This window comes from Ottowia sp. oral taxon 894 (assembly GCF_001262075.1).
GTDB classification, from domain to species: domain Bacteria; phylum Pseudomonadota; class Gammaproteobacteria; order Burkholderiales; family Burkholderiaceae_C; genus Ottowia; species Ottowia massiliensis.
This window is the reverse complement of sequence record NZ_CP012073.1, coordinates 2,843,584-2,900,492: the sequence shown is the minus strand read 5'-3', so window position 1 is coordinate 2,900,492 and position 56,909 is coordinate 2,843,584. Positions and strand designations below refer to the sequence as shown.

Genomic DNA, 56,909 nt, shown 5'->3' with positions numbered 1-56,909 from the left:
GCACGAGCCGCGCGCCACGGATTACGTGCCGCAAATGCTCTCGCTCATTGACCGGCTGCAAGACAAGGGGCTGGCCTATCCGGCAGGCGATGGCGATGTGAATTACGCCGTGCGCAAGTTTCCGGGCTACGGCAAGCTCTCGGGTAAGTCGCTGGACGAATTGCAGGCCGGCAGCCGCGTGGACGTGGACGCGGGCAAGCACGATCCGCTGGACTTTGTGCTGTGGAAGGCCGCCAAGCCCGCCGAACCCGAAGACGCCCAATGGCCCAGCCCCTACGGCCCGGGCCGCCCCGGCTGGCACATCGAGTGCTCGGCCATGAGCTGCGCGCTGCTGGGCGAGAGTTTTGACATTCACGGCGGCGGCGCCGACCTGCAATTTCCCCACCACGAAAACGAAATCGCCCAAAGCGAAGGCGCGCACGGCAAGCCCATGGCGCGGCTGTGGATGCACAACGGCTTTGTCAATGTGGACAACGAGAAGATGTCCAAGTCGCTGGGCAACTTTTTCACCATCCGCGACGTGCTGGAGCAGTTCGACGCCGAAACCCTGCGCTTTTTCATCGTCCGCACCCACTACCGCAGCCCGCTCAATTACAGCGACGCGCACCTGCAAGACGCGCGCGGCGCCTTGAAGCGCCTTTACACCACCTTGCAGGCCGTGCCGCCCGCTTCCATGGCGCCGCAAGCCATTGACTGGGCGCACCCGCAAGCAGCGCGCTTCAAGGCCGCGATGGATGAGGACTTCGGCACGCCCGAGGCCGTGGCCGCTCTGTTTGACCTGGCCAGCGAAGCCAACCGCAGCCGCAGCGCGCAAGACGCGGGCCTGCTCAAGGCCCTGGGCGGCCTGCTGGGCCTGCTGCAAGGCGATCCGCAAGCCTTTTTGCAAGCGGGCAGCGCGCTGGATGAAGCGGCCATTCAGGCGCGCATCGAGGCCCGCGCCGCCGCCAAGAAGGCCAAGAACTTTGCCGAAGCCGACCGCATCCGCGCCGAACTGCTGGCCGCCGGCATCGCGCTCAAGGACGGCCCGCAAGGCACCACCTGGGAAGCGGCCTGAGAGGCTGTTCCGAAAACCAGCGCGAAGCTTGGCCCCAGCTGGCTGGCAAGTCTCTTCGATCATCAAAAGAAGGAGCAAATTCAGGCCCACAAAACCCCCTTCAGCGCAGGTTTCCGTAGGAGGTCATGCTATCGAATACGGAGCGAAATGGCAGCACCTTTCCGCCTTTGCCTGCCCTGCCCTGCCCGCCACGCCAGCGCCGCGCGCCTGGCCGCCATCTCCTTCTCCCGCCTCTTGTTCTCGCCCATGCCAGACGCCGCCCCTGACAGCACCGCCATCGCCACCCCGCCCTGGTGGAGCGAAGCCTGCGCGCACCTGAGCAAAAAAGACCGCGTCATGCGCCGCCTCATTCCGCAGTACGGCGACGCCTGCCTGGAATCGCGCGGCAACGCCTTCGTCACGCTGGCGCGCTCCATCGTCGGCCAGCAAATCTCGGTGAAAGCCGCGCAGTCGGTGTGGGACCGCTTCGCCGCGCTGCTGGCCGCCTTCACCCCGCAAGGCGTGCTGCAACTGGGCGTGCATGAGATGCGCGCCGCCGGCCTGTCGGCCCGCAAGGTGGAATACCTGCGCGATCTGGCCCGCCACTTTGACGATGGCCGCATCGCCCCCGCCCAGTGGCGCGCCATGACCGACGAAGCCATCATCAGCGAGCTGGTCGCCATTCGCGGCATTGGCCGCTGGACGGCGGAGATGTTTCTCATCTTCCACATGATGCGCCCCGACGTGCTGCCGCTGGACGACGTGGGCCTGATCAAGGGCGTCAGCCGCAATTACTTCGGCGGCGAACCCGTCAGCCGCCTGGACATCCGCGAACTCGCCCAGGCCTGGCAGCCCTGGCGCAGCGTGGCCACCTGGTACATCTGGCGCTCGCTGGACCCGCTGCCCGTGGTGTATTGACCTTGCCGCCAGCCCGGGGCGGCAGGCGCCCTGCCCTCCCGCCAGCTCTTGCCTTGCTTCTTGCCGCTCCTGAAGCCGCGCCCTGCCGCTCGTTTCGCAAGGCCAGCCCGTTGTCTCTGCACGGCCGGCCGGGCGGCAGCGATACAGTGAGCGTAAGATAAATAGAAACGCCTAGGAGGCCTTGCGCCCGTGATGAGCATAGAGGAGGCGCTGCGCCCGGCGCCGAATTTATCTCGGTTTAACGCGAACGAAGATGACAAGGATTTTGGCGCTCTCACCGCAAAATGCGCAAAAATGGGTTGGCGGATTAAATTCAAATGCAATGTTTAAGGACATCCAAATTTAATCGCAAATTAATTGAATTTACCCGCAAACGTTAAAATTGCCTATCAGGATCGAGCCGAAATTCATTTGAAAGGAAATTTATGGCAGGTTTCGCAAACAAGGCCAAATCCAAAGTTTTTGCCGCATGCGTTTGCATCGTTTTTGCCGCATGCGTTTATATCGGGTTTGGCGGGCCAAGCTCAAGTGCGAGCGAACTGGAGGGCAGATGGGAGCTGGTTTCGCTAAAAGCGCAGGGGCAGAACTTTCAAGTCGCGGGACAAAAGTGCTTTGGCGATTCGTTTTTTGAAATTTCGGGCGATGAAGCGACGGTCGGAATCGTGGGTTCAAATCCCGACGGCTCGTGCAACCGCAGCGCAGGTAAAAGCGGCCACAAAAGCCTAGGCGGCGGAAAATACGCGCTGAGCACCAAAGGGCTGGGCGAGTTTTGGCTAAAGGGAGGCACGCTCGAATACAAGCAGGCCGTCGCCGGGCAAGAGGTTGTATTCGTCTTTAAAAAAAGTGCGGCACAGGCAGGGTCTGGCGCAAATTCGGTGCAAACCAAATCAAGCTCAAGCAATCCCGCAAAAGACCCTGGCGTAAGGCATAGCGACGCGGGAGCGGACAAAAAAGGCTCGGGAGTATTCGGCGGAACGAAATTCAATATGCTGCAAAACACGAGCGAGGATTATTCCTTTTACCTGCGCGACGACGGCACCTACGCGAGCCGTTTGGAAAAGCCCGACTGGCGCACGCGCATCGACGGCACGTATAAGGTCAAGGACGGCATACTAACGATAACCAGCAAGGACGATTATGACACGAGCTACCATTGCGAAAATGACGACTGCACCTTTTTGTGGAACTCGATCGGCACGGGATATTATATGTTTCAAGCCAAAATCGCCAGCGAAATGCCAAAAGACTGTTTCTCGTTTCGAAAGGCCAGCTCATCGTCCCTGCACGACTGGTCGGGCGGCAGCGATACCGTAAGCGTAGGCGTGAGCGGGTACTACTGCTTCGACGGCAAAGGGCGCTTTAGCTCGGGCGGATCGTCATACGCTACGGCAAGCTCGGGCACGGCGGGCGGCGGCATAGGCGGAGGCAGCTCAAAATCGCGCAGCGACGAGGGTTCATACACGCTCGATCAAGGCGAACTCACACTCAAATACGACGACGGTACGACCCTGCGCCACAGCTTTTTCTACACTCCGCCGCTCGGCAAAGACAAGAAGGCCATGGCGATCATCGACGGCGAAGTTTATCGCTAGGCTCGCGGTCATGAAAGCTTTTATGACTTTGCAGACCAAATCAGAAACCGCATGGTGCAGCGGTTTCGCAAAATACTCTCGAAAGGAAATCCATGATTAAATCCAAGATCTTTGCCGCATGCGTTTTTGCCGGAATTTGCGGGCCAAATTTATACGCAAGCGAACTACAGAGTCGATGGAGCATAATCTCAGCCGAATTGAACGGGCAGAGCATGCAAACGGCGGGGCAAAAATGCCTGGAGGATTCGTTTTTTGAAATCAACGGCGACGTCGCAAGATTCACGCTCAGCGATGCAAGCGGCGGCTCGTGCAAAAGCGGCAAACAAAGCTACGAATATAAAAGCCTTGGCGGCGGCAGATACGCTCTCATCGCAAACGGCACGGATGCGGGTGAGTTTTGGATAAATGGCGATGAACTCAAGCTAAAGCAGCCCCTGGACGGAGGAAAATTTATAGTTTTCGGCTTCAAAAAAGATGCGGCCAACTCCACGGGCGTTGCGACAAATCAGGCTCAATTCAATATGAATGGCGACAAGCCGCAAAGCGGGGGTGAGCTTGAAGGCAGATGGGACGTCGTCTCCGTTACGACACAGGGGCAGACGTTCAAAACGGCGGGCCAAAAGTGCTTTGAAGATTCGTTTTTTCAGATTGCGGGCGGCAAAGCAACCATTAACATGGTAGCGGCAAATTCCGACGGCTCGTGCAAGACGGGCACGGGAAGCAGCGGCTATCAGAGCCTTGGCAGCGGCAGATACGCGCTCGATAAAGATGCGGGCGAATTTAGATTAAAGGGCGACACGCTCGAATACAGACAGGCGGACAATGACCTCGTATTCACCTTCAAAAAACGGGCAGGCGGGGCAAGTTCAAGCGGCTCAGTGCAAGCCAGATCAAGCTCAAGCGCAAATCAAGCAGCAAACGCAAAAGACCCTAGCGTAAAGCATAGCGACGCAAAAGCCACCCAAAAAGGCACGGGCGTGTTTGCGGGCAAGTGGCTCTTCATAAACACCAATACCGACATATCCTTTTATCTGCGCGACGACGGCACTTACGCGAGCCGTTTAGAAAAGCCCGACTGGCGCACGCGCATCGACGGCACGTATAAAAAAGACGGCAAAAAAATCGTACAAACCGCCAACGACGGCAAGCAAAGCACATATAGCTGCAAGAATGCGGACTGCACGTTTTTGTGGAGCGACGGCGGATACCATCTCTTTAACGCTCAAATCTTGAACGAAGTGCCAAAGGGCAGCTACTCATTCACCGCCGTTGGCTCCATGTCCGTTTACAACGCCTCGGGCGATTTGGACGTCGTTGGCGGAGGCGTGAGCGGGTACTATGACTTCGACGGCAAAGGCCGCTTCAGGGACGGCAGTTTGGCCTACTCCTCCGCCGCCATGAGCAATGTGGGCGGCGGCGGAACAAGATCTAGCAGTAGCACGGGCTCATATACGCTGGATAGCGGTGAACTCACGCTCAGATACGACGACGGACGGACGCAGCGACATAGCTTTTTTTACATTCCGCCTACTAGCGAAGGAAAAGCGGGCGGAGCGGTCGTCGACGGCGTGATATATTTTTTGGACGAATAAATTTAGCGCGCAGCCTGGCTCGGTTTTGAATTTATAAATCCCGATTCCAAATACAAGCCGCCAGCCCGTCAAAGCGATCGCTCTAAAATTGGCAATTTAAATTTTGCCTGCGCTTTTACAAGCCAGCCAAATTCATCGATCTGACGGCAAATTTTTATCGCCATGTGATATTTGGCAAGAAGGGCGATGATGGATAATCCGCCCTTTTTTGCAAGGAAATCCGTGGCGTTTTTTGGGAATGACTACCTGGCCGGATGCCATCCGGCCATCATGGAACGGCTGGCGGCCACCAATCTGGAGCAAACCGCAGGCTACGGGCTGGACCCGTATAGCGAAAGCGCGCGCGAAAAAATCCGCGCCGCCGTGCGCGACGAGCGGGCCGATGTGCACTTTCTGGTGGGCGGCACACAAACCAACGCCGCCGTCATCGCCAGCATCCTGCGGCCCTGGCAGGGCGTGATCGCCGCCGAAACCGGGCACGTGGCCACGCACGAAACCGGCGCCATTGAAGCGGGCGGCCACAAGGTGCTGACCCTGCGCAGCACAGACGGCAAGCTCACCGCGCGGCAAGTGCATGAATACGCGCGCTACTACCAAACAAACCCGGCGCAAGAGCACCTGGTGCAGCCGGGCATGGTCTACATCTCGCACCCCAGCGAGCTGGGCACGGTGTATGCCAAGGCCGAATTGCAGGCCATCTCCCAGGCCTGCCGCGAGCACGGGCTGGCGCTGTTCGTGGATGGCGCGCGGCTGGGCTACGCGCTGCACGCGCAGGTCAGCGACATCACGCTGCCTGACCTGGCCGGGCTGTGCGACGTGTTCTACATTGGCGGCACCAAATGCGGGGCGCTGTTTGGCGAAGCCGTGGTGATTTGCAACGACGCCTTCAAGCCGCACTTTCGCGCCCTGATGAAGCAGCGCGGCGCCCTGCTCGCCAAAGGGCGGCTGCTGGGCCTTCAGTTCGACACGCTGTTCACCGGCGGCCTTTACACGCGCATTTGCCACGGCGCTCTGGCGCACGCGCGGCGCATCCGCCAGGCATTCGAGGCCAAGGGCGTGGCCTTTCACGGCGAATCGAACACGAACCAGCAATTTCCCATTCTTGAGCGCCGGCAGGCGGACTATTTCGTGCGCGAATTCGGCTTTGCCGACTGGGAGGAGCTGGACGGCCGCCACGTGGTGCGCTACTGCACCAGCTGGGCCACCACGGCGCAGCAGGTGGATGAGCTGCTGCGGGCCATTGAGCGGCTTTGAGCACAAGCCGTAAATGCTTTTTCAAAGGCGATTTCCAGCCAAAAACGCCTGAATATCTTGCGGACCTGATTAATCAACAGAGCTGTCATCTTCCGACCAATATCTGACGGATTTCGATCTATCGCGCCGCAGGCGTTTCAACGCCTTTTGCACAAGAGGATGGTTTTTTAATGCGCTATTATTCAGCGCAAAGGCCGTTGATGCCCTGACTTCATCGAATGGATCCGTTGAAGCCTTGACGAGAGCTTTAATGGATTCGGGCGCGTCAATGTGCCCTAGAGCGGCTGCCGCTTCATTCCTGACATAAGGTGATGGGTCATTTTCGAGCGCATCTATTAGCAATGGCAGTCCCTGCTGCACAAAAGGCGGATTTCCGCCTTTCATTTGACCAAGCAGGAACATGCTCATGCCTCGCAGCACGGGTTTCGCAGACTGACGCAAGCGCTTGGCCAGGTTGAAGCCCCATGCGCCGCCATGCAGCTGAATCTTCATGGCGGCTTGACGCCTCACGCGCCAATCAGGGGCAGCCAGGAACGGCTCCAGCGTTTGCACTTCATAGAGCTGCATGGCCTGAAACAGCAGCATCTCCAAGCTTGATTCTTCTTTCATGTATCAAAGCTGATTCCGCAACCTATCACCCAGACAACCTTTTTCTATTGGAGATAATGATTTTCATATTATTCATCACACAAAGTAAAGCGAGAATGTCCTGCGCAATTACGAGCATGTCGAGGCAATATTTTTGAATCTATTTGAACTGGCTTGGTGATTCCGTAGCCTCGTCATTTGTGCATAGCGTGGCGCCTGGCGATCTAATGAATTGAATTAGCCGGTTTTTTCATTGACAGACAGCCTATTCGTACACCACAGCCGCCTGCCCTTCGCCCGCTTCGGCGCGCCAGGCTGCAAGGGCTTCGTCGGTGGGCCAGGTGCGGGCCGTTTCGGGCAGCTCGAACTGGGCGATGGCGCCGATGGGGCGGCCTTCGGCATCCTGGCCGCGCCGCTCCACGGCCAGGCGCACGCTCAGGCCGCGCTCCAGCAGGCCGTGTTCGGTTTCTTCGGTCTGCGGCGGGTATTCATGGAGCAGGCGGCGCACATTGGGCGGGGTGGGGCCGACGGCCACGCGCAGGTATTTGCCGAAACGGCAGCGGGCGGCGGGCAGAGGCCAGATTTGCGTGAGCGTGACCTGGTTGCCGCCGGAGAAGCGGTCGGGCTGCACGCGTCCCAGGGCGATGACGAGTTCGTCGTCTTTCAGGCTGGCGGCGTGCTGGCTGAGCAGGGCTTCTTCGGCGCGGGCTTCGATGGCGGCGCTTGGGTCTTCCAGCCTGAAAAGGGCAAGCTTGCCGCGCTGGCCGTTGATGACGCGCAGGCCGCTGACGATGCCGGCGATGAGCTGCGGCTCGCGGCTTTCTTGCAGGCTGGCCAGGTCGCGGCGCACGAACTGGCGCACTTCCGGCCCGGCGGCGTCGAACAGGTGGCCCGAGAGGTAAAAGCCGATGGCGGTTTTTTCTTCCAGCAGGCGCTCTTTCACGCCCCAGGGCGTGACGGCGGGCAGGGGCGGCTCTTCGCTGCTGGCGCCGGGGCCGTCACCCAGGGCGTCGAACAGGCCGCCCTGGTGGGCGTTGGCTTCGCAGGCGGCGGCGTAGTCCCAGGCCACGTCGAGCGCGGCAATGAGCGCGGCGCGGTTTTGCTGGAGGGTGTCGAACGCGCCGGCGCGGATGAGGGCTTCGACGGTGCGTTTGTTCACGCGCGTGCGGTCGATGCGGCGGCAAAAGTCGAAGAAGCTGGCAAACGGCCCGTTTTCGCCGCCCGCAAAGCCTTCGCCCCGGCCTTCTCGGGCGGCGACGATGGCTTCGATGGCCTGTTGGCCGGTGCCCTTGATGGCGCCCAGGCCGTAGCGGATGAGTTTGTCGCTGACCGGCTCGAAGCGGTAGCCGCCCCGGTTGATGTCGGGCGGCTCAAAGGCCAGGCCCTCGCGCAGCGCGTCTTCATGCAGCGCCCGCAGCTTGTCGGTGTTGTCCATTTCCACCGTCATGTTGGCGCAGAAGAATTCGGCGCTGTAGTGCACTTTCAGCCAGGCGGTGTGATAGGCCAGCAGCGAGTAGGCGGCGGCGTGGCTTTTGTTGAAGCCGTAGCCGGCGAACTTTTCCATGAGGTCAAAGACTTCGTCGGCCTTGTCTTCGCTGATGCCTTTTCGGGCCGCGCCTTCGCGGAAGATGAGGCGGTGGCGGGCCATTTCTTCCGCTTTTTTCTTGCCCATGGCGCGGCGCAGCAAGTCGGCGCCGCCCAGGCTGTAGCCGCCCAGAATCTGGGCGCTTTGCATCACCTGCTCCTGATAGACCATGACGCCGTAGGTTTCGCTGAGCACGCCTTCGAGCAGCGGGTGGGGGTAGATGACCGGCTCTTTGCCGTGCTTGCGGCTGATGAAGCTGGGAATCAGGTCCATCGGCCCCGGGCGGTAGAGGGCGTTCAGGGCAATCAGGTCTTCCAGCCGCGAGGGCTGGGCGTCGCGCAGCATGCCTTGCATGCCCCGGCTTTCAAACTGGAACACGGCTTCGGTGCGGCCTTGCTGGAAAAGCTGGTAGGTGGCTTTGTCGTCCAGCGGTATGTTTTCGTAGGCGAAGGCTTGCTGGCCGGGGTGGCGCTGCACGATGAGTTCGCGCGCGATTTCCAAAATGGTGAGCGTGGCCAGGCCCAGAAAGTCGAACTTGACCAGGCCGACGGCTTCCACGTCGTCTTTGTCGTACTGGCTCACGGCCGAGTCGCTGCCGGGCTGCTGGTAGAGCGGGCAAAAGTCGGTGAGCTTGCCGGGGGCGATGAGCACGCCGCCCGCGTGCATGCCGATGTTGCGCGTCAGGCCCTCGAGCTTTTGCGCCATTTCCACCAGGGTTTTCACCTCTTCGTCTTGCTCGATGCGCTCGCGCAGCAGCGGCTCGGCGGCTATGGCGTATTTCTCGCGCTCGGCCTCGCTCAGGCCGGCGGGCGGGTATTGCAAGCTGACGGGCTTGCCCGGCTTGTTGGGGATGAGTTTGCTGATGCTGTCGCAAAAGCTGTAGCTCATGTCCAGCACGCGCCCCACGTCACGGATGGCGGCGCGCGCGGCCATGGTGCCGAAGGTGGCGATCTGGCTGACGGCTTCGCGCCCGTATTTGCCTTTCACGTAGTCAATCACGCGGTCGCGGTTGGCCTGGCAAAAGTCCACGTCAAAGTCGGGCATGGACACGCGCTCGGGGTTCAGAAAGCGCTCGAACAGCAGCTTGTATTGCAGCGGGTCCAGATCGGTGATCTTCAGCGCGTAGGCCACCAGCGAGCCAGCGCCGGAGCCGCGCCCCGGCCCCACGGGGCAGCCGTTGTGCTTGGCCCAGTTGATGAAGTCGCCCACGATGAGGAAGTAGCCCGGAAAGCCCATTTTCAAAATGGTGTCCAGCTCGAACTCCAGCCGCTCCAGATATTCGGGGCGGCGCTTTTCGCGCTCGGCCTCGTCGGGAAAGCGCAGGCGCAGGCGCTCTTGCAGCCCGTCCAGCGAAGCCTGGCGGAAGTAGCTCTCGATGGTGTGGCCCGCAGGCACCGGAAAGTCCGGCAGGCGCGGCTGACCCAGCGTCAGCTCCAGGCAGCAGCGGCGGGCAATTTCAGCCGTGTTGGCCAGCGCCGAAGGCACATCGGCAAACAGCGCCTGCATTTCCTCGCTGGTTTTGAAGTGCTGCTGCGGCGTGAAGCGCCGCACGCGGCTTTGGTCGCCCAGCATCTGCCCTTCGGCAATGCACACGCGCGCTTCGTGCGCCTCGAAGTCGCCCGCCGCCGCAAACTGAATGGGGTGCGTGGCCACCACCGGCAGCCGCAGCCGGGCGGCCAGGCGCACGGCGGCGCGCACGTGCGCCTCGTCATCGGCGCGGCCCGCGCGTTGCAGCTCCAGATAAAAGCGGTGCGCAAACACGCCCGCCAATTGCAGGGCCAGCTTGCCCGCGCGCGCCGCATCGCCTTGCACCAGCGCCTGCCCCACCGGCCCGGCCTGCGCGCCTGACAGCAAGATAAGGCCGCCCGACAGCTCTTGCAGCCACGGCCAGCGCGCCACCGCCTGCCCGCTGGCCGCGCCTTGCGTCCACGCGCGCGCCAGCAATTCCGACAAATTCAGATAGCCATCATGGTTTTGCGCCAGAAGCAGCACGCGCGACAGCGCGCTTTTGTCCTCGCCTAGCCCTTCCAGCGTGACTTCCGCGCCCAGAATGGGCTGCACGCCCTTGCCCCGCGCGGCCTTGTAGAGCTTGACGGCGCCGAACATGTTGTTCAGGTCCGTCACCGCCAGCGCGGGCTGGGTGCTTCGGGCTGCCAGCTTCACGGCCTCGTCGATGCGCAAGGTGCCGTCCACCACGGAAAACTCGGAATGCAGACGAAGGTGGACAAAAGGCTGGGCAGACATGGGTAGAGAGGAAAAAAACAGGAAACAAGCGGCCCCGCGCCACGGCGGAGCGCGGCCGGCAGCCGCACGGAAACCGGAAAAGCGGGGATTGTCGCCCTTGCCATTCGCCGCCTGCGGGCAAGGGCGGGTGCCAAGCGCCCGCGCCTGGCTGGGCTTGCGGCCTGCTGTTGAGCGCCCGCACGTTCAGCGCATGCTCCGCATCGGTCCGGCAGGCCGCGCGCCAAATTGAAGCGGCGGGGTCAGGCGCGGCGGGCGGCGCTCCGCAGGCCCTGACCGGGAAACATCAAAAACAGGAGCTGATTTCAGGGGTAATGAATGCCGTTCTGCGCTTTCTACACTAGGACATCATGCTATGGTTAGAGGAGCGAAATAAGGCGCCAGAAAAGCAAGCGGAGGCGCTCAAAAAATCCGCATGGGCAGGGCCAAGTCTTGCCGCCTGAAGCGGCGGCCTGCGGCAGGGACGCGCATGCGGATGAAGCCGCCCTTTTTCTGCGAGCGCTTTGCGCCGCGCTTTGGACGCCCACACGTCTGCAACAGGCAGATTGCGATCAGGTTGTCAGGCTGCCTGGGCCTTGCCTTGCGGCGTTTGTGGCGCTGGCGGCGCCTTATTCGTAGCCAAAGCTGCGCACGCGCGCCTCGTCATCAGCCCAGCCGGAGCGGACTTTGATCCAGAGTTCGATGAACACCTTGCAGCCCAGCAGCTTTTCCAGCTCAAGCCGCGCTTCGGTGCCGATGCGCTTGAGGCGCTGGCCGCTCTCGCCAATGATCATGGCCTTGTGGCTGTCGCGCTCCACCACGATCGTGGCGGCAATGCGCACCAGCCGCCCGTATTGGCGGCTTTTTTCTTCGTCGAACTTTTCCACAACGACGGTGGAGGTGTAGGGCAGCTCGTCTCCCGTCAGGCGGAACAGCTTCTCGCGCACGATTTCACCCGCCAGGAATTTTTCGCTGCGGTCGGTCAGATCGTCCGCATCGTGCCACCAGGGCTGCTCTGGCAGGTAGGGCGCGCAGATGTCCAGCAGGCGGGCGACCTCCTGCGGGTTCTTGGCCGACATGGGCACGTATTCGGCGAAGGCGTGGCGCTCCTGCATGTCGCGCAGCCAGTGCGCCACTTCGGCGCGGCGGTGCACGGCGTCAAGCTTGTTGGCCACCAGAATGACAGGCGCGCCCTTGGGCATGAGGGCGAGCACTTTGGCATCGGCCAGGCTGAATTTGCCTGCTTCCACCACGAACAGCACCAAGTCCACGCCATCGAGAGCGCCCATTACGGTTTTATTGAGCGATTTGTTCAGCGCGGCCGTGTGGCGCGTTTGAAAGCCTGGCGTGTCCACGAACACGAATTGCGTGCCGCCGCCTTGCCCATCGGGCAGGGTGCGAATGCCTGTGATGCGGTGGCGCGTGGTCTGCGCCTTGCGGCTGGTGATGCTGATTTTTTGCCCCACCAGCGCATTGAGCAAAGTGGATTTGCCGACATTGGGACGGCCGACGATGGCGATCAGGCCGCAACGCTGCCGGGAAGGCCCGGAAGAAGCAGGCGCAGATTCGGAAGCGCTTTCAGTCATGGGTGTTTTCAGGCCCGCCAGGGGGCCGTTTGGAGCTGGAGAGAAAGCCGCAGGCAGACGGCTTGCCTGGTTTCGGCGATTTCGGCGGCGGCGAGGCCTGAAGTTTCTCAAGCATGGCGGCGGCGGCGGCCTGCTCCGCCATGCGGCGCGATCCGCCCCGGCCATGCGCTGTCAGCGCCAGCGCCTGTACATGGCAGCTCACTTCAAACGTTTGCTGATGCGCTGCGCCCGCAATGCGGGTAACGGCGTAGTCTGGCACTGGCAAATGCCTGGCCTGGAGCCATTCCTGCAAGGCCGTTTTGGCATCTTTGGCGGCCGCCTGCATCTGCGGCGTGATTTCCAACCCCGAAAACAGGCTGCGCACCAAGGCATTAGCCGTGGCGTAGCCGCCATCCAGATAAACCGCGCCGATCACGGCTTCCAGAGCGTCCGCCAGAATGGAAGGGCGCTGCTGGCCGCCCGCGCGGCGCTCGCCGCTGCCCAGACGCAGCATGTCAGGCAGACCCAATTCCACGGCCAGGCGGTGCAACGTGTCTTGCTTGACCAGATTGGCCCGCACACGCGACAAATCCCCTTCAGGCTGTCGCGCCAGCGCCTCGTACAGCCAATGCGCAACGACCAAATCCAGCACGGCATCGCCCAGGTATTCCAGGCGCTCGTTGTGATCCGCGCCAAAACTGCGATGCGTCAGGGCGCGTTGCAGCAAGGCGGGTTGCGTGAAATGGTGACCCAGGCGGGTTTGCAGGGCCTCGAAAGAGTTCATGGACTGGTGAAATCAATAGCCGGAGCTGCTTGTCGAACTTTCATATTTGATAAGAAGATAAGCGGGACCAGCCAGATGAATTTCCTTGTCATAAGCAAAGCTGACAATGGTTTTCCCGTTGCTCTGTGTGATTTGAAGGTCTTTCCCTGAAATCGTTTCAATGTAGTTCACTTCCGCAGATTTATTGAAAGCCGCGCGAATCTCGGCTGGATTGCCGCCATTGGTGGCAGCGTGTTTTACCGCTTTCTTGATGCTCATGAATTCAGTAACCGAAGGCACGACTTGCGAGCCGACAATGAATAGCAAGCCCAGCAAAACGGCCAGAATAATCAGGCTGATCAGAGTAAGCCCGCGTTGTTTACGAAGTGAAGACATGATGATTCCCATCCCTTAGTTGAAAAATCCGATCCGGCTCAGATCGCCGATATTCATCCACACAAAAAACGCCTTGCCGACAATATAGTCATCGGGCACGAAACCCCAGTACCGTGAGTCCAGGGAATTGTCACGGTTGTCGCCCATCATGAAGTAGTGACCGGGCGGCACCTTGCAGCGCACGCCTTCGATGCTGTATTGGCACAGATCACGATGGGGGAACTGGGTCACACTGGGGATAAGGGTGGGGCGCTGGTCATCCACAATGATGCTGTGTTGCTTGCCTGGCGCTGGCGTTTCCTGAATCTGGCGGAAATACTGCACGGTGGATTTATCCAGAAACTCTCCATCCGGCGTCTGCGGCACAGGTTGCCCATTGACCGTAATCTGCTTGTTCAAATAAGTCACTTCATCGCCTGGCAAACCCACGACGCGCTTGATGTAATCCAGGCTGGGCTGCAAGGGATAATGAAAAACAACAACATCTCCACGCTGGATGGGATTGCCCTGCGTCACTCGCGTATTGAATACGGGCAGACGAATGCCATAAGTGAATTTATTGACCAGAATCAGATCGTCAATGCGCAACGTGGGAATCATTGACCCGGAAGGAATCCGGAATGGCTCAAACACGAAGGAGCGCAGAAGAAAAACTGCCAGAATAATAGGGAAAAGCCCGGCCGTCCAATCCAGCCACCAAGGCTGCGACAGCAGGCGCTCGCGGGCCTCGCTGATATCGGCATCCACTTGGCTGATGCCTTGCGCGGCCAGCTCGGCGCGGCGCGCATCGTGCCGCGCCTCAAGCGCGGAAGCAGCGGCGCGGCGCCTGGGCAAAAAGAAAAAGCGCTCGGCCAGCCAGTACGCCCCCGTGATCACGGTGGCCACGAGCAGCAGCAGTGGGAAATTGCCTTCGATATAACCCGCATACCAGGCAACGCAATAGCCGGCAAGAGCGGCCAATATGAATGCAGTCAATGCAGGCATTATTCCTCCACCTGCAAAATGGCCAGAAATGCTTCTTGCGGCACTTCGACCGAACCAATCTGTTTCATGCGTTTTTTACCTGCTTTCTGCTTTTCAAGCAGCTTGCGCTTGCGGGTAATGTCGCCGCCATAGCATTTGGCCAGCACATTCTTGCGCAGCGCCTTGATATTTTCACGCGCGATGATGTTGGCGCCAATCGCAGCCTGAATGGCCACGTCAAACTGCTGACGCGCAATGATTTCGCGCATTTTGGCCGCCACCGCCCTGCCGCGAAACTGCGCCTGGCTGCGGTGCACGATAATCGACAGAGCATCCACCTTGTCGCCATTGAGCAAAATATCCACCTTCACCACGTCTGACGGCCGGTATTCCTTGAATTCATAATCCATCGACGCATAACCCCGGCTGACCGATTTGAGCTTGTCGAAAAAATCCAGCACAATCTCGCCCAGCGGCATTTCATAAGTCAGCATGACTTGCCTGCCGTGATATTGCATGTTGATTTGCACGCCGCGCTTCTGGTTCGCCAGCGTCATCACGGGCCCGACATAATCTTGCGGCATGTACAAATGCACGGTCACAATCGGCTCGCGAATTTCCTGGATGCGCCCCTGGTCAGGCATCTTGGACGGGTTTTCCACCTGAATGACTTCGCCATCGGCCTTTTGCACTTCATACACCACGCTGGGCGCGGTGGTAATCAGGTCCTGGTCGAATTCGCGCTCCAGCCTCTCTTGTACGATTTCCATGTGCAGCAGTCCCAGAAAACCGCAGCGAAAGCCAAAACCCAGCGCCTGCGACACCTCCGGCTCAAAGTGCAGGCTGGCATCGTTGAGCTGGAGTTTCTCCAGGCTGTCGCGCAATGCGTCGTACTGGTTGGCTTCCGTGGGATACAGGCCCGCAAAAACCTGCGGCTGGATTTCCTTGAAGCCCGGCAGCGGATCGCTGGCAGGCCCCAGGTTGTTGGGCAACTTTTTCTCCAGCGTGATGGTGTCGCCCACCTTGGCCGCTTTCAGCTCCTTGATGCCCGCGATGACGTAGCCCACTTCGCCCGCTTCCAGCGCTTCGCGCGGCTGCTGCGCAGGCGTGAACACGCCCAGGCTGTTGGCTTCATACGCCGCGCCCGTGGCCATCATCCTGATGCGCTCGCCTTTTTGCAGGCGGCCATCGACCACGCGCACCAGCATCACCACGCCCACGTAGGCGTCAAACCAGCTGTCAATGATCATGGCCCGCAAGGGCGCATCCGCCTTGCCGCGCGGCGGCGGCACTTTGGCCACGATTTGCTCCAGCACATCGTCAATGCCCATGCCGGTTTTGGCTGAAATCGCCACTGCTTCACTGGCATCAATGCCGATCACATCCTCGATTTCGGCCTTGGCGTTTTCCGGGTCTGCCTGCGGCAAATCCATTTTGTTGAGCACGGGCAGCACCTCCACGCCCAGATCCAGCGCGGTGTAGCAATTGGCCACCGTCTGCGCTTCCACGCCCTGGCTGGCATCCACCACCAGCAGCGCACCTTCACAGGCTGACAGCGAGCGCGACACCTCATAAGAGAAATCCACATGCCCCGGCGTATCGATCAGATTGAGGTTGTAAACCCTGCCATCACGCGCTGCATAACGCAAAGCCGCCGTTTGCGCCTTGATGGTGATGCCGCGCTCTTTCTCGATGTCCATTGAATCGAGCACCTGCTCGCTCATTTCACGCTCGGAAAGCCCGCCGCAACGCGCAATCAGCCGGTCGGCCAGCGTGGATTTGCCGTGGTCAATGTGGGCGATGATGGAAAAATTCCGGATGTGGTTCATTAAAACGAGGTTTGAAGTCCGGTTGCAAAAACACGCGGGCTGGCATGCGCCTGATTGTAGGCAATCATTTCATAAGCGCGCGGCGTCCGGCAAATCCGCCAAAAGCGGAGTCACCGGCTCCCTGCTCACGTCATGATGCAAAAAAGCGATGATGAACTGAATGCCAATGATGATCGGCAATGCTGCCAGCATCACGGTTCCACTGGTTGCTGGCACATCCGTAGCCACACTTTGCAGCCAGCCATAAATGCCAAAACCTGCGCCAGATATCAGCATCAACATACCGCTGATGCTATAAAGGCTGCCAATATTGAAATCACGCAGCAAATACTGGTAGGCATAGCGCTTGAAAAACCGGATGGCATGCTTGACAGCGAACTCTGGCAATACTTTTGTGATCTTCAGATTTGATTTTTCATCCGCATAAACAGCATTCATCGGAACATCATGAACGACAGCTCGAACCAGGCTCAGCTGATACAGCATATCGCTTTCGAAGAAATATCTTCTTTCCAGGTCATCCAGAGGCAGCTCCCGCAACACATGTACATGAATGGCCGTATAGCCATTGGTCGGATCCATGATGGACCAGTATCCCGAGCTGAATTTATTGATGATTGACAGGGCCGCATTGCCGATCAGCCTGATGGCAGGCATTTGCCGCAAGGATGCTGGTTGGAAGAAACGATTGCCTTTCGTGTAATCGGCATGTCTTTTTTCAATAGGCGTCGTGAAAAGCGGAATCAGCGAAGGATCCATCTGTCCATCACCATCCACCTTGACAATGATATCCATGCCATCGTCAAGCGCTTTTTTGTAGGCGGAGCGAATGGCCCCGCCCACGCCCTGGTTGCTTTCATGGAAGATGACATGAATGCGCGGATCAGTGCAATCCTGCTGGACCAGCAAGCCGCTCTCTTCAGGGCACTTGTCATCCACGACGTATATTCTTTGAACGCTGGCAGGTATTCTGGATATGACATCCAGAATATGCTTTCTGACCTTGTAGCAAGGTATGGCAACAGCAATTTTCGTCATTTCAGTTATGTGCGCCAGCAGACGCCAACGCAATGCCCAGCATAATCAATATGCCGCCGCCAATGGTCTGGAGAGAAAGCGGCTCATTCAGGAAAATGCGCGCAAAAACAGGAACCAGCAAAAAAGCCAGTCCCATGAAAGGGTAAGCCAAATGCAGCGGCGCCTGTCTCAGAACCCAGATCCAGAGCAAGGTGGTGGCGCCATAGAGGGAAAGAGATAACCATATCCAAATATTGGCAAGCATGCCATGCAGCGTAACGGGCGTGGAAATAGCAAGCGCCGCCTGCTTGAATAATATCTGTCCAATTGCGATGCCAATAACACAGCTCAGCGTTAGCAAGATCGTCGTGAAATTCATTTTTCGTCGCTTTTCCTGATTTCTCTGTAAATTGGGAGCAGCGCCAGCGGTGAAGCAAAAAAGCCGAGGAGATAGCGATACTCCCCCGCGATGGAAAAGAAAAACACGGCCGACAGCTGAAGCAGAAGAATTCCACAGACAGTCAGCGCGGGCAGGTCTCTTCTGTTGAAAGCACGCAGAGTCACGAAGAGCAGAAGAATGATTCCCGGCAATGGCGACCATAATAGCCACCTGTTTTCAAAGCTGGCATCGTGAATGGCCATCAGCGCTTTTTCGGCTCTTTCAAGACCCCATTTCCTATAGATTGATTCGGATTTCGTTTTTTCGAGAACATTTTTGGCATATGTAGGACCGGGGAAACCGCCCTGGGCGAAGGCTGAAACAAGAAATATATTCACGCGGCTCGACATGAAAGCCGGAATATTCCTCCATAGATTATGCCTGAAAAATTCGCTGATGAGAATATCCTGCTGCGATTTCTCCATGGATGCAAGAGCTGGCCCCTGTGGAAAAAATATCAGAGGATCCCAGTAATCCCTGTCGTAATATTTGATGATGAGATCCAAAGGGGCGACGCTTTCCAGAGCCTGAATGGCCGGAGCAGAAACCCGCGGAGGATAAAGACCCATTGCATGAGGCTGAAGGAAATTGACGGTTTCAAACAGGGCGACGGGATACACCGTTCCTATAGGCGTTTTATGCTTGTGATTGGCAACCCCATAAAAGGCGACCGCTACCCAGACCAGTGAGATGGCTGCCAGTCCCAATCGCTGTTTTGGAATGCGGATGACAGCCGCCAGAACGATTAGCGCAATGATATTGATGATTCCATTGGGGCGCGCGAAGATCGCAAAAGGAATGGATACGAACAGAATGAAGAAGGACATCCTTGAGACAGCTTTGTTCCTAAGGCATATCCATGTCTCAAACAAGAGGCCAGCCAGGGCGCACGCATAAATGCCATCAGAATATAGACTCGTTGTATAAAATACGAGGTGTGGAGCCAGGGCGACGAATACCAGCAGAATGAAAAATGGTTTTTTTCCATTCTCATTGTAGACATAAGTCAGAATCCTTGCCAGAATAGCCGTCGCCACCAGTATCTGGACAATGACCGGAATTTCAACCAGATTGAATGGCTTGTAGAATGAATTGACGAACAGGTACCAGAATATTGGCTTTCCCGACTGGAATTCCCGGTTGCTCTCGACTTCCAGCAGGATGGCCAGAGAGTCTTCCCCAAGAATGCCGGGCCAAAAAATCAACAGATAGGAAAAATATACCGCAAACAGGGCCAGATATAAAGCGTAAAAATTGATTCTTTCGGGAAGACAAAAGCGCGTATTGCTCATGGTATTTTTGCTTGGCTTGAACCTCAGGGCAGGTTTTTCCACAAGATGCCAGGAGAGGAATGCCAGACCAGCCGTTATCGCCATTGAAAGCATCATAGCAGTCCAGAATCCATATTCCGGGTACAGGCACATGATGACCGTTTGCTGCACCGGAAAAGCGAAAAGATAAATTCCGTAGGAAAAGTCGCCATAGCGTCCAAACCGGCGGATGAATGGCGTACTGGCAGTGCCGAGGCTGATGACAGCGTAGGGCATGAAAGCAAGCAGCGCCGTGTAGCGCATTTTTGCGAGCAGCAGGCCGCCAGCCAGCAAGGCAAGCGCCGCCAGCCAGGTCCAGGGGCGTTTTTGCCAATACTCACGCAAAACGTAAAGGGCAGATCCGGACAGGAAATAGGCTCCCATTTCCCGTTTTTGATGAATGCTGTGATACAAGTCCGGGCTGTTTTGGGAAAAATACCATGCCAAGTAAATAACAATGGCCGCCAGCCAGACGGTTTTCTTTTTCAGCAGTCCGGCCAGGCCACAGACCGCCAGAACGAGATAGCAGAGAACCTCGATGGGGATGGTCCATATCGATCCATTGACGCCCAGCGGATACGGATTTTTTTCAAAAACGCCTGGCAGTATGTAAACGGCAATGAAACGGAGATTCAGAAAATATTGCCAGGTGCCGCCGTGCGCGTAGTAATCAGCGGCTTGCAGGCTGGAAACAACAGGCCCCAATACCAGGGCAGTCAGCGTAACGACAACTGCCAGGGCAGGCCATATTCTCAGCAGGCGGCGCAGGGCGAAGCGCAGGATATTGGGATCCGAATACCAGCTCTGGGTGACGAGATAGCCGCTGATGGCAAAAAATATGAGAACGGCAAATCCGCCAAAACTGTGCAGCCCAAAAAATGAAGGCTCCATCTGCCCGCTCAGGGCATATTGGTGGCTATAAAGCACCAGGGTGGCGGCCACAATCCTGACAAAGTCAAAATTGTTGGCGGGGTGTGCCGGGGTGGCAGTGTTCATGTTCACGACGGACTGCCTTGCAAAGCCAGCCCCGCGTGCTCCCTCAGCGGGTGAAACTGTATTTTGGGAAAGCGCTCCTGCGCCAGGCGCACGTCATAAGGGCTGGTGCACAGGTAGGCCAGGGTGTCGGCGGCGTCGTGCGCCATGCGCATGGGGTAGGCGTCGGTGAAGGCGCGCAAATCGGCCGGGTCGTCTGCGGTAATCCAGCGCGCGCCGGTGTATTGGCAGCCTTCCAGGCGCACGTCGCAGTCGTATTCGGTTTTCAGGCGGTGCTGCACCACTTCAAACTGAAGCTGGCCGATGGCGCCCAGCAGCATGTTGCCGCCTGCGTCGGGCTTGAAAACCTGAATGGCGCCTTCTTCGCCCAGTTGTGCCAGGCCCTGCTGCAACTGCTTGGCGCGCAAGGGGTTTTTGAGCACGACGGTCATGAACATTTCGGGCGCAAAAAAGGGCAGGCCCGTAAATTGCAGGTTGGCGCCGTCGGTGATGGTGTCGCCCAGCTGCACGCCGCCGTGGGTGGTAAAGCCGATGATGTCGCCCGCATAGGCTTCCTGCACGGCTTCGCGGCGCTGGCTCATGAAGGTGACGACGCTGGTGGGGCGCAGCTCTTTGGCGGTGCGCTGCACTTTCATCTTCATGCCCGGGGTGTATTTGCCGCTGGCCACGCGCACGAAGGCGATGCGGTCGCGGTGGTTGGCGTCCATGTTGGCCTGCACCTTGAATACCACGCCGGCAAAGCCCGCGTCTTCGGGATTGACGGTTTTTTCCTGCGGCTGGCGGTTCACGATGAGCGTGGACACGCGCGGGCGCGGCGGCGGCGCCAGATCCACCAGCGCGTCCAGCACTTCCATCACGCCAAAGTTATTCACGCCCGAGCCAAAAAACACCGGCGTTTGCCGGCCCGCCAGAAAAGCCTCGTGGCTCCAGGCGGGCGATGCGCCCACGGCCAGCTCCATGCTCTCCAGCGCGTCGTCGAAAGCGCTGCCAAAGCGCGCGCGCAAGGCGGCGCTTTCGCTTAACGGAATGGTTTCAAAGTCTTGCGGGCGGCGCTCGCTGCCCGCTTCAAACACCGTCATGGCCTGCGTGCGCAAATTGATGATGCCGCCAAAGGACTTGCCCTGCCCCACGGGCCAGGTCATGGGCACGCAGGGCATGCCCAGCTCGCGCTCGACTTCGTCCAGCAAATCCAGCGGCTCGCGCACTTCGCGGTCCATCTTGTTCACGAAGGTGATGATGGGCGTGTCGCGCTGGCGGCAGACTTCAATCAGGCGGCGCGTCTGCGCTTCCACGCCGTTGGCCGCGTCAATCACCATCAGCGCCGAGTCCACGGCGGTGAGCACGCGGTAGGTGTCTTCCGAAAAATCCTTGTGGCCGGGCGTGTCCAGCAAGTTGATGACGTGGTCGCGATAGGCCATTTGCATCACGCTGGAAGCCACCGAGATGCCGCGCTGCTTTTCAATTTCCATCCAGTCGCTGGTAGCGTGGCGGCTGGCCTTGCGCGCCTTCACGCTGCCGGCAATCTGAATGGCGCCGGAAAACAGCAGCAGCTTTTCAGTCAGTGTGGTTTTGCCCGCGTCCGGGTGGCTGATGATGGCGAAGGTGCGGCGGCGGCGGGTTTCTTGGGCGTAGGTCACAAAAAAAACGGTTTTCCGGTCAGGTCATCGGGGCGCTTGAGCGGCGCGGGCGGCAAAGCAGGTAAATGGCGCGCCGCCCGAAAGCGCAGGCCCCGGTTGCCAGTGCCTGCCAGGCGGAGCTGCTTGCGCCGTGAAATGGCGGGCGATTTTAGGAGGGCGGCAAAACGCTGGCCGCGCCAGAGCGCGGCCAGTGGCGCGGGCGTGGAAGGGCGAAGGCTCTTTTTGCTTCTTTTTGCGCCTTGATTCATCGCGGTGTCTGCGTCTCTTTCGCACGCGCAGCAGCAACCAGGCTTCAAGTCCACCGAATGCACTCTTTTGAGAGCCTGTTCAAAGAAGCCGCGAACGCGGAATGGGTCGCCGGCTGCCTGATACCGCTTTTTTCGCTACCGCGAACGGAGCAAGGCTTAGGCCGCACGCCGTATCCAGACAGCGCCTGTGCGTCAAAAGCGGCAAAGAGAGAAATAGAAAACGCCCCTGATCAGCTCCTGTATTCATAGCATGATGTCCTAGTAAAACGTGCGCAAACGCCGTTTTCAGCCTCTCAAATCCGCTCCTGTTTTTAATACCATCAAGTGCTTTCTAGGCACCTGTTCGCCAGATGCAAGCGATCTTGACGAAGGCTTCAGCCGAGACCACGCCGTCCTCGTAGTCCTTGGAGAGCCTTCTCGCTTGGCTCAGCCAGGCGAAGGTTCTTTCCACAATCCAGCGCCTGGGAAGCACCTTGAAGATGCGCTGCTGGCAGCGCTTGATCACCTGCATGTTCCAGCCAAACATGCTCAGCGCCCATCCAATCAGCGTGCCCGTGCAGCCGCCATCCACGAAAAGGGGCTTCAGCCACTCAAAGCGCAAGAACAGCCTCACTGGCAAAGCTCTGGCACCCACTCTGTCCTGAATGCCAGCCGAATGCACCACCACGGCCAGCAGCAACCCCATCGTGTCTGAGGCCATGTAGCGCCTGCGCCCTTTGACTCTTTTATTTGGAGTTTGAGGACAGACTCTGAAGCTGGCGCCAAACCCTGCGCGCTTGACTGGGCCAGGGTTAGAGCAGGCTTGGGGCCTTTTGCCGCTGTTTGGGTCTGCAAGGCAAACGGGGCGATCGCAAGAAAACGCCTTCGCAAGGCGGGTCATGCGAAAAAGAATAGATTTCAGTATCATCCCGCACCCGCGTTTTCAGCCTGAAACATTTTTGACGAAGAGCATTCCTGAATACATGCGGCCAGCGCGCGGCTCTTGGCGGCGTGAAAGGCGGCAGAAAAAACCGCTTTTGCGCAAACCGCGCTTTCCGAAACTACTTTCTGACTCATTTTTCTTCATGCAAGCTTCCTTCAAGCCCCTGGCCCTGGCGGCCGCCCTGGCCTGCGCTGCGCCTTGTGCGCTGGCGCAAAGCGCCGCAGATGACGAGGCCATTGATTTGCAAGAGGTGCGCATCTACGCCACTTCCGAAAAAGACATCGGCTTCGCCCCAAAAGAGACGGAGACAGCGGGCAAGATGCCCATGCGCATGGTGGAAACGCCCATGTCCATCAGCGTGGTCACGCGCGAAGAGATGGAATCACGCCAGACGGGCAATTTGCAGGAGGCGCTGGAGACTGTGGCGGGCGTCAGCCCCGTGAACTATGGCCGCCGGGGCTTTGACGATTTGTTCATTCGCGGCTTTGATTCCGGCGAGTCCACCATCATCGACGGGCTGGCGCAAAGCGGCAACAGCTCCATCGGCCTGCGCTTGCAGTCCTACGGCTACGAGCGCTTTGAAGTGCTCAAGGGCGCTTCCAGCCTGCTGTATGGGCGCGTGCAGCCGGGCGGCATGGTCAATGCCATCAGCAAGCGGCCCAAGCGTGACGCGCTGGGCGAGGTTCACCTGGAAGCGGGCAGCTTTGGCAACCGCGTGGCGGCGTTCGATATCAACCGGCCCCTGTCCGCGTCAGGCAAGACGGCCCTGCGCATCAACGCCCTGGCGGGCAACAAGAAAGACCCGACGGACCATGTGTGGCGGCGCGACCGCTGGTTCGCCCCTTCGCTTTCGCTGGACTTTGGAGCAAATACCGACTTCGTGCTGTTTGCCACCTACAACTCGGGCAACTGGATTCGCCAGCAGGGCCTGCCGCCCGAGGGCACCGTGCTGCCCAACCGCAACGGTCCGCTGCGCCACTCGCTCTTCACGGGCGACCCCGGCTTTGGCAGTTATGACCTGGCCCAGTACACCCTGGGCTACAACCTCCAGCACCGCTTTGCCAATGATTTCACCCTGCGCCAGAACCTGCGCTACGAGAAAGAAAGCGGCACGGGGCGCTTCATCTCCCTGCAAACGCTGCGCGCCGACCAGCGCACGCAAACGCGCCGTGGCACCCACCAGCAAATGGACGATCACCAGATCGCGCTCGACACCTCCATGCTCATGCCCTTTGAGGGCGCCGGCATGAAGCACCAAGTGGTGGCCGGGTTGGACATGCGCCAAGGCACCAGCAGCCGCGCCCAGCACCGCTGCACCGTGCGCCCCATCGACCTGTACGCCCCCGTTTACTACCAGCCCTACACCTGCCCTGACAAGTGGGACAGCGACGCACCCACCAGACTGCGCACCGCCGCCATTTACATGCAAGACCAGATCAAGTTCGGTCAAGGCTGGACGGCGCTGGCGGGCCTGCGCTACGAAAAATCGCGCCAGCGGCAAGATGACCACGTCAAGAACACCAGCGCCACCCAGCATGACAGCGACGTGACCGGCATGGCCGGCATCGTCTATGAATTCACGCCCGGCTGGTCGGTGTACGCCAGCTACAGCCAGTCTTTCCTGCCGCAAATGGGGCAGGACTATCACGGCAACGCCTTCAAGCCCGAAACCGGCACGCAGTGGGAAGCGGGAACCAAATACGCCAGGGACGGCTGGACAGCCAGCGCCGCCGTGTTTGACCTGCGCAAGCGCAACATCGCCGCCGCCGACCCCGTCAATGACGGCTACAAGGTACTGGTGGGCGAGCAGCGCGCCCGCGGGTTGGAGCTGGAAGCCGCAGCCGAGCTGAAAAACGGCCTCAAATTCACCGGCGCCTACGCCTACACCAAGACCGAAGTCACTCAGAGCACCAACGCCCGCGAAATCGGCCAGCCGCTCAACTACACCCCGCGCCACGCCCTCACCGTGTGGAGCAACTGGCGGCTGCCGCAAATGCCCGCTCTCACCCTGGGCGCAGGCGTGCGCTACGTCGGCAAACAGCATGGCAACAGCGCGTTCTACCTGCCCGCCTACACAGTGGTGGACGCCTCCGTGAGCTACACCCACACGAACTGGCGGCTCACCGCAGGCGTGAAAAACCTGTTTAACCGCAGCTACTACGCAGGCGCGGTACGCACCGGCGTGGTCTCGCCCGGCATGCCGCGCAACTTCAACGTCACGCTCAAGTATTTCTTCTGATGCAAAAAAACCGGCATTTTCTCTTCATGGTTCTTGCCGGGTCATAAAATCAAACCGCCCGCCGCCTGAAACCGCAGAAACAGGCGGCGGGCGGCTTTTTTTCATTTTCAACGCACGGAGCGCGCCCATGTTATTCGTCGATAACCAGGAAATCACCGACCCCAGCATCAATATTGCGCTGGAAACCTATCTCGTTGAAAACCGGCTTGCCGACGAGCCAATGCTGCTCTTCTACATCAACGAACCTTCCATCATCATCGGCCGCAACCAGAACACGGTGGAAGAAGTCAATCAGCGCTATGTGGAAGAAAATGGCATTCACGTGGTGCGCCGCATGTCGGGCGGTGGCGCGGTTTATCACGACCTGGGCAATTTCTCATTCTGCTTCATTCAAGATGAAAATGGCATGGCGCGCAATTTTTCGGCCTTTACCCGGCCCGTCATCGAATGCCTGCACAAAATGGGCGCCACCGGCGCAGCCCTGCAAGGGCGCAATGATTTGCTCATTGACGGCAAGAAATTCTCCGGCAACGCCATGTACGTGCGCAACGGACGCCTCACGGCCCACGGCACCATTTTGTTTGACGCCGATCTGGACGCCGTGACACAGGCGCTCAAGCCCCGCGCCGACAAAATCGAATCCAAGGGCATCAAATCCATTCGCAGCCGCGTCACCAACATCAAGCCCTATGTGGCCAACGAATACAAGGACATGAGCACGCGCGAGTTTCGCGACAGCCTGCTGCTCAATATCTTCGGCGTGAAAAACCGCGCGCAGGTACCCGAATACAGGCTTGAAGAAAAAGACTGGGAAAAAGTGCGCCAGATTCGCGCCGAACGCTTTGGCAACTGGGACTGGAATTATGGCCGCTCGCCCGCCTTTTCCAGCGAGCGGTATTTCAAGTTTCCCATCGGCGCGGTGGATTTCCGCTTTAACGTCGAACGCGGCGTGATTCAGTCCATTCGCATTTTTGGCGACTTTTTCGGCCTGGGCGACATTGCCGACGTGGAAAAACGCCTCACCGGCATTGCCTATCGCCGCGACGCCATTGAAAAAGCCTTCTCAGAAATCGACGTGAAGCATTATTTTGGCAATATTGAGGCCAAGGAACTGACGGACCTGCTCGTGGGCTGACTGGGCAGACGGGCTATTTTGCTCCTCTAACCATAGCATGAGGTCCTAGTGGGAACTGCGCAGGCAGGCATTTTGCCCCTTTCATATTTGCTCCTGTCCATGTAGCGCCCCAGCCGCCTTGCGCCACAGTTCACCATGCGAATCCTCGGCATCGACCCCGGCCTGCGCACCACCGGCTTCGGCGTGCTGGATGCAGCCGGCGGCCCGCTCGCCTACGTGGCCAGCGGCGTCATCCAGACCGCAGACGCGCCCCAGGGCAGCCTGCCCGCGCGGCTCAAGCTCCTGTAGGCCAAACGCGCCGCGCCGGCAGCATGTACCGCCAGCGCTGAGGGCCTGTTGGCTCTCTGGCCATGAGGAGCAAAAGCGCGCAGTTCGGACTGGGCAACAAGGCGCAAATCGCAAACGGGTCTTGCGGCTCCAATGGCTGCCCGGCGAGGATTTGCAACGCTCAAGAGCGCGCGAATCGGCGTTTTTCGCGCCTGCAAACCGTTTGAAGATCGCAAACAAGCCCTGACAAACGTGCCGCCTGCCGCTTTGCTGCGCTTGCACCGGCAACAGCAACAAGGACAGGGGCCAAGGTCAGTACGGACGCTGATAGTGGGGGCAAAACTTTGGCTGGCGCGACTAAAACCTTGCAGGGCATGAGGGGCTCCATTGGGTATTCGTGACGGGCAGAGGCTGGCTGTGGCGGGATGAGGCGTTGCCGCATCAAAGTCAGGAGCAAATTTGAAGGGGCTGAAAACGGCCTTCGCGCACGTTCCACTAGGACGTCATGCTATTGAATGAGGAGCAAATAGACGACTACAGAAAGACACCCCCTCTTGGACGGACTGCATAAGGCGGCGTGGATTGGCCAGACAAGAAAGTGGCAATGGCCTTCGGCCTGGCTGGCGCGGCCGAGAGAAGCGCTGATCTATTTGGCCCTGAATGGCTGGCATGGGACTCTGAAAGCTCGCATTCGGTTTTTCATTGACCCTGCTCTCTCCTTTGACTCTTTTACGGAAATGTTCCTTGGAGCGCGGATGCTTTAAGAGTGAATTTTTTCTTGCCAAGCCCATTCAAGCACATTGCCATCTGACTCTTTCTTTTTTCAGAACCATAAGACAGGCAGTTTATTTACGATCTTCCAGCCATGCCTTATCAAATGGCGGGAACATATTTTTTACAAACAGGTCTGGATCATCTTCATACCTGTCCACCATATATTCGCAAAGATCCCTTACTGTTCTAATCTTCAGTTGGTTATTCTTAATCTTGCTGAAAATCAATTCATTGGCGGCATCTTCAATATCATCATTAAGTTCTTCAAATGGATTAATCTCCCAGAATGATCGCTTGACATTGAACAACTCGCAATCCCAATTCATCTCCAAATCAATCTGAGAAACATCCAAACCAAATATCTGCGCCAATCTCTTGATGCAGATTGTATATATATCATCTCTTGTCAATTTCATGATTACCTCCAATTCCGACCTATTTCATCAATTGCATTCAAATCCCTCAAATGAAACCGCCTCTCATAACCATAACAATACCAATACCAGGCGCAATTATCCACCGCTTGCATCCTATGGTTTTGTGTCTGTCATTCGCAGTTGTGCCAGGCGTTGGCAGGCGTCGTTTTTTGAGTGATGCGTGTACCTGTGGATAAATCGATATGCTTTCAAATAGCAGATCGATGCGGAACGTACAGATGATTTCGATTATTCAATCTTAGCTTTATGGACTACCTTACCTTGTGCAGACGCCGCCGTTCATATGATTTTACTTGCATGCCCCTTCCAGAAGCCTTATTAGTGCACACACATAATCATCAAGCGTAATAATTTTCGTGTATTCAATATGTTCTTTTCTGGATCTGTTGAAGTTTTTTAATATTCCTCTCCAGAAATCTTTTTCACAATCAAAATCCGGTGGGGCCAACTCAAAATCGAGCCTGTCTTCCGGACGCAATACTCCTGGATCAATAAATAATTCAGCGGCAACAAATTCAAGCATTTCTTTGATCCTGCCTTTATTGAATTCATCCTTCTGGCAAAAACAACCGCATAAAACATCCAAATCAATAGACCTTCTGCCCAAAAAACGTTGTTTAACCTTCTCTCGCGCGCGCCTGTCCCCATATATGCATGCCGTAATAAAAAATACAGCTACCGATAAAAATATGAACAACTTCATTTTTGCTACTTATTCATGCATGAGCAATAAATTATCGAACCAATATCCCAGTATCCTTACCCATATGCTGGGTAATAGTGCAATTCTCCCGTAAATTCTTCCTCTGTTACTCTATTCAGCCTGCACGGAGCCAAAAGAGCGCCCCGTCATCGTCATTTGATATTCTTTCCCAATGACTGACCATACTTTATGTTGCCACGTTGTAGCATGCGGCTCAATACCGGCTATTCCAGAACGATGGGTAGTTTTTCCTGCCATGATATTGCCTGCACTATTCGCGAATTCAAGAGTTGTGATTACTTTTCCAGTTATCGAATATGACTCTCCTTCATCTTTCCATAACTCGCCCCAATCCCATCTTCTCGATTCAATGCATTCCGCCACGCCCATTGGTAACTGAGGCCAATCTGCCGGATCAGTCACATCAAAAAGTCCCATTGGATCAATTCTATTAACAGGGTTATTTGCTACATACAAAAATAGATTCAATCCTCCCGCCAGTCCAATGGGATCCGCCTGCACATACCTGCCAATGCCCGGCGCATAGTCCCGGTTCCAGTTCTGGTGCAGCCCCGTTTCCGCATCAAAGTACTGCCCCGGCAGTCTCAGGTTGATTTGCGCCGTCGAAGCATGGTCTATCCGCGCCTTGCCAAAGGCTTCATATCTGGCTTTCCACGTCGTCTCGCCCGCCTTGTTCAGCGCCAATATCTTGGCTTAAATGTTCTCCTCTGGCGCTTCAGGTTATTATATAATCGGATATCAAAATCAGTCATAAAATCTCAGTTTCCCATACTATCCACCCCTTAACGTCTTCAAATGCGCTCCTCAATCAGTAGGCAATATTGTATGCGCAACAAAATTAACAAGAATGCCAAATCACTCATGTGATCGAAAAGCATTCACAATAATGCATTCGGATCATCAATTATTTATTTTATTTGCCACGGGAAATTAGCTTCAATACCCTAATCTTAGTAGTTTTACCTTTTATGAAGCACGCTTGAACATTAAGCGAGTACGATTGAATACTGCGGACAGTATTCCATCTAAGCAAAACAAAAAACTAATAATAATACACAAATAGGCACAAACAACCAGCAAATTAGATCCACCAGCAATTTGCGCCATGAAATTGAATCAATATATCGAGCATATCTTATCAAGCGCTTTACTTCCTTGTCATCGAAGGAAAACTCTTTTCCCTTTTTCAGATCATTGGAAATAACTTGCAGCTCATATATAGATTTGCCTTTGTATTCATTATTAATTTCATAGTCGGTCGAAAGCATGATGGACTTTGCTTTTTCTTCGTCACTTTCTGGACTGAAACCGCAAAAACTACATGGTATGATAGCCTTATTTTTGAAGTTTCCACATTTTATACACACAGCAGTCATATTATTAGCATCCGCATTTTTCTTCCTGTGCATTAAGACCTGCTTTATACCCTGCAACGCCAGACGTAATTGCTATTCCAGGAATGCCTATCTGAATACCAACCCGAGCTGCAATTGCCAATTTTCTTTGTAACGGCCGGTTTTTCCAATTTGGCGCAAATCCTAACCATCTGTTCCATGTTTTTGGCATCTCCAATAAATTCCATCCTCCATTGACAATTTTTGCTGAAACTTTCACATTGCGTGCGGCAGCCTGAGAAATCATCCAATGATCTAAGCTCATATTTTTTGCCCCACCGCGAATTTTCCAATAGGCCTTACTGTATTTTCTGAATTTTTCTGTGTTTATAAAAAATCCAGCAATCCCAGCCAATCCTCCTCTCCCAATAATTCCAAAACCAAACATTGATAACGCTGACACGCCAACTTCCCAAAAATTGATGCACTCAATGCGGCCACCATTCTGCCAAAGTTGCCAACCAAAATTTAATGCTCTTCCCACCACAGCACCCACAAGAGCAAATTCTCCATTTGGATCTATATAAGCTCCAGGATTCCCATAGGCATACTCATAGACGTTTATGCCCCCCGCCAGTCCAATCGGATCCGCCTGCACATACCTGCCAATGCCCGGCGCATAGTCCCGGTTCCAGTTCTGGTGCAGCCCCGTTTCCGCATTAAAGTATTGGTCCCGCAGCCTCAGGTTGATTTCGTCTTAAGGTGAAGTAATTCTATATTCTCGTCATCCAAATAAAATTTGACCTTACATCTTCACCCAAGTATAAACAAAACTGCTGTTTTTTATTTATCAGTAAGAAGGATCCATTTCCCGATCCAAGCAAATCGGAAATTATGTTATCCATTCTCCCAAACACTCCTCTTCTATATTCGCTTTGCGTGGAAATAGCGAATCCAGAATCATCTGCGCAAAAGTTATTTTTTACAAAACCAAAAACCTGCCTGCTATCTTGAAAACTGATAGCTTTACGCATATTGATATAATTTTCAAAATGATCCAGATCCTTTAACCACTTTTCTATTCCTTTTGATGTCGAAGCAAACTCAATAAATCTATTTCTACGACTATCAATGATGGCGATTCTGGCTATTGCTTTCAATGCTTCCTCAGTGTATTGGTCTGCTCGCTTCATTTTTTCTACCCCATCTATAATGTATATTTTGTTTATTCTTATTTTCATGATTTTGTCATGAAAATACTTGTCTTTGCCATAAGCATTTGGCTCATCTGGCCGATTATTAGATCCTATTCCTTTTCTTCTTGCAGCTTCTTTTGCTCTCTTCCTAGTCGAATACCATTTACTAATTTGCCGTCTTGCATTCTTGACTGATGTTAATTTAAACCAATTCAACGGATTAGCGCAACTCATTGCGTATCCCTTGACATTGTCTTGCAGCGTGTCAGGCCAGCAGTCAATCTCTCCTGTCAAGGCATCCCACGCCGTTGCGCGCGCCATGCATCGCGCTACGCACCGCAAATACCCCCCAGATGATTGGCACAACTGGAATTTCTCCCGACGGATCAATATATTTAAGAGGGTCGTTATATGTATACTGGTAAACATTCAATCCTCCCACCAGTCCAATGGGATCCGCCAGTATATACATGCCAATGCCTGGCGCATAGTCCCGGTTCCAGTTCTGATGCAGACCCGTTTCCGCATCAAAGTATTGGTCCAGCAGCCTCAGGTTAATTTGCGCCGTCGAGGCCAGGTGAATTCTGGCTTTGCCGAAAGCCTCGTAGTTCGCTTTCCGCGTTGTCTCGCCTGCTTTATTTGCGCCAACACGGGCGTTCTCGGACGATCTGCGACCATGTAGTGGTATCTGGCTTCTTTCAGGTTATTTATCTGCCATCGCAAACCATCAGCATGATTCACGCGCCCATGACAGCAGCAAGCATCAACCGTAAAAAATTATTTTTGCATCTATCGGATAATTTTTCTTTTACTGATATTTCCGCACTTGCTCCTATACCAAACATTAACCCAGCATCCAATCTAGAGCCAGAGCCCTCATTCCTGCCTTTTCATGCATTTAAACAGGTAAAACAAGACAAGCCAAACCAATGATCCGAAAAGTCCCCCCATCCATATCCTGAAGAATATACTTACATCCAGAACAAACAAAGCAATCAACGCGAAAATAATTTGCAAAATGAGCAGGGATCTTATTCTGTAGTCAATCCATATTTGACTTAGCATCTGACCTTGCGCCTCAAAAATAAGCGACCTGAATTTCATAAACCTCAACAGGGTTGACATGGCACATAACAAAGAGCCAAAAATCACCAGAAATCTCTTGACAAACAAGCCGATACTTCCATTGAATGGAGTCAGCGCAAGAGCCGCAATCAGCATGGAAAAACCAATCACCCCCATCAAAGAATAATCAGAATCTTTTTTCATTACTTAGGACAATCGTATGATTTCAAATCCTTGCATTCACAAGGCGTGTTCTTGCAAGCATAAGATGTCACGTGCATATAACATCTCTCAATAGCAGTGGATGCCCCTAATCCGACTGACTTTCCGTCGTATCCCACTCCGCTTCCAGCGCCACAAACCCCTTTTCCGTCGGCGCGCGATATTGATCCTGAAATGCTCCCCAGAAAAGTAACTTCCCTAATAAGGAGCAGCTGAACCCGGATAAATTTTTACCGCAATGAGGTCCTCCGCATAAAACAGCAACGCCTTTAAGTCCTGCCGTCAATTGGAGCCCTTGCCCAACCCGCAAACAGGTTCGGACATAAGGACATGCCTCCTCCGTGTTCACATTCAAAAGGGACCCAAAACTATATCAAGCCCCAAAAAGTGCATAAGCCGTAACACCCATCTCTCCGCCAAACCATACTGATTTGCGTTGCGCCAAAGCTCTCTGCGATGGCCTTCCAGCTGGTTTGCCCCTCTTTCGTCGTCGCCAATATGGGCGTTCCCAAATGGTCCGTGTGCAGCCAGTCATAGCGCGCCTTTGGGTCCGTCAGGCTGCCGCCTGGCGTTTCGACTTGCCACACCGGATCAGTGCTCCACAGGCCCTGCTGGGCCGCTACCGGGTTGAAGCCGTAGGCCTTGGTCATTTGCCCCTTCTCGTCGGTTTCGGCCATCAGGCCCAGCGCTTATCATTTTATGACAAGAAGCTCTAAAGGTTTCTGTCCAAAATCATTCAATATAGATAGATCAGCTCCCATTTTTATCAAATACAGCGCAGACAAATAGCTTCCTTGTTCTACCGCCTCATGCAAAGCTGTATACCCATGCTCTCCTTTTTTATTAATAGGAACTCCATGATTCAATAGCTCTTTAATCATATCAACCCTATTCTGACACGCAGCCACATGCAACAAAGTGTCTCCATAACTATTGCAAGCCAATTTATCGGAAACATCTACTCCAATCCAATCCGGATAAGTAGTCACATCTTTAATGAATACATCAAATTCATTATTTCTGGCAATTATCACAGCACTCTCCAATATTATTTAAACAGACATGACAATTGATTAATGTTTAATGAGGCATAACAAAATTACAATTCTTGAGAACCAATAAAGCTCCTCATTATTTTAATAAAACTATTCTTTTTTGTGATAGCACAAATTTTATTGCATTTGAATTCAATGCCTCAGATCGAATCCACTGATCTGCGCCGGCATTCAACAAAATTACAGCATGCACAAAAGCGTCATTATTTATAGCCATCATTAACAGATTCAATCCAGTAGAACAAAAGATGTTCACATTAGCCCCAGCGGCTATGATTGGCCTCCACATGCGAACCGAAGAAAATCCAGTTTTCCTATAGGGAAAAGAGCAAGAAATATCAACTGATCCTCTTCTTTTTTACATTAACTCTTGCACCATTTTCCAACATAAGATCCAGCAGATCATCCCGGCCAACATTTAAGGTGAATTCAGAGAAATGTTTCAAAAACCTCTCTTTAAATTTTTTATATTCAACACTGTTTGAATAAATAGACCGCCAGTCCACAAGATTTAACTTAATTAAATCTATTTGAACTGCCAGCAGGTACTCATGCACTCCATTCATTTTCAATTTCAGCGGCACCCGAAGTAATTTATAGAAATTGCCTCCATACAAATTGGCATCTTTCTTGTGATATCTGCTAGCTGATGAATATGCCCATCGTTGGGGCTTGGGTTATCATCGTAGTCGTGACTCATTGAAAGCCTTAAAGTGTAACCAGCACTTAAAAAAGTCATTTTCTCTTGAGTAATCACACAAGACTCTTTGCAAGGCGCACAGGTCGTCAAAGAATACCAGCCCGGCCCGCGCCGGGCTTTTTCATGGCTGCGCAAACGGCGGCATTTAAAAAACTTCAATCCCGCGCGCTGCGCGAAACATGCGCCCGACACACTGGCAGGCATGCCGCACTGCAAAAACCGGCGGCGGCATTTCATCTTCTTCATGAAACCTTCTGACGAAAGGAAACGCACCATGCTCCAACGCAGCAAATCCTGGCTGGCCGTTGCCCTGATGGCCGCTGCCGCAGCCGCCGCCACGGCCCAAACACCCATGCCCGCATCGGGCGAAGCCTCGGCCCAGGCCAGCGAACAACGCGCAAACCCGCGCGAAGCAGACCGCCGCGCCGAACGCCGTGCAGAACGCCACGCCAAACGCATGGCCGATCTCAAGCAGCGTTTGCAAATCACCAGCGCGCAAGAAGGCGCGTGGAACCAGTTTGTCAGCGCCATGCAGCCGCCCGCCCGCCGGAGTCCGGCGCTGACCGCCACGCGTTCGAGCGCCTGACCACACCCGAGCGCCTCGACCGCATGCAAGCCATGCAAACCGAACGCCAAAACCGCATGGCCGCCCGCAACCAGGCCATCAAACAGTTCTACGGCCAGCTCAGCGCCGAACAGCAAAAGGTTTTTGACCAGCAAACCGCGCGCGGCCACGGCCACGGCCCCGAGCACGGCCCCCACAAGGCATGCGGCGGCAAAGGCCATCACGGCGAAAAGCATGGCGAGAAGCACGGCGAAAGCCACGGCGGCAAACACTGAACGCGGCGGCGGGCATCCGCCGCGCGGCATGACTGCCATGCGCCTGACGTTGTTGCGTCAGGCGTTTTTTTGGCCTGCGCCAGCCCGGACCAGGCGCGCTTTGCTCCGTTTTCAGGAGCAAATAAAAGGCCACAAAAACACCCCATCGCACGGTTTGACGGGCTTAGATGCTATTGAATCAGTAGCAAATTGACGGAATGCTGCCGCTCTGGCGCGCCCAAGCCGCCATCGGGCCGCAAAGCCCATCCGCGATTTACTTTTTGCCGCCAGACTTTGAACTGGCTCCAAGCGGCGCGCCGCAATTCACGCACCGGAATGCAAAATAATTGCGTCTTCTCCCAAAGAGATGGAAGAGGTATTCGCCTTCTGTTTCCAAGGCTCTCTTTCCGCAATGCGGACACTTGAAACGAATGAAAATAAAAGTGCAGAGAAAGCCCACACAAATAAACGAGTAACTCAGTGTCTGAAACAACAGCGCCCCCGTCCTTGTCGTCATGAAAGCCCCGTCAGTAATGAAATTCAGCAGTATGCAAACAAAAAAGCAAAAAAAATAGACCAGCGTCAGGTTCCTGAGTGCGAACATATCAAACCTCCGTTTTTGCCTCACATTTCATTTTCGAGCGCATGGCTTGCAATGAATCCAGCGCCCTGGACTCCAGAAAATTTCCATCCGCCTTCAAAAATCCATCTGCCGAGCTGCAAATCCATTGGGCAAATCTTTTTCCGTCATCATCGCCATCAAAAAACCAGGCCCAATCATGTTCCACAAAAGACAATTCTGCGTTCAGCATGATATTGAATCTTTTTACATAATCCCGTTCCGGTGGATGTTCCTTCTTCATGGCGCGCATCAACATCAAATAATCATTCAATCTTACGGAGGAATAATAAATCCTGTCCCTGAGATATTCATTTGCCTCATGAAGGCGAAAAGACAGATATCCAACAAGAACAATCATGATTGCCGGCAGCAACGAAGCAGCCATCATTTTGCGTTTTTCCATCATTTCAACCCTTTCAAGCGTTGAATCCAAAAATCAGCATGGGCGCACAGGGCATTTTCCATCGTCTTGTCTGGCTAGGGCGGCTCGCGGCCTATTTTACCTTTTTGCTATTTGATTGATAGCAATAGGTCCTAGAGAACCGTGCGCTACCGGCGTTTCTCGGGGTCTGAATTCGCTCTTCTTTTTGGAGCGTTTCAGATGGCAGGGGTGATGAGCGCAGCCTGCTTCATTGGGTCTGTCGCCCGTCAGGCGTTTTCCCAGCGCCTGCTTTCAGGGTTTGCAAGGCTTCATCTTCTTTTTCAGGCCGCGTGCGCCAGGGCCATTGCCATTTTTCGCGCTGGCGTTCGCATTGCAGTTGCGCGGGCTGCCAGCTTTGCCAGAGGGCTGCGCCGCAGTAGGCGGTGGAGGTGGCGGCGATGCCGTGGCGGGCATAGCGCGCCAGTGTTTGCGGGGCGGGGTGGCCGAAGCGGTTGCGCCAGCCAGCCTGGGCGATGGCGTGCGCGGGGCGCACGGCTTGCAAAAAGGCGTCGGTGGATGAGTGGCGGCTGCCGTGGTGGGGCATGAGCAGCAGGTCGGCGCGCAAGCGGGCGGCGGCGCCCTGGCGGGCGCGGGCGGCCAAATCCAGCTCTTGCACGGCGGCAATGTCGCCGGTAAGCAGGGCAGCGCGGCCATTGCGGGCCGTCACGCGCAGCACGCAGCTCAGGGCGTTGCCGCCCGCGCCATCAGGCTGCTGGCGGGCGCGGGCGTAGTCGGCAGGCAGGGGGTGCAGCACGGCAAATTGCACGCCGTCCCACGTCCAGCTTTGGCCAGCCTGGCAGCGCAGGGCGCGGCGTGCGCCGGTGAGGGCGGCGTTGTCAAACGAGGCCATGAGCCAGGCGCGCGGGGCGGCGGCCAGCAGGGCCTTTGCGCCGCCGGCGTGGTCGCTGTCGCGGTGGCTGATGAGGATGCCGTTTGGCTGCTCGCCCAGGGATTGCAGCAGGGGCGCGAGGATGCGGCGGCCCGCGTCGCTGGCGCTGCTGTAGCGCGGGCCGGTGTCATACAGCAGCGCATGGCGCGCGGTGCGGATGAGCGCGCCGCCGCCCTGCCCGACGTCGGCGGCCAGCAGGTCAAAGTGGCCGGGCGCGGGGCGCGGCGGCTGCCACAGCAGCAGGGGCAGCAGCAGCGGCAGACCCGCCATGCGCCAGCTCCACGGCCAGCGCAGGGCCAGCAGCAGGCCGCCTGCCACGGCGGCCAGCCCCATCCAGGCGGGGGCGGCGGGCAGGGTGAGACTGGCCCAGGGCCAGCCGGCCAGCCACTGAAGCCAGGCCATCAGCGGCCCCAGCGCCCAGCTCGCCGCGTGCCACAGCGGCGGGCACACCATGCCGCCCAGCGCCAGAGGCGTGACGATGAAGGTGACCCACGGAATGGCCAGCAGATTGGCCGCCAGCGCCACGGCGGAGGCCTGCCCGAACAGCACCAGCCCCAGCGGCGTGAGCGCCAGCGTGATGCGCGCCTGCTCGCGCAAAAAGCGCCGCGCGCGGCGCCACGGGCCGGGCGCTTCATCCGCCCCGGAGGCAAAGCCGCCCGCCGGCCCGTCGCTGGCAAACAGCATGCCCACGGCCACGAAGCTGAGCCAAAAGCCCGGTTGCAGCAGCGCCCACGGCTGCAGCGCCAGCACGGCAGCGCAAGCGGCCAGCCAGGTGGCTTGCCAGGGCCAGCGCAAGCCCGTCAGCCGCAGCAGCGCCACGGCGGCCAGCATCAGCACGGTGCGCTGCGCGGGCACGCCCCAGCCGCTGAGCAGCGCGTAGCCTGCCGCCAGCGCCACGCCGCCGGTCAGCGCCGCCGCCGGGGCGCTGACAACAAGGCACGCGCGCCAGCCCAGCCGCGCGCTGGCGCGCCACAGTCCGCCCACTGCGGCAGCCGCCAACCAGGCAAACAGGGTGATGTGCAGGCCGGAGATGCTCATCAGGTGCGCCACGCCCGTGGCGCGGAACACGTCCCAGCCGTCCTGGCTGATGGCGTTCTGGTCGCCCACGGCCAGCGCGGCGACGATGCCCGCGAGAAAGGCGCGGTCAGGGGCGCTGTCAGACGGGCGGTCAAACTGGCGGTCAGACGGGCGCTCAGGGGCGCGGCCTTCATCCGCCAGTTCTTCATCTGCTTCTTCCTCCGCCGCTGCTTCCGGCGCATGGGCTGGCCTGCCGGAATCCGCTGCATCCCCGCCCTGCCCTGCCAGCCGCGCCAGCAGGCGGTCGCGCAGCGACTGGCGCAGCTGTTCAACGGGATGCGCAAGCGTGCCCGCCAGCCGCCGGGCGCTGGCGGCGTCTTTCACCGGGCCGGTGGCGCGTATGCCTTGCTGCCACAGCCAAAGCTCTGCATCAAAGCCATTCGGGTTGGCCTCGCCATACGGCGGGCGCAGGCGCGCCGTGAGCTGCCAGCGCTCACCCGCCCGCAGTGCAGGTGCGGCGCTGCCCGGCGGCACGAACCAGGCCAGTTGTAGCAGCCGGGGAACGTGCAGGGGCGTGTTGCCGGGCCATGTGGCGGCGCTTTCAGCCTCCAGCACAAAGCGCAGACCCGTGGGGCCGCGCTGCGGCATGGCGGCAACGATGCCCGTCAGCCGCACATCGCCCGTTTGCGCTGCGGCTGGCAGCGTCTGCGCCATGCGGGCGGCCATGTGCGCGCCCGCCGAACCCCAGCCCGCCGCCGCGCCGGAAAAAACCAGCAGGGCCAGCGCCAGCGGCTCAAACGCTGGCAGCCAGCGGCCATGCCGCAAGCGGCGCAACAACCCGGATGCCAAAGCCGCCGCCACGGCCAGCGCCAAGGCCGCACCGCTGCACTGCGGCGGCACAGGCAAGGCAGCCAGCACCTGACAGGCTGTGCCTGCCACCCAGGCCGCCAGCCACGCCAGCAGCCCCGCGCCTGCGGTCTGGGGCTTCATGCGGCGCTTTCAGCGCGGGGGGCTGGCCCGCGCCCGCAAGAACGTTCTCGAAAACGCCTGTAAAAACGCCCATGAAAGCGCCCGCCAGAACATCTGCCAATGCGTTCATTCATGCGCTTGCCTGCGCGCCTGTTTGATTCGCTGTGGGCGGCCATAGTCCATCTTTTTAAAAGCCTGAGAGCCTATCTTCAAAGTGATCCCAAAAGCCCGGCCATGCACCAAATGCAAGCGATCCTGACGAACGCTTCAGCTGAAGTCACGCTGACCTCGTAGCCCTTGCTCAATCTTCTCGATTGGCTCAGCCAGGCAAAAGCTCTCTCCACAATCCAGCGCCTGGGGCTTCACCTCAAAGCCATGCCGCTGACAGAATGATTTATTTGCCATAGTCGCCATGGAAAACTCATATCCAGCACTGGCGCATGCGCAGCGGCTGCATTGGTCTAGCGGATGGCCAGTCATTCATGCGGGCGGGTTACCCGCTTCCGGTTTCTTCGGAAGAAAAACCTTGACTGAAACTTCGCCTGTAATCCGGTTTACACGCGCCTCGGTTAATACTATTGCATCTTCAGGGCGCTCGCCAGAGAAATACAACTCAAAAATGCCATATTCATCTTCAAGGCGAATGCCAAGAGTAAGATCATCGTCTCTGCCCGAAGGCCAAATATAATTCTTTAACGCATTACGCGTAGCCTCTTTAGCAATGGGCTCCATTTTTTTTACATCTAATTTACGTATCTTTTTTGTCATGGCTTCCATCCTTGCAAACTATCTCCGCCAGGAGTGAATATTATTGCATCTCCCCTGCTATTTAATATTCGACTCCTTGGGCGATCCAGAGTTTCGTAGCCAAATCTCTGATGCCCCATAGCTCCCAAGACACTCCTATCACCACTTGACGAGCACAATACATGAGGTGTTTCTCCAGGATGGGTATGTGAAGACCAACGCCACCCTTGGCGAGCCAATTCACGTCCCATTTCTGGAGTAACGGGCACAGAAGTGTGATTGCCGCGAATAATCAGCCTGCGTCCGCCGACAGAGAACATGACAAATTCATCTTCAGTGTCGGCGTTTGATGCAATTCAATTGCACTAATAAAAATTATGGTTTTCTTTCTGTAGCTTCTTGCAGTGCGCGAGCGCCCGCATCTGTTATCCAATAGTGGGGTTCTATTTGGCCCTCTGCTTTATTTGCAAGGACATATCCCCTATCAACTAGAGAATAAAATACGCCAAGCAAATATCCATCATTTAGATCGAGCCACCCATTCCTTCGCGCTGCCCTGTCAAGGGTATAAAAATTAAATTTTCCAGCATTATCACAAATCAATTTGATTAGTAATATTTCACCAGGCTTTAGCATGTATCACCTCCGGATGGTAAAGCATATTGTCATTCAATCTGTAGTCTTCCAGCGTGGCTGTATGAGTGTGATTCCATAATATATGCCTTTCCATTGGATCTTCTGGAACGCCTGATTCCCAACCCAAACGCCTATATCTGACATATTCCCTCAATTCATGCGTGTAGTAATTCAAGTCCCACTCCGTTGGTTCCAGTGAGCCTTGAGCAATCCTTCTGAGCCGTTCGATCATGAAGTTGTTGGCTTCATCTGGTTGAAATCTTGAGACATGTCTTTCCATGACATCAATTCCTCGATTTGTAATGCGAACGCCTTCGGTGGACAGATTGCGCACAGGTCCGCCTGCTTGCGTCGGGTCAAACTCCCTGCCGCTTGCGACTCCATGAACCATACGTTCCGGGTCGCCATATGCAGAACTTCTCGGGCCATGCCCGCCAGATATGGGAATGTCATTTCCAATATTCCCCGGTGATGTTCTTTCCTGTCTGAAGGGGTTGCGGATGCCACGATACAGCGCCACTACATCCGCCCCCACATCCCTACCCATCCCAGGCAAGCGATTAAGCCGCCCAAGCGCTGCGGCTCCCGCTCCGCCCATCATGGCACCGGCCGCTCCATTGGCATAAAGGTCCGCTGCCATGTCTGTGAGCGTGCGGCTGCGCCAGTAATCGCTGGCCGCCCGCCCAATCAGGCCCGGGTCGCTCATCACCTGGCTCAGGCCATCAGAGATTTCTCCGCGCACACGGCCATCAAGCAGCGAAACCGTGCCTGCCGTGCCTTGCATGAAGCTGGTGAATGACCGCGCCGGGGCGCGCGCCAAGGCAGCCAGTGCTGTCACAAGGCCGCCGTCATCGGCTACGGCAGCCTCATCCAGCCGGTCTATGACACCCTCTCCCCACTGCCGCATGTTGCGGTTCAGGCGCTGGCCCCAGCTGGGTTCAGCTGGCTGCTTCGCGGTTGAAGGGGCCGGGCTTCAGTCCGTGCACACTGGATCAATGGCTGATCTGGCCAAACACAAGAGCCATTCGAATATATTGATCTTCTTGTTTATCGCATCAATCTGCGCTTCATGACTTCATCATCAAACGGATTATTTTTCAGGATTTCATCCAGTTTGCTTTTCTTTAATTGACGCCAGGATTTGTTTATTATCCCAAACAATTCCAGCTCCTTGGCAAAGGCTATTCTTCGTGGATCACGTTGCGGATCTCTGTGCTCCAATTCGTAACTATAAGCCATATTGGATATAATAATTTCCATTATCCAGTAAAGTAATTGTTCCCCGTCTTTCGTCTTTCGCTCCTCAAAGATCATGCCCCTCTCCTCGAAAATATATCTATAGCCACCTTCGTCAACTACAACAAACGGCGTTCCATCGCCTTGCGGTTGATCGAATACTGTTAACATCTGCGGCGGCGCATCTATCATGGCGCCATATGCTTTTATTTGTTGTCTGATTTGATTAATATTCATCTCTTTTCTACTCTAGCAATATAATCGTTGTCAAGCAACCACTGTACATTGACTCGCGTTCCAACATTCGGGAGTATTTGAACGCCTCCGCCAGGTTGCCCAAATGCAGGCGCAATTTCACCTTCCAGCACCGGCAAGGGCTTGATGACTTCATATACATAAACATTGGACGCTCCTGCTCTGGGAGCCAATGCCCTGGCATCAAACGCTGTTCCTGCGGGAGCCAGAAAACTCCCAACCGGTTCACCTACTCGGTCAAGCAAGACGCCCCTTTCCAGTACCAGTTCACGAGGTTTTCCAATAAATCCCAAGTTTTCAGGCCACTTCCACCCAACTCCATCTTGATATTCAATATATTGAAGACCATCATCCACCCGATGATTGAGTTCGGTTCGGCTAACTGAAGATTCAGTAGGAATGCTTGATCGAGTGCGAGGAGGTCTGGGCTGGAGAGCTTCTGCAGAAGATATTTGTTGCCTGCCTGCACCCTGTCCTCTGGTCAGCGCATTTTCTTCAGCAGGCAACCTGATTACTGGCCGCGTCAAAGCCGCAGGCCCCAGCAGTCCATTCATTGCAGCTGCGCCATGCAGCGCCGCTTGCAGCCGGGCCACGTTGGCGTCACTGGCATTTGCCGCCATTTCGCCGCGCGCCCAGTACTGGCCCGCCAAGCCGGCATTGTTGAGGCTGTTGTAGGCCTCTGTGCCTAGCGCCTCGACCATTGCCAAGGGCGTGACGCCCAAGCCCAGGGCAGCGTAAACCGCCCTGTCCATCCAGCTGGCATCCGGATCCATCATGCCTTGCGTGGCCATGCGCATGCGCTCCTGATAGAAACCATGCGCGGGGGCATAGAGGTTCTCAACAGGCGGCAGCGGAGCTTGCGGCCTTTCAGCGGAAGGGCTGTGGCTTGTTTCAGGCCGCGCAGCTTGCGGTAGCCCCAGCCTTCTGGCGTTTTCCACGGTCGGCGCCCAATCCTGTGGCCTGGCCCACTCTGGCAGCGCTGGCTTTGAGGGCCGCATGGGCGTTGCAGGCGCAGCAGGCGCTTGCGCGCGGATGCGCTCGATCTGCTCTCTCAAGTTCAGCCCGCGCGCGTTGCGGCCTATGACTTATCCGCTCAAACAAACGGTTGAGCCGGGCCAGCTGAGTGGCCTTTAATCATCCGGCAGCCAAGCCCGCAAATGCTACCCAATTAATGGAACAAGAACTTCGAGCTTGACGCAATGATTTATTTGCCATAGTCGCCATAAAGAACTCATATGCAGCGCTGGCGCATGCGCAGCGGCTGCATTGGCCTAGCGGATGGCCAGTCATTCATGCGGGCGGGTTACCCGCTTCCGGTTTCTTGGGAAGAAAAACCTTAACTGAAACCTCGCCCGTCTTTCTGTTAACTGTTGCCTCACTGATTACAATAGCGTCTTCCGGTTGCTCCCCCGCTATATATAATTCAAATCTGCCACATTCTTTGTCATGATAAATACCAAGCACCAGATTCTCAAATGATAAATTTGGACGAGAATACCCTTTCAACGCCTTGCGCGTTGCCAATCGTGCTATTTCCTGCATTTCATCCAGAGAGAGGATATTTTCACCTACCATGATGTCCATCCTGTATAAAGATCTCCATTGTGATTGAACATGATGCGTTGCCCGATCGAGTTAAATATAACGCTGCGACGGCCTTCCATAGCAAACAGTACAGCCCTATCACCACTTGACGAGCGCAATACATGAGGTGTTTCTCCAGGATGGGTATGTGAAGACCAACGCCACCCTTGGCGAGCCAATTCACGTCCCATTTCTGGAGTAACGGGCACGGAAGTGTTATTGCCGCGAATAATCAGCCTGCGCCCGCCGACAGAGAACATGGCAAATTCATCTCCCGTAGCTGCAGTGAGCGCCACCAAATCTCGCTGGCCGAAGTTATTTCCCACAATGGCGCGTGAGCCGAATTCAGGCAATTGTTCCAAGACTGCCGATTGTCTTCGATTCAGTTCGCCATAGCCTCTAATAATGGCTAAAGGGTTTCCTCGCGTTGGGCTGGATGAAATACGCAATGTGATTTGTGGGGATGGCCTCGCAATGCTGTCCGCAATACGCATGGCCGCCTGGCCAATTTCCCCCACATCCCTACCCATCCCAGGCAGGCGATTTAGCCGCCCAAGCGCTGCGGCTCCAGCCCCGCCCATCATGGCACCGGCCGCTCCATTGGCATAAAGGTCTGCCGCCATGTCAGCGAGCGTGCGGCTGCGCCAGTAATCGCTGGCCGCCCGCCCAATCAGGCCCGGGTCGCTCATCACCTGGCTCAGGCCATCAGAGATTTCTCCGCGCACACGGCCATCAAGCAGCGAAACCGTGCCTGCCGTGCCTTGCATGAAGCTGGTGAATGACCTTGCCGGTGTGCGCGCCAAGGCGGCAAGTGCTGTCACAAGGCCGCCGCCATCGGCTACGGCCGCCTCATCCAGCCGGTCTATGACGCCCTCGCCCCACTGCCGCATGTTGCGGTTCAGGCGCTGGCCCCAGCTGGGTTCGGCAGGCTGCTGCGCGGTTGAAGGGGCCGGGCTGCCATGCTGGGCTTCAGGCCGCGCAGCTTGCGGCAGCTCCAGCCTTCTGGCGTTTTCCACGGTCGGAGCCAAATCCTGCGGCCTGGCCCGCTCTGGCAGCGCTGGCTTTGAGGGCCGCATGGGCGCAGCAGGCGCTTGCGCGCGGATGCGCTCGATCTGCTCTCTCAAGTTCAGCCCGCGCGCGTTGCGGCCTATGACTTGTCCGCCCAGGCGCGAGAGTTGCTCGATCTGGCTGGCGCGCAGGCCATCCAGAGGCCTGGCTTGCAGGCTTTGCCCGGGGCGGATCAGCGGGCTGCCCCAGGCGTTGGTGGTGATTTGGTTATCGGCCATCAGCACCGGCAGGCCCGCCCTCCAGCGGCTGCCGTAGAGCTGCCGCGCCAGGCTCTCCAGCGTGTCGCCTGCGGCCACGGTGACAGATTGCGCGGCTGGCCTTGTCTGCTGCGGCTGCGCGGCTTGCGCTGGACGCCGCCTTTGCGTTTCAGCGCCTTGCGTGCCGCCTGATGTTCGCGCTCCTGCGGCATGGCCTGCATCGCCGCGCTGCATGACCTCGCCCAGAAATGAGCCAAGAAAATCGCTGGCCATGCCCGCCGCTGCGTTGCCTGAGGCCACGGCGCGCATCGCGCTGGCGGTGGCGCGCGTGAGCAGTCTCAAGGCGTTGGCTTCAGCGCGTGAAATGGCGTAGGGCGGCGGTGTCGTCTGGGCTGTTGCAATGTGCCGGTCCATGTAAACCGTCATCTCCTGCGCCAGGCCAGACACCAGTCCGCTGGTCAGGCCGTCCCGGAAGCGCCCGCCCATGACTTCTTGCAGCGCGCCCTGCAAGCTTGCCCGGCCTGTGTGACTGAGCAGCCGCTGGGCAAAAGTGGACTCGGCGGGCAGACGAATGCCGGGCAGGGCTGTGATGCCGCCCGTCACGCCGCCAGCCAGGGCCGACTGCAAAAGCTGACGGAAGTTGATGCGGCCGTTATTGGCCAGCTGCATCGTGGCGTTGCCAATGGCCGCTCCTGCCGCGCCTGCGCCGATGGCTGCGCCTACCGATCCATTGGCCGCCGCTTGCGTCATTGCAGCCAGCGGGCCTGCGCCGAATGTGATGGCCGTGAAAGCAGTGGAAAAAAGAACGGCGCCAAAGCGGTCGAACCAGTCGCCCTTGAGATTGCCGGCCTCCGTCGTCCAGCCGTGCATGGGGTCGAACCAGACCGCCTGGGAATCATTGAGGCGTGCAGGGGCGTGCGGATTGACGGAGATCTCGCGGCCAGCCGTAAAGACAGTTGGCACGCAGGGCGTGGTCGAAGGCCTGTCCGAGTTGGACGTTTGCAGCCGCCTGCGGCCCAGCATCCATGTGTCCTGCGGGAACGGGCCGTCGTCTGAACCTGGGACTAGCCGCAAGGGATCAGCGCCATACAGGTGGGCAAAAGCTCTGCGTTCAGGCGAATCGCCTGCCGCGTAAAACCGGGCGAAGGCCACGGGGTTGAACTCAAATCCGCTGTCGCCCAGACGACCCGATGGGGAGCGCCAAAAGCCCAGGCGTGCCTGCTCGCGGGGATCAGGCACAAGCGCACCTGATCGCGCCTGATCAGTCATTGCCCTGAGAAACTGCGCATCCACCTCTTTTTGCGCTCTGGCGTATTGATCCAGCCGCGCAGCCAGATCAGGGCCGTAGCGCTGCACGATGCTGCGGCTGACGTCGTTGTCCGTCCTCATGGGCTGCAGCTGGCCGCCAAAGCGCGCCGCCATTTCCTGCGCGGCGGGATCGGCCAGCAGCATTTCCATTGTGGCGATTTCAATGGGGGAAGCCGTGGGCGCCGAGCCGGAAACTGCGCCGCAAGCGCCGACGGGCGAAACGGGCGCCAGCTGCTCGCCGCCGATGATGGGGGGCGAAGGCTTGTAGGCAATAGGCTCTAGATCCATCGGCACTTGCACGGGAGCCTTGTGATTGAAGATCAGCCCGGAAACAGGCCCGGGAGCTGGCCCGGCAACCGTGGCGATGGGCGAGGCAGACAGATGAACCGCAGGCTTGTGCGCGATGGGCTGGGCGGCCAGGTCCGTCAGCGTGGCGCCGGGTGTGAGCGGTACGTCAGACACGGTAAGGTAAGGCGGCAGCGCAGGCGAGGGGCCTGAATGAGGCGGCTGCTCATGGCCGTGCGGCTCGCGCCGGGGCGCTGCCGGGGCGGGCGAGGCGCTGGGAGCGGCAGGTGACGGCGGCGGTGGCGGCAGTGGTTGCAGCGGCTGGGGTGAAATGGTCACATTCATGAAGGGCCTCAGCAAAAGGAAAGTTTGAAAACGAAAGCGGGGCAGGCTGTTACGGTGCGCGTATGCGTATTAATGCGTGCGAGTGCGTCTGCTAATCGCATTCGGCTGCGACAGAGGCCTTGGCGCTGAAATGTTTCACATTTTTGGGCAGGCGGCACGTTTGTCAGGGCTTGTTTGCGATCTTCAAACGGTTTGCAGGCGCGAAAAACGCCGATTCGCGCGCTCTTGAGCGTTGCAAATCCTCGCTGGGCAGCCATTGGGCCGCAAGACCCGTTTGCGGTTTGCGCCTTGTTGCCCAGCCCGAACTGCGCGCTTTTGCTCCTCATGGCCAGATAGCCAACAGGCCCTCAGCGCTGGCGGTACATGCTGCCGGCGCGGCGCGTCTGGCCGCTGGCGGCTTGCAGGCGGGCAAGGGAGTGGCTGACGTGGGCGTGGGTGATGGCCATGCCGAGCGCGTCGGCGGCGTCTTGCCGGGGGGCGGCGGGCAGGGCGAGCAGGCGGCGCACCATTTCCTGCACTTGCGCTTTGGCCGCGCGGCCGTGGCCTGCCACGGTTTGCTTCATTTGCAGGGCGGTGTATTCGGTGACGGGCAGGTTTTGCGCGACCAGCGCCGTCACGCAGGCGCCGCGCGCCTGGCCGAGCAGCAAGGTGGCCTGGGGATTGACGTTGACGAAGACGATTTCGACCACGGCCACGTCTGGGGCGTAGCGGCGGCAGATTTCGCCTATGCCGTCATACAGGAGCTTGAGCCGCGCGGGCAGGCTGCCCTGGGGCGCGTCTGCGGTCTGGATGACGCCGCTGGCCACGTAGGCGAGCGGGCCGCCGGCTGCATCCAGCACGCCGAAGCCGGTGGTGCGCAGGCCAGGGTCGATGCCGAGGATTCGCATGGTGAGCTGTGGCGCAAGGCGGCTGGGGCGCTACATGGACAGGAGCAAATATGAAGGGGGCAAAATGCCTGCCTGCGCAGTTTCCACTAGGACCTCATGCTATGGTTAGAGGAGCAAATTTAGAGGGACAAACCTCAACCGGCCAGCAGGCTTTGCGAGCTGGCGCGCTGCACGCCGGCGGCGTTCATGTCGGCCCAGGCGCGGGCTAGCGAGCCGTTCAGGTCGATGGCGCGGCAGGCGTCTTCCACCACGGTGACGGCAAAGCCGGCGGCGCGGGCGTCCAGCGCGCTCCAGGCCACGCAGTAGTCGGTGGCCAGGCCGCACAGGTAAAGGTGGCGGATGCCGCGCGCATGCAGCCAGGCGGCCAGGCCGGTGGTGGCGGCGCGGTCGGCTTCGGTAAAGGCGGAGTAGCTGTCCACTTGCGGGCGGCAGCCTTTGCGCAGGATGAGCTGCGCCTGCGGCACGTGCAGCTGCGGGTGCAGCGCCGCGTCAGGCGTGCCCTGCACGCAGTGCGTGGGCCAGAGCACCTGGGGGCCGTAGGGCAGCTCGATCACGTCAAAAGGCTGGCGGCCCGGATGGTTGGCGGCGAATGAAACGTGGCTGGCGGGGTGCCAGTCTTGCGTGAGCACGGCGTTTTCAAACAGGGGCGCCATGCGGTTGATGACGGGCACGATGGCGTCGCCCTGCGCCACGGGCAGGCCGCCGCCGGGCATGAAGCCGTTTTGGGCGTCGATGACGAGCAGGGCGCAGTCGCTGGAAAGTGGCATGGCTTTTGAGATGGAAAAGGCACAAGAAAAGCGGCCCGGGTGGCATCAGCGGCCCGGGCCAGGGCGGGTGCGTTCAGATCAGGAAGCGGACGAAAGATTGCACCGGCTCGCGCGCGGTGTGCAGGGCATTGACCGGGTCGGACTCATCGGCCCAGCCCAGGGCCAGGGCGCCCACGATCATTTCGTTTTCGCCCGCGCCGATGTGGGGCATGATGATGCTGTCAAAGCGGTTCCAGGCCGCTTGCGGGCAGGTGTGCAGGCCGCGCGCGCGGGCGGCGAGCATCACGCTTTGCAAAAAGCAGCCGTAGTCCAGCAGGCTGCCCCGGCCCATGATGCGGTCGATGGTGAAGAACATGCCCACGGGCGCATCAAAAAAGCGGAAATTGCGCTGCTGCTGGGCGTGCATCTTGTCTTTTTCGCCCTTGCCGATGCCCAGCAGGCCATACATGTCCAGGCCCACGGCGCGGCGGCGCGACAGGTACGGCTCCACCCACTTGGCGGGGTAGTAGTCATACGGCTCCGGGTAGCGGGCTTCCAGCTCGGGGTTGTCGCGCAGCTGGTCGTGTGCGGCGCAGACTTTGTCCACCAGCGCGTCACGCGCGGCGCCTTGCAGCACGTACACCTTCCAAGGCTGGGTGTTGGTGCCTGAGGGCGCGCGGCTGGCCACGCGCAGAATGTCTTGCAGCATGGCCTGCGGCACGGGCCGGGGCAAGAAGGCGCGGGCGGAAAAGCGGCTTTCAATGGCGGCGTCCACGCTGGCGGGGTCGGCAATGGCCGGGCGGGCTGTTTCGGGGGTATGGGGCATGGCGTTGTCTCCTTCAGGGGTGCACAAAAGAAGCTTCATTCTGCCTTGCGCGGCGGAGGCGGCGGCTACATTCGCGCTCCATGTATTCCCTGACCCGACGCCGTTTCGCCCTGGGCGCGCTGGCCTGGTGCGCCAGCGGCCGCGCGCAGCCAACGCCTGAAGCGCCGCAGGCCGAGCCGTATGCCTACGCCACCCATGAAAACGCCCTGCTCTGGGCCGAAGAAGCCGCCCGCCGGCACGGGCTGGATGCGGCCTGGGCGCGGCAGACCATTGCCAGCGCGTGGTTCAACCCGGGCGTGCAGCGCCTCATGCGCCCGGCCGCCTACAACCAGGCCAGCAGCGCATCCAGAAACTGGCGCGCCTACCGCAAGCGCTTTCTCACGCCCACGCACTTGCAAACGGGCGCGCGCTTTTGGCAGGCCAACCATGCGGCGCTGGCGCGCGCCGAGGCGCAATTTGGCGTGCCGGCGGCGGCCATCATGGGCATTCTGGGCGTGGAAACCATTTATGGCCGCAACGTGGGCAAGTACCGCGTGCTGGACGCGCTGGCGACGCTGGCTTTTGACTTTCCGCAAGAGCACCCGCGCGCGCACCAGCGGCAAATCTTCTTCGCGCGCGAGCTGGCGCACTTTCTCGTGCTGTGCCAGCGCAACCGGCTGGAGCCTGGGCTGCCCGAAGGCAGCTACGCGGGCGCCATGGGGCTGCCGCAGTTCATGCCCTCAAGCTGGCTGCAATACGCGGTGGACTTTGACGGCGATGGCCGCATTGACCTGTGGAACAGCCCGGCCGACGCCATCGGCTCGGTGGCCAATTACTTTCGCGCCTTCGGCTGGCGCCCCGGCCTGCCCACGCATTACGCCGTTCAGCTTCAGCCGCAGGCCGATTTGCGCGCGCTGCTGGCGCACGACATCCTGCCCACCTTCAGCCCTGCCGAAATGGCCGCGCTGGGCGTGACCCTGCCCGAAAAGGCGCAGGAAAGCGCCGGGCCGCTGGCCTTGATCGAGCTGCAAAACGGCGACCCCGCCCGCCCCGGCAACGAGCCTGACTACGTGGCGGGCACGGAAAACTTCTACGTCATCACCCGCTACAACTGGAGCGCCTACTACGCCATGGCCGTCATCGAGCTGGGGCAGCAGCTGGCGCAGGCCAGAGACTGAAGCCGCCTGATTCATCCTGCCCGCAGGCCGGATTGAAAGTCATTGTTTTTGAGGCCGTTGCCAGCGGGCGGACTCCTACAATGAGCCTTTCATTTTCTTGATCAGTGGTTTTGCATGATGGAAAACACCTACCCAGCCGCTGGCGGCACGGCGTCTGAAGCCGCCTCCTCTTCCTCTCCCCTGCAATGCGATGTTCTGGTCATAGGCGGCGGCCCGGCGGGCAGCACGGCGGCCACGCTGCTGGCGCGGCAGGGGCACAGCGTGCTGCTGCTGGACAAGGACCGCCACCCGCGCTTTCACATTGGCGAATCCCTGCTGCCGGCCAACCTGCCGCTGTTCGAGCAGCTGGGCGTGGCTGATGAAATACGCGCCATCGGCATCACCAAGCATGCGGCCGAATTCGTCTCGCCCGCGCACGGCAACCGCAAGCAGGCGTTTGAATTCGCGCAGGCGTGGGACAAAACCATGCCGTTCGCCTACCAGGTGCGCCGTTCGGAGTTCGACCGCATCCTGCTGGACAACGCAGCCCGCAGCGGCGCCCAGGTGTTCCAGCAATGCAAGGTGGAAAGCGTGGACCTGGAAGCCACCCCTGAATGGGCCGAGGCCCGCGCGCGCCATGCCGACGGGCGCGAAATCACCTGCCGGGCGCGCTTTGTGGTGGATGCCTCGGGGCGCGACACCTTCCTGGCCAGCCGCATGAAGATCAAGCACAAGAACCCGCGCCACAACAGCGTGGCCGTGTTTGCGCACTTCGCCAATGCGCGCCGCAACCCCGGCGCGGCGGAGGGCAACATCACCATCTACTGGTTCGATCACGGCTGGTTCTGGTTCATCCCCTTGCAAGACGGCGCCACCAGCGTGGGCATGGTGACCTGGCCGTATTTCATGCGCACGCGCGGCGAGCGCAGCCTGCGGCAGTTTCTGCTGGACGGCATCGCCCAGTGCCCGCCGCTGGCCGAAAGGCTGCAAGACGCGCAGATCGTCCACGAGCCGGAAGCCACGGGCAATTTCTCCTACCTCAGCGAGCGCACGCACGGACGCAACTACGTGCTGCTGGGCGATGCGTTCGCCTTCATCGACCCCGTGTTTTCCTCCGGCGTGCTGCTGGCCATGCAAAGCGCATTCGCCGCTGCCCGCGCCATTGACGTCTGGCTGAAGCAGCCTGCGCAGCGCGCGCAGGCGCTGGCGCAGCTGGACCGGGATATGCGCCACGGCCCGCGCGAGTTCTCGTGGTTCATCTACCGCATGACCACGCCCGCCATGCGCGACTTGTTCATGGGGCCGCGCAACACGTTTCGCGTGAAGGAAGCCATCATCTCCCTGCTGGCGGGCGACATCTACGGCCAAACGCCCATCTGGCGCTCGCTGCGCGTGTTCAAGGCCATCTATTACCTGACCTCGCTGGCGCAGCTGCCCACCTCGCTGCGCTCCTGGCGCTGGCGCAAGCAAGCCATCCGCACGGTGGATGAAGCCCCGCAAGGCTGAGCGCCTGCCCATGCACGCCGCTCTGCGCCGCGCCCGCGAAGCCGCCGCCATGATTCTGGGCCTGGGCCTGCTGGCGCTCATCTGCCTGGGCTGGACGCCCTTTGCCCTCGTGCTCGGCCCGCTCATGCCCGAAGCCAGCGGCAAGCGCCTGGGGCGGCAAGCCATTCACAGCTGCTTCCGGTTCTACGTCTGGCTGCTGGAGCGCCTGTGCGGCTGCCGCTTCGATTTGCGCGCGCTCGACGAGCTGGCCCGCCAGAGCGGGCCGATGATCATCGTCGCCAACCACCCCTCGCTGCTGGACGCAGTGCTGCTCGTCTCGCGCCTGCCCAATGCCGTGTGCATCATGAAAGCGGCGCTCATGCACAACCTGCTGCTGGGCGCCGGCTCGCGCCTGGCGCGCTACATCGTCAATGACGCGCCGCTGCCCATGATCCGCCGCGCCATCGCCGAAATCAAAAGCGGCGACGGCGCGCGGCTCATCATCTTTCCCGAAAGCACGCGCACCAGCGCGCCGCCCGTGGGGCCGTGCAGCGCCACGGCGGGCCTGATCGCCGCGCGCGCAGGCGTGCCCGTGCAGGCGCTCGTCATTGAAATGAGCACGCCTTACCTGGGCAAGCACTGGCCCCTTTTCCGCCCTCCCAGCCTGCCGCTTGCCGTGCGCGTGCGCTACGTGGGCCAAATGCACGTGGATGGCGCCAGCGCGCACCGCTTTGGCGACGACATCCACGCCCGCTTCGCCCACGCCCTCAAGGAAACGCGCCATGCCTGAAGCCGCTGCGCCCGCGTCCTCCGCGCCTGCCGCCTCGCGCACGCATCTCGTGCTCATCCCCAGCTACAACCCCGGCCCCAAAGTGCGCGACACCGTGGCCGCCGCGCGCGCGCGCTGGAACCCCGTGTGGGTGGTGATTGACGGCAGCACCGACGGCAGCGCGGCCTGGCTGCAAGACATGGCCGCGCAAGATGAGGGCCTGCGCGTGCTCGCGCTGCCCGCCAACCAGGGCAAGGGCGCCGCCGTGCTGCACGGCATTGAGCAGGCCACGCGCGAAGGCTTCACCCACGCCCTGACGCTGGACTCGGACGGACAGCATCCGGCCCATCTCATCCCGGCCTTCATGCAGGCTTCGCAAGCGCGGCCTGACGCCATGGTGCTGGGCGTGCCGCAGTTCGGCGCAGAAGCGCCGCGCATTCGCGTGCTGGGCCGCAAAATCTCCAACGGCTGGGCCAATCTGGAGACGCTGGGCGCGGGCATTGGCGACTCGCTCTTTGGCTTTCGCGTCTATCCCATCGCCCCGCTGGCGCGCGTCATGCGCGGCCAGCGTTTCATGCGCCGCTTCGACTTCGACCCCGAAGCCGCCGTGCGCTTGGCCTGGGCAGGCGTGCCCGCCATCAACCTGCCCGCTCCCGTGCGCTACTTCACGCCCGAAGAAGGCGGCGTCTCCCACTTCAAATACCTGCGCGACAACGCCTTGCTCACCTGGATGCACACCCGCCTGTTCCTGGGCTTTGCGCTGCGCCTGCCCCGCTTGGCCTGGCGGCGCTGGCGGCCAGCGGGCCGCTGAAAACCGGCCCCTTTCGCCGCAGACGCAAGCCAGTCTGCGGGCCAACTCTCCAGCTTCTCTCCAGCAACCAGAAAGCATCAGAAACAGGAGCGAATTTGAGGGGGTAAAAATACCGCCTTGCGCAGTATCCACTAGGACATCATGCTATGGATAAAAGAGCAAAACGAGCCTTGCGCATGCCCTTCCGTCCTTCCCTCATTCCGCCCTATCTGCTTATTCAGCCATGCCCTTGCGGCCTTGCTGCTCGCCGCAGCCGCGCAAGGGCACGATGGCGGTGCGGCCGCTGGGCGCGCGGGCGAATTCGGCCTCGATGCCATACACGCGGCGCAAGCTTTCGCAAGTCACCACTTCATCGAACGGGCCGCAGCCAGCCACATGGCCGCCGTGCAGCATGAGCACGGTTTGCGCGTGCTGGGCGGCCAGGTTCAGGTCATGAATGGCGATGACAACGAGCGCGCCGCTGGCCTGCACGTATTCATGCAGGCGGTCAAACACCTGCATCTGGTGGCGAATGTCCAGCGCGCTGGTGGCTTCGTCCAGCAAAAGCAGGCGGGGCTGGCGGATCAGGCGCTGGGCCAGCAGCACCAGTTGCTGCTGGCCGCCGGAGAGGGCGGTCATGGCCCGCTCGTGCAGGTGGGCAATGCCAAAACTGTCCAGCACCTGAAGGGCGCGCTCGATCAGGCCGCCCGCCACGCGCAGGCCCAGCCGCTCGTAGTGGCCCAAAAGCACGGTTTCCAGTACCGACAGCCCGGCGCGCACCTGGCAGTGCTGGGGCATGAAGCCCACTTCGCCCAGGCGCACGGGCTGGCCGTGAAAGCGGATGCTGCCGCCGTGCGGCAAGGTGGTGGCAATGGCGTTGATGAGCGTGGATTTGCCCGTGCCGTTGGGGCCGATCAGGCCGGCGATTTGCCCGGCGGGCAGCGTGGCGCTCACGTCCTTGAGGATTTCGGCCCGGCCGCGCCGGGCGCTGACATGGCTGAGTTGCAGGCCCATCAGATGCCCCCTTTGCGCGAGACGATGATGCCCAGCAGCATGGGCACGCCCGCCACGGCGGTGATGATGCCCACGGGCACCACGGCCCCCGGCGATATGAGCTTGGCAAACACCGAAGCGCCCGAGAGGATGAGCGCGCCCGTCAGCGCGGCCAGCGGCAGCGCAAAGCGGTGGTCTTCGCCCACCAGCGCGCGCGCCATGTGCGGCGCAATCAGCCCGACAAAGCCGATGGTGCCCACAAAGCACACGGCCACGGCCGTCAGCAGCGCCACCAGCACGAAGGCGCGGCGGCGGATGGCCTGCACCGGCACCCCAATGCTCATGGCGTTGGCGTCGCCCAGGCGCAAGGCGGTCAGCGCCCAGGCATCGCGCGCGACAAAGGGCAGGCAGGCCAGCAGCACAACCGCGCACACGCTCACGCTGGTCCAGCTGGCTTTTTGCAAATCGCCAAACAGCCAGAAGACGATTTGTTGCAGGATTTCGGGGCTGGCGATGTACTGGAGCAGCGACTGCACGGACTGAAAGAAAAACAGCACCGCGATGCCGCCCAGGATGAGCACTTCCGGATTGGCGCCGCGCGCCAGCGCCAGCAGGTAAATGAGCGCGCAGGCGGCCAGCGTCATGCCAAAGGCGGCGGCGGGCGTGAGCGCGTAGCCGGGCACGGGCAGCAGGCCGCCGAACATGATGGCCAGCGCCGCGCCAAAGCCCGCCGCTGCCGAAAAGCCCAGCGTGAAGGGGCTGGCCAGCGGGTTGTCCAAAATGGTCTGCATCTGCAAACCGCCCAGCCCCAGGCACATGCCCACCAGCGCGCCCATGAGCGCGGGCGGCATGCGCACGTGCCAGAGGATGTTGGCGTTGCTGTGCAGCTTGCGCATTTCGGGCGTAACGCCCGGCAGCCGCTCGCGCACGGCCTCCAGCCCGCCAGGGCCTGTTTGCAGGGCCTGGAAGATGTCCGTCAGCGCCATGCCCGAAGGGCCGGTGGCCAGATCGAGCAGCAGCAGCGCCGCCAGCAGCAGCGCCGCCAGCGCCAGCAAAGCCGCTCGCCGCCCCAGACGGCGGCCATAGGCGCTGCGGGCCTGTGCGTGGCCGGTTTCGTGGCCGGCCTCGTTCCGGGCTTCAGTGCTCATTTCGCGCCCGCCGGGCGGCCTTGCGGCTGCGCCTGATAAGTGGCCATGAACACGCCTTCGGCCTTGATGGGCAGCCAGGCTTCGTAGAAATCGCGCAGATTCTTTTCCGGGTCCACATCGGCAAAAGCCTCCGGGTGAATCTGTTTGGCCACGTATTGGGCGTACACGTAGTCCGACAAGGTGCGCGTGCCGCCGTGATAGACGGCGTGCACGTGCCCGCCTTCAGCCGCCTTCAGCTGCCGCCAGCCCGCGCGGCCATTGACGTAAGCGCCCATGCGTTCATTGACGGTGCGGGCATCGGCGCCAAAGCCGACGGACACGGCCTCGGGCCGGTTCAGCCATTCGGAGCCGGCCAAAAAAATGATGTCCGGGTTCTGGTCAATCACATATTCGCGGCTGAGCGGCCCCCAGTTCTGCACCTGCCCCTTGGCAATGTTGCGCGCGCCCGCCATCTCGATCAGCGCGCCCCAGAGCGTGTCGCCGTAGGAGTTGCCCACGGTTTCGGGGCCTTTTTGCGCCAGTTCCACGTAAACCTTCTTGTCTGACGGCCCGGCCTTGGCCACGCGCGCGGCCACGTCCTGCATGGCCAGGCGGTAGTTGTCGGCCAGTTTTTGCGCACGCTGCGGCTGGCCCATGATTTTTCCCAGCGCCAGCGTGGACGCCACGTGCTTTTCAACCGTCTGCGCGTTGTAGTCCAGCGTGAGCACGGGAATGCCCGCCGCCTCGATTTTTTTCACGCCCTCGCCCAGCGCGTCGTAATTCCAGGCGGCCAGAATCAGCAAATCGGGCTGCGCGGCAATCACTTTTTCAATGGAAAAAGAGCCGTCATCCGTGGAACCCACATCCGGCACGCTTTTCAGCCGGGGCAGCGCCTTTTCATACAGCGCGAACTGCCGGGGCCGCCAGTCCCGCCAGGTGGAAAGCGACAGGCCCACCAGCTTGTCTGCCGCGCCCGGCCCCGCCACGGCCAGATAGTCTTCGTAATAAAAGCCCAGCACCACGCGTTCGGGCACGCCGGGCACCGTCACGCTGCGGCCTTTCACGTCGGTCACCGTGATGTCCGCGAAAGCCAGCGGCGCCAGCGCCAGCAAAATGCAGGCAAATGCTTTTTTCATGATTTTCTCCAATGATTATGAGAACGCAAATGAAATGAGAAATTACGCGGCCGCACCGGAAAGCTTCCCGGTTCAATCCAGGCGCCCATGCGCAGGCCGCGAGCATGGCGGGCAGATTATGAAATAAATAATAGTTGATAAATATCAATTATGATTTGCTTAATATCATTTCAAAAGCTCGCTTTCCGCAATCTGCGCGGCTCTGCGGAGGCAAAATGCCCACCATGCAACAAGAACTCTCTCAGGAAATCGCCGCTGCCGCCGCGCGGCTGGTGGTGGAAGAAGGGCTGGACTACGGCGCGGCCAAGCGGCGGGCCGTCAAGGAGCTGGGCGCGCCCGCGCGCGCGGCCCTGCCGGACAATGACGCCGTGCAGGAGCAGGTGCGCGCCTATCTGGCGCTTTTTCGCGCCGACACCCAGCCCGCCGAGCTGCTGGCGCTGCGCGAGCTGGCGCTGGCGTGGATGCAGCGGCTGGCCGAATTTCGCCCGCACCTGACGGGCGCGGTATGGAATGGCACGGCCACGCGCCTTTCTGACGTGTATTTGCAGCTTTTCTGCGATGACCCGAAATCGGCGGAAATCGCCCTCATCAACCAGGGTGTGGC

The 56,909-nt window shown here is 58.6% G+C and carries 53 protein-coding genes and 2 pseudogenes (2 of these 55 only partly in view); 15 read left to right on the top strand and 40 right to left on the bottom strand.

Features of this window, described 5'->3' with window-relative positions; all coding sequences use genetic code 11:
- The 5 genes from cysS to ADJ79_RS12670 all read left to right on the top strand — a co-directional run.
- Positions 1 to 1,054, top strand: the 3' portion of a protein-coding gene (cysS, locus tag ADJ79_RS12690; RefSeq protein WP_050716275.1) for a cysteine--tRNA ligase. It extends 329 nt beyond the left edge of the window; the window shows 1,054 of its 1,383 coding nt (coding positions 330–1,383); its start codon lies off the left edge, out of view; it ends in the stop codon at positions 1,052 to 1,054.
- 246 nt (positions 1,055 to 1,300) lie between these two features.
- Positions 1,301 to 1,951, top strand: coding sequence for a DNA-3-methyladenine glycosylase (locus tag ADJ79_RS12685; protein WP_050716632.1), 651 nt, complete (start codon positions 1,301 to 1,303; stop codon positions 1,949 to 1,951).
- A 425-nt stretch (positions 1,952 to 2,376) separates the two neighbouring features.
- Positions 2,377 to 3,543 (top strand): hypothetical protein, encoded by a 1,167-nt coding sequence (locus ADJ79_RS12680; protein ID WP_216597133.1) that lies wholly within the window; start codon positions 2,377 to 2,379, stop codon positions 3,541 to 3,543.
- A gap of 92 nt (positions 3,544 to 3,635) precedes the next feature.
- The gene (locus tag ADJ79_RS12675; protein WP_050716274.1) at positions 3,636 to 5,135 is read left to right on the top strand and encodes a hypothetical protein; all 1,500 of its coding nucleotides are present in this window, start codon (positions 3,636 to 3,638) and stop codon (positions 5,133 to 5,135) included.
- A gap of 222 nt (positions 5,136 to 5,357) precedes the next feature.
- A complete protein-coding gene (locus ADJ79_RS12670; protein ID WP_156304249.1) occupies positions 5,358 to 6,389 on the top strand; it encodes a low specificity L-threonine aldolase in 1,032 nt (343 codons plus the stop codon).
- A 69-nt stretch (positions 6,390 to 6,458) separates the two neighbouring features.
- Here ADJ79_RS12670 and ADJ79_RS12665 read toward each other — a convergent pair whose 3' ends face one another.
- From ADJ79_RS12665 to ADJ79_RS15085, 13 genes are all read right to left on the bottom strand, one after another.
- On the bottom strand, positions 6,459 to 6,998 hold the full coding sequence (locus ADJ79_RS12665; protein ID WP_050716273.1) for a HEAT repeat domain-containing protein: 540 nt from the start codon (positions 6,996 to 6,998) through the stop codon (positions 6,459 to 6,461).
- Positions 6,999 to 7,242: 244 nt separating this feature from the next.
- Positions 7,243 to 10,806 carry a DNA polymerase III subunit alpha gene (gene dnaE / locus ADJ79_RS12660; RefSeq protein WP_050716272.1) on the bottom strand — a complete coding sequence of 1,188 codons (3,564 nt, stop codon included), beginning with the start codon at positions 10,804 to 10,806 and terminating at the stop codon, positions 7,243 to 7,245.
- A 605-nt stretch (positions 10,807 to 11,411) separates the two neighbouring features.
- Positions 11,412 to 12,368 (bottom strand): GTPase Era, encoded by a 957-nt coding sequence (era, locus tag ADJ79_RS12655; RefSeq protein ID WP_082203329.1) that lies wholly within the window; start codon positions 12,366 to 12,368, stop codon positions 11,412 to 11,414.
- Positions 12,361 to 13,131 (bottom strand): ribonuclease III, encoded by a 771-nt coding sequence (gene rnc, locus ADJ79_RS12650; protein ID WP_082203328.1) that lies wholly within the window; start codon positions 13,129 to 13,131, stop codon positions 12,361 to 12,363. The genes era and rnc overlap by 8 nt, the downstream gene beginning before the upstream one ends.
- 12 nt (positions 13,132 to 13,143) lie before the next feature.
- On the bottom strand, positions 13,144 to 13,506 hold the full coding sequence (locus ADJ79_RS12645; protein WP_050716629.1) for a DUF4845 domain-containing protein: 363 nt from the start codon (positions 13,504 to 13,506) through the stop codon (positions 13,144 to 13,146).
- A gap of 15 nt (positions 13,507 to 13,521) precedes the next feature.
- Positions 13,522 to 14,490, bottom strand: coding sequence for a signal peptidase I (gene lepB / locus ADJ79_RS12640; protein ID WP_050716271.1), 969 nt, complete (start codon positions 14,488 to 14,490; stop codon positions 13,522 to 13,524).
- On the bottom strand, positions 14,490 to 16,298 hold the full coding sequence (gene lepA, locus ADJ79_RS12635; protein WP_050716270.1) for a translation elongation factor 4: 1,809 nt from the start codon (positions 16,296 to 16,298) through the stop codon (positions 14,490 to 14,492). The genes lepB and lepA overlap by 1 nt, the downstream gene beginning before the upstream one ends.
- 69 nt (positions 16,299 to 16,367) lie before the next feature.
- A complete protein-coding gene (locus ADJ79_RS12630) occupies positions 16,368 to 17,336 on the bottom strand; it encodes a glycosyltransferase family 2 protein (RefSeq protein ID WP_050716269.1) in 969 nt (322 codons plus the stop codon).
- Position 17,337: 1 nt separating this feature from the next.
- Entirely contained in the window at positions 17,338 to 17,694 is a 357-nt protein-coding gene (locus tag ADJ79_RS12625) for a hypothetical protein (RefSeq protein WP_050716268.1), read from the bottom strand.
- Positions 17,691 to 20,060, bottom strand: a complete 2,370-nt coding sequence (locus tag ADJ79_RS12620) for an acyltransferase (protein WP_050716267.1) — start codon at positions 20,058 to 20,060, stop codon at positions 17,691 to 17,693. Before ADJ79_RS12620 ends, ADJ79_RS12625 begins: the two co-directional genes overlap by 4 nt.
- 2 nt (positions 20,061 to 20,062) lie before the next feature.
- Positions 20,063 to 21,694, bottom strand: a complete 1,632-nt coding sequence (locus ADJ79_RS12615; RefSeq protein ID WP_050716266.1) for a peptide chain release factor 3 — start codon at positions 21,692 to 21,694, stop codon at positions 20,063 to 20,065.
- Between the two features lie 579 nt (positions 21,695 to 22,273).
- Complete coding sequence (locus ADJ79_RS13505) at positions 22,274 to 22,822, bottom strand: transposase (RefSeq protein ID WP_172674090.1); 549 nt, start codon at positions 22,820 to 22,822, stop codon at positions 22,274 to 22,276.
- A gap of 42 nt (positions 22,823 to 22,864) precedes the next feature.
- Complete coding sequence (locus ADJ79_RS15085) at positions 22,865 to 23,008, bottom strand: hypothetical protein (protein ID WP_158241724.1); 144 nt, start codon at positions 23,006 to 23,008, stop codon at positions 22,865 to 22,867.
- Here ADJ79_RS15085 and ADJ79_RS12600 point away from each other — a divergent pair.
- The 3 genes and pseudogenes from ADJ79_RS12600 to ADJ79_RS13500 all read left to right on the top strand — a co-directional run.
- Positions 23,007 to 25,103, top strand: coding sequence for a TonB-dependent siderophore receptor (locus tag ADJ79_RS12600; RefSeq protein ID WP_050716263.1), 2,097 nt, complete (start codon positions 23,007 to 23,009; stop codon positions 25,101 to 25,103). The genes ADJ79_RS15085 and ADJ79_RS12600 overlap by 2 nt on opposite strands.
- 127 nt (positions 25,104 to 25,230) lie before the next feature.
- On the top strand, positions 25,231 to 26,238 hold the full coding sequence (locus tag ADJ79_RS12595; protein ID WP_050716262.1) for a lipoate--protein ligase: 1,008 nt from the start codon (positions 25,231 to 25,233) through the stop codon (positions 26,236 to 26,238).
- Positions 26,239 to 26,373: 135 nt separating this feature from the next.
- Positions 26,374 to 26,523 (top strand): annotated as a pseudogene (locus ADJ79_RS13500) (crossover junction endodeoxyribonuclease RuvC); the annotation flags it as partial.
- Positions 26,524 to 27,350: 827 nt separating this feature from the next.
- On the opposite strand, the gene ADJ79_RS12590 reads toward ADJ79_RS13500, so the two are convergent.
- The 12 genes from ADJ79_RS12590 to ADJ79_RS14810 form a co-directional block, all read right to left on the bottom strand.
- Positions 27,351 to 27,695, bottom strand: a complete 345-nt coding sequence (locus ADJ79_RS12590) for a hypothetical protein (protein WP_156304247.1) — start codon at positions 27,693 to 27,695, stop codon at positions 27,351 to 27,353.
- Positions 27,696 to 28,005: 310 nt separating this feature from the next.
- Positions 28,006 to 28,419: a hypothetical protein gene (locus ADJ79_RS14830; RefSeq protein WP_156304246.1), complete on the bottom strand. Its 414-nt coding sequence runs from the start codon at positions 28,417 to 28,419 to the stop codon at positions 28,006 to 28,008.
- Positions 28,420 to 28,530: 111 nt separating this feature from the next.
- Entirely contained in the window at positions 28,531 to 29,124 is a 594-nt protein-coding gene (locus tag ADJ79_RS13495) for an RHS repeat-associated core domain-containing protein (protein WP_253273828.1), read from the bottom strand.
- 341 nt (positions 29,125 to 29,465) lie between these two features.
- On the bottom strand, positions 29,466 to 29,816 hold the full coding sequence (locus ADJ79_RS14825; RefSeq protein WP_172674089.1) for a hypothetical protein: 351 nt from the start codon (positions 29,814 to 29,816) through the stop codon (positions 29,466 to 29,468).
- 4 nt (positions 29,817 to 29,820) lie between these two features.
- Positions 29,821 to 30,513 carry an RHS repeat-associated core domain-containing protein gene (locus ADJ79_RS13490; RefSeq protein ID WP_256381535.1) on the bottom strand — a complete coding sequence of 231 codons (693 nt, stop codon included), beginning with the start codon at positions 30,511 to 30,513 and terminating at the stop codon, positions 29,821 to 29,823.
- Between the two features lie 34 nt (positions 30,514 to 30,547).
- Positions 30,548 to 31,291: a hypothetical protein gene (locus tag ADJ79_RS14820; RefSeq protein WP_156304244.1), complete on the bottom strand. Its 744-nt coding sequence runs from the start codon at positions 31,289 to 31,291 to the stop codon at positions 30,548 to 30,550.
- Entirely contained in the window at positions 31,248 to 31,658 is a 411-nt protein-coding gene (locus tag ADJ79_RS13485; RefSeq protein ID WP_082203323.1) for an RHS repeat-associated core domain-containing protein, read from the bottom strand. Before ADJ79_RS13485 ends, ADJ79_RS14820 begins: the two co-directional genes overlap by 44 nt.
- A 188-nt stretch (positions 31,659 to 31,846) precedes the next feature.
- Complete coding sequence (locus ADJ79_RS12585; protein WP_050716260.1) at positions 31,847 to 32,239, bottom strand: hypothetical protein; 393 nt, start codon at positions 32,237 to 32,239, stop codon at positions 31,847 to 31,849.
- Between the two features lie 386 nt (positions 32,240 to 32,625).
- On the bottom strand, positions 32,626 to 32,934 hold the full coding sequence (locus ADJ79_RS12580; RefSeq protein WP_050716259.1) for an RHS domain-containing protein: 309 nt from the start codon (positions 32,932 to 32,934) through the stop codon (positions 32,626 to 32,628).
- A 15-nt stretch (positions 32,935 to 32,949) separates the two neighbouring features.
- Positions 32,950 to 33,291: an ankyrin repeat domain-containing protein gene (locus ADJ79_RS13480; RefSeq protein ID WP_172674088.1), complete on the bottom strand. Its 342-nt coding sequence runs from the start codon at positions 33,289 to 33,291 to the stop codon at positions 32,950 to 32,952.
- A gap of 359 nt (positions 33,292 to 33,650) precedes the next feature.
- Positions 33,651 to 33,878: a hypothetical protein gene (locus tag ADJ79_RS14815; RefSeq protein ID WP_156304243.1), complete on the bottom strand. Its 228-nt coding sequence runs from the start codon at positions 33,876 to 33,878 to the stop codon at positions 33,651 to 33,653.
- Between the two features lie 8 nt (positions 33,879 to 33,886).
- Positions 33,887 to 34,258: a hypothetical protein gene (locus ADJ79_RS14810; RefSeq protein ID WP_156304242.1), complete on the bottom strand. Its 372-nt coding sequence runs from the start codon at positions 34,256 to 34,258 to the stop codon at positions 33,887 to 33,889.
- A 28-nt stretch (positions 34,259 to 34,286) separates the two neighbouring features.
- Between ADJ79_RS14810 and ADJ79_RS15080 the strand changes: the two genes are divergently transcribed.
- Together ADJ79_RS15080 and ADJ79_RS15075 are read left to right on the top strand one after the other, a co-directional pair.
- Positions 34,287 to 34,598, top strand: coding sequence for a Spy/CpxP family protein refolding chaperone (locus ADJ79_RS15080; RefSeq protein ID WP_172674087.1), 312 nt, complete (start codon positions 34,287 to 34,289; stop codon positions 34,596 to 34,598).
- Entirely contained in the window at positions 34,520 to 34,852 is a 333-nt protein-coding gene (locus ADJ79_RS15075) for a Spy/CpxP family protein refolding chaperone (protein WP_172674086.1), read from the top strand. The genes ADJ79_RS15080 and ADJ79_RS15075 overlap by 79 nt, the downstream gene beginning before the upstream one ends.
- Before the next feature lie 584 nt (positions 34,853 to 35,436).
- Here ADJ79_RS15075 and ADJ79_RS12565 read toward each other — a convergent pair.
- The 12 genes and pseudogenes from ADJ79_RS12565 to ADJ79_RS12525 form a co-directional block, all read right to left on the bottom strand.
- Entirely contained in the window at positions 35,437 to 35,856 is a 420-nt protein-coding gene (locus ADJ79_RS12565; protein WP_172674085.1) for a hypothetical protein, read from the bottom strand.
- Positions 35,857 to 36,082: 226 nt separating this feature from the next.
- On the bottom strand, positions 36,083 to 38,770 hold the full coding sequence (locus ADJ79_RS12560; protein ID WP_050716255.1) for a DNA internalization-related competence protein ComEC/Rec2: 2,688 nt from the start codon (positions 38,768 to 38,770) through the stop codon (positions 36,083 to 36,085).
- A gap of 188 nt (positions 38,771 to 38,958) precedes the next feature.
- A pseudogene (locus tag ADJ79_RS13470) lies at positions 38,959 to 39,108 on the bottom strand (IS5/IS1182 family transposase); the annotation flags it as partial.
- A 121-nt stretch (positions 39,109 to 39,229) separates the two neighbouring features.
- Positions 39,230 to 39,517 carry a hypothetical protein gene (locus ADJ79_RS13465; protein WP_216597132.1) on the bottom strand — a complete coding sequence of 96 codons (288 nt, stop codon included), beginning with the start codon at positions 39,515 to 39,517 and terminating at the stop codon, positions 39,230 to 39,232.
- A gap of 598 nt (positions 39,518 to 40,115) precedes the next feature.
- Entirely contained in the window at positions 40,116 to 41,039 is a 924-nt protein-coding gene (locus ADJ79_RS15300; protein WP_216597131.1) for a hypothetical protein, read from the bottom strand.
- Positions 41,040 to 41,179: 140 nt separating this feature from the next.
- Entirely contained in the window at positions 41,180 to 41,605 is a 426-nt protein-coding gene (locus ADJ79_RS12550; protein WP_050716253.1) for an Imm63 family immunity protein, read from the bottom strand.
- Positions 41,602 to 42,561 carry a TNT domain-containing protein gene (locus tag ADJ79_RS13455; RefSeq protein ID WP_172674083.1) on the bottom strand — a complete coding sequence of 320 codons (960 nt, stop codon included), beginning with the start codon at positions 42,559 to 42,561 and terminating at the stop codon, positions 41,602 to 41,604. Before ADJ79_RS13455 ends, ADJ79_RS12550 begins: the two co-directional genes overlap by 4 nt.
- Positions 42,562 to 42,913: 352 nt before the next feature.
- The gene (locus ADJ79_RS13450; protein ID WP_216597130.1) at positions 42,914 to 43,207 is read right to left on the bottom strand and encodes a hypothetical protein; all 294 of its coding nucleotides are present in this window, start codon (positions 43,205 to 43,207) and stop codon (positions 42,914 to 42,916) included.
- Positions 43,192 to 46,410, bottom strand: coding sequence for a LysM peptidoglycan-binding domain-containing protein (locus ADJ79_RS12540; RefSeq protein ID WP_050716251.1), 3,219 nt, complete (start codon positions 46,408 to 46,410; stop codon positions 43,192 to 43,194). The genes ADJ79_RS13450 and ADJ79_RS12540 overlap by 16 nt, the downstream gene beginning before the upstream one ends.
- Before the next feature lie 347 nt (positions 46,411 to 46,757).
- A complete protein-coding gene (ruvC, locus tag ADJ79_RS12535; RefSeq protein ID WP_050716250.1) occupies positions 46,758 to 47,297 on the bottom strand; it encodes a crossover junction endodeoxyribonuclease RuvC in 540 nt (179 codons plus the stop codon).
- A 134-nt stretch (positions 47,298 to 47,431) separates the two neighbouring features.
- Positions 47,432 to 48,064, bottom strand: coding sequence for a bifunctional nicotinamidase/pyrazinamidase (gene pncA, locus ADJ79_RS12530; protein ID WP_050716249.1), 633 nt, complete (start codon positions 48,062 to 48,064; stop codon positions 47,432 to 47,434).
- Between the two features lie 73 nt (positions 48,065 to 48,137).
- Positions 48,138 to 48,869 carry a nitroreductase gene (locus tag ADJ79_RS12525; protein WP_050716248.1) on the bottom strand — a complete coding sequence of 244 codons (732 nt, stop codon included), beginning with the start codon at positions 48,867 to 48,869 and terminating at the stop codon, positions 48,138 to 48,140.
- An 80-nt stretch (positions 48,870 to 48,949) separates the two neighbouring features.
- Here ADJ79_RS12525 and mltB point away from each other — a divergent pair, with 80 nt between their 5' ends.
- The 4 genes from mltB (at position 48,950) to ADJ79_RS12505 (ending at position 53,070) form a co-directional block, all read left to right on the top strand.
- The gene (mltB, locus tag ADJ79_RS12520) at positions 48,950 to 50,026 is read left to right on the top strand and encodes a lytic murein transglycosylase B (RefSeq protein WP_082203318.1); all 1,077 of its coding nucleotides are present in this window, start codon (positions 48,950 to 48,952) and stop codon (positions 50,024 to 50,026) included.
- Between the two features lie 117 nt (positions 50,027 to 50,143).
- Positions 50,144 to 51,511, top strand: coding sequence for an NAD(P)/FAD-dependent oxidoreductase (locus tag ADJ79_RS12515; protein ID WP_082203415.1), 1,368 nt, complete (start codon positions 50,144 to 50,146; stop codon positions 51,509 to 51,511).
- A gap of 10 nt (positions 51,512 to 51,521) precedes the next feature.
- The gene (locus ADJ79_RS12510) at positions 51,522 to 52,280 is read left to right on the top strand and encodes a 1-acyl-sn-glycerol-3-phosphate acyltransferase (RefSeq protein ID WP_082203414.1); all 759 of its coding nucleotides are present in this window, start codon (positions 51,522 to 51,524) and stop codon (positions 52,278 to 52,280) included.
- Positions 52,273 to 53,070, top strand: a complete 798-nt coding sequence (locus ADJ79_RS12505) for a glycosyltransferase family 2 protein (RefSeq protein WP_050716246.1) — start codon at positions 52,273 to 52,275, stop codon at positions 53,068 to 53,070. The genes ADJ79_RS12510 and ADJ79_RS12505 overlap by 8 nt, the downstream gene beginning before the upstream one ends.
- Positions 53,071 to 53,283: 213 nt before the next feature.
- Here ADJ79_RS12505 and ADJ79_RS12500 read toward each other — a convergent pair whose 3' ends face one another.
- The 3 genes from ADJ79_RS12500 to ADJ79_RS12490 are packed head-to-tail and all read right to left on the bottom strand — an operon-like array spanning position 53,284 to position 56,305.
- The gene (locus ADJ79_RS12500; protein ID WP_050716245.1) at positions 53,284 to 54,063 is read right to left on the bottom strand and encodes an ABC transporter ATP-binding protein; all 780 of its coding nucleotides are present in this window, start codon (positions 54,061 to 54,063) and stop codon (positions 53,284 to 53,286) included.
- Complete coding sequence (locus ADJ79_RS12495; protein WP_082203317.1) at positions 54,063 to 55,190, bottom strand: iron ABC transporter permease; 1,128 nt, start codon at positions 55,188 to 55,190, stop codon at positions 54,063 to 54,065. The genes ADJ79_RS12500 and ADJ79_RS12495 overlap by 1 nt, the downstream gene beginning before the upstream one ends.
- Positions 55,187 to 56,305 carry an ABC transporter substrate-binding protein gene (locus tag ADJ79_RS12490; RefSeq protein ID WP_050716625.1) on the bottom strand — a complete coding sequence of 373 codons (1,119 nt, stop codon included), beginning with the start codon at positions 56,303 to 56,305 and terminating at the stop codon, positions 55,187 to 55,189. Before ADJ79_RS12490 ends, ADJ79_RS12495 begins: the two co-directional genes overlap by 4 nt.
- A gap of 224 nt (positions 56,306 to 56,529) precedes the next feature.
- On the opposite strand from ADJ79_RS12490, the gene ADJ79_RS12485 reads away from it, so the two are divergent.
- Positions 56,530 to 56,909: the 5' portion of a hypothetical protein gene (locus tag ADJ79_RS12485; protein ID WP_050716624.1), read on the top strand. The gene runs 229 nt beyond the window's last position; only the first 380 of its 609 coding nucleotides appear in the window; it begins with the start codon at positions 56,530 to 56,532; the stop codon falls past the right edge of the window.

Excerpts from the sequence above, each read along its gene's own strand:
- ADJ79_RS12685 (WP_050716632.1), top strand. The coding sequence starts at position 1,301 with ATGCCAGACGCCGCCCCTGACAGCACCGCCATCGCCACCCCGCCCTGG.
- ADJ79_RS12680 (WP_216597133.1), top strand. The coding sequence starts at position 2,377 with ATGGCAGGTTTCGCAAACAAGGCCAAATCCAAAGTTTTTGCCGCATGC.
- ADJ79_RS12675 (WP_050716274.1), top strand. The coding sequence starts at position 3,636 with ATGATTAAATCCAAGATCTTTGCCGCATGCGTTTTTGCCGGAATTTGC.
- ADJ79_RS12665 (WP_050716273.1), bottom strand. The coding sequence starts at position 6,998 with ATGAAAGAAGAATCAAGCTTGGAGATGCTGCTGTTTCAGGCCATGCAG.
- dnaE (WP_050716272.1), bottom strand. The coding sequence starts at position 10,806 with ATGTCTGCCCAGCCTTTTGTCCACCTTCGTCTGCATTCCGAGTTTTCC.
- era (WP_082203329.1), bottom strand. The coding sequence starts at position 12,368 with ATGACTGAAAGCGCTTCCGAATCTGCGCCTGCTTCTTCCGGGCCTTCC.
- rnc (WP_082203328.1), bottom strand. The coding sequence starts at position 13,131 with ATGAACTCTTTCGAGGCCCTGCAAACCCGCCTGGGTCACCATTTCACG.
- ADJ79_RS12645 (WP_050716629.1), bottom strand. The coding sequence starts at position 13,506 with ATGTCTTCACTTCGTAAACAACGCGGGCTTACTCTGATCAGCCTGATT.
- lepB (WP_050716271.1), bottom strand. The coding sequence starts at position 14,490 with ATGCCTGCATTGACTGCATTCATATTGGCCGCTCTTGCCGGCTATTGC.
- lepA (WP_050716270.1), bottom strand. The coding sequence starts at position 16,298 with ATGAACCACATCCGGAATTTTTCCATCATCGCCCACATTGACCACGGC.
- ADJ79_RS12630 (WP_050716269.1), bottom strand. The coding sequence starts at position 17,336 with ATGACGAAAATTGCTGTTGCCATACCTTGCTACAAGGTCAGAAAGCAT.
- ADJ79_RS12625 (WP_050716268.1), bottom strand. The coding sequence starts at position 17,694 with ATGAATTTCACGACGATCTTGCTAACGCTGAGCTGTGTTATTGGCATC.
- ADJ79_RS12620 (WP_050716267.1), bottom strand. The coding sequence starts at position 20,060 with ATGAACACTGCCACCCCGGCACACCCCGCCAACAATTTTGACTTTGTC.
- ADJ79_RS13505 (WP_172674090.1), bottom strand. The coding sequence starts at position 22,822 with ATGACCCGCCTTGCGAAGGCGTTTTCTTGCGATCGCCCCGTTTGCCTT.
- ADJ79_RS12600 (WP_050716263.1), top strand. The coding sequence starts at position 23,007 with ATGCAAGCTTCCTTCAAGCCCCTGGCCCTGGCGGCCGCCCTGGCCTGC.
- ADJ79_RS15085 (WP_158241724.1), bottom strand. The coding sequence starts at position 23,008 with ATGAAGAAAAATGAGTCAGAAAGTAGTTTCGGAAAGCGCGGTTTGCGC.
- ADJ79_RS12595 (WP_050716262.1), top strand. The coding sequence starts at position 25,231 with ATGTTATTCGTCGATAACCAGGAAATCACCGACCCCAGCATCAATATT.
- ADJ79_RS12590 (WP_156304247.1), bottom strand. The coding sequence starts at position 27,695 with ATGAAATTGACAAGAGATGATATATATACAATCTGCATCAAGAGATTG.
- ADJ79_RS14830 (WP_156304246.1), bottom strand. The coding sequence starts at position 28,419 with ATGAAGTTGTTCATATTTTTATCGGTAGCTGTATTTTTTATTACGGCA.
- ADJ79_RS14825 (WP_172674089.1), bottom strand. The coding sequence starts at position 29,816 with ATGACTGCTGTGTGTATAAAATGTGGAAACTTCAAAAATAAGGCTATC.
- ADJ79_RS14820 (WP_156304244.1), bottom strand. The coding sequence starts at position 31,291 with ATGGCGCGCGCAACGGCGTGGGATGCCTTGACAGGAGAGATTGACTGC.
- ADJ79_RS12585 (WP_050716260.1), bottom strand. The coding sequence starts at position 32,239 with ATGAAAAAAGATTCTGATTATTCTTTGATGGGGGTGATTGGTTTTTCC.
- ADJ79_RS12580 (WP_050716259.1), bottom strand. The coding sequence starts at position 32,934 with ATGGCCGAAACCGACGAGAAGGGGCAAATGACCAAGGCCTACGGCTTC.
- ADJ79_RS14815 (WP_156304243.1), bottom strand. The coding sequence starts at position 33,878 with ATGAATGGAGTGCATGAGTACCTGCTGGCAGTTCAAATAGATTTAATT.
- ADJ79_RS14810 (WP_156304242.1), bottom strand. The coding sequence starts at position 34,258 with ATGAAGAAGATGAAATGCCGCCGCCGGTTTTTGCAGTGCGGCATGCCT.
- ADJ79_RS15080 (WP_172674087.1), top strand. The coding sequence starts at position 34,287 with ATGCTCCAACGCAGCAAATCCTGGCTGGCCGTTGCCCTGATGGCCGCT.
- ADJ79_RS12565 (WP_172674085.1), bottom strand. The coding sequence starts at position 35,856 with ATGGAAAAACGCAAAATGATGGCTGCTTCGTTGCTGCCGGCAATCATG.
- ADJ79_RS12560 (WP_050716255.1), bottom strand. The coding sequence starts at position 38,770 with ATGAAGCCCCAGACCGCAGGCGCGGGGCTGCTGGCGTGGCTGGCGGCC.
- ADJ79_RS13465 (WP_216597132.1), bottom strand. The coding sequence starts at position 39,517 with ATGACAAAAAAGATACGTAAATTAGATGTAAAAAAAATGGAGCCCATT.
- ADJ79_RS15300 (WP_216597131.1), bottom strand. The coding sequence starts at position 41,039 with ATGCGGCAGTGGGGAGAGGGTGTCATAGACCGGCTGGATGAGGCTGCC.
- ADJ79_RS12550 (WP_050716253.1), bottom strand. The coding sequence starts at position 41,605 with ATGAATATTAATCAAATCAGACAACAAATAAAAGCATATGGCGCCATG.
- ADJ79_RS13450 (WP_216597130.1), bottom strand. The coding sequence starts at position 43,207 with ATGGACATCATGGTAGGTGAAAATATCCTCTCTCTGGATGAAATGCAG.
- ADJ79_RS12540 (WP_050716251.1), bottom strand. The coding sequence starts at position 46,410 with ATGAATGTGACCATTTCACCCCAGCCGCTGCAACCACTGCCGCCACCG.
- ruvC (WP_050716250.1), bottom strand. The coding sequence starts at position 47,297 with ATGCGAATCCTCGGCATCGACCCTGGCCTGCGCACCACCGGCTTCGGC.
- pncA (WP_050716249.1), bottom strand. The coding sequence starts at position 48,064 with ATGCCACTTTCCAGCGACTGCGCCCTGCTCGTCATCGACGCCCAAAAC.
- ADJ79_RS12525 (WP_050716248.1), bottom strand. The coding sequence starts at position 48,869 with ATGCCCCATACCCCCGAAACAGCCCGCCCGGCCATTGCCGACCCCGCC.
- mltB (WP_082203318.1), top strand. The coding sequence starts at position 48,950 with ATGTATTCCCTGACCCGACGCCGTTTCGCCCTGGGCGCGCTGGCCTGG.
- ADJ79_RS12515 (WP_082203415.1), top strand. The coding sequence starts at position 50,144 with ATGGAAAACACCTACCCAGCCGCTGGCGGCACGGCGTCTGAAGCCGCC.
- ADJ79_RS12510 (WP_082203414.1), top strand. The coding sequence starts at position 51,522 with ATGCACGCCGCTCTGCGCCGCGCCCGCGAAGCCGCCGCCATGATTCTG.
- ADJ79_RS12505 (WP_050716246.1), top strand. The coding sequence starts at position 52,273 with ATGCCTGAAGCCGCTGCGCCCGCGTCCTCCGCGCCTGCCGCCTCGCGC.
- ADJ79_RS12500 (WP_050716245.1), bottom strand. The coding sequence starts at position 54,063 with ATGGGCCTGCAACTCAGCCATGTCAGCGCCCGGCGCGGCCGGGCCGAA.
- ADJ79_RS12495 (WP_082203317.1), bottom strand. The coding sequence starts at position 55,190 with ATGAGCACTGAAGCCCGGAACGAGGCCGGCCACGAAACCGGCCACGCA.
- ADJ79_RS12490 (WP_050716625.1), bottom strand. The coding sequence starts at position 56,305 with ATGAAAAAAGCATTTGCCTGCATTTTGCTGGCGCTGGCGCCGCTGGCT.